61 protein-coding genes (2 of these 61 cut by a window edge) are annotated in these 55373 nt (G+C 57.0%); 32 read left to right on the forward strand and 29 right to left on the reverse strand.

The window, feature by feature from the left end; all coding sequences use genetic code 11:
* The 11 genes from AC2FH9_RS10965 to AC2FH9_RS11015 all read left to right on the forward strand — a co-directional run.
* Nucleotides 1-184, forward strand: the 3' portion of a protein-coding gene (locus tag AC2FH9_RS10965) for a universal stress protein (protein ID WP_496785943.1). 272 nt of this gene lie to the left of the window's left edge; 184 of the gene's 456 nt are visible here — the last part of the coding sequence; its start codon lies off the left edge, out of view; it ends in the stop codon at nucleotides 182-184.
* A gap of 10 nt (nucleotides 185-194) precedes the next feature.
* The gene (locus tag AC2FH9_RS10970; RefSeq protein WP_496871532.1) at nucleotides 195-788 is read left to right on the forward strand and encodes a 2-hydroxychromene-2-carboxylate isomerase; all 594 of its coding nucleotides are present in this window, start codon (nucleotides 195-197) and stop codon (nucleotides 786-788) included.
* 69 nt (nucleotides 789-857) lie between these two features.
* A complete protein-coding gene (locus AC2FH9_RS10975; RefSeq protein ID WP_271948391.1) occupies nucleotides 858-1421 on the forward strand; it encodes a NifU family protein in 564 nt (187 codons plus the stop codon).
* Nucleotides 1411-1998: a tRNA (adenosine(37)-N6)-threonylcarbamoyltransferase complex dimerization subunit type 1 TsaB gene (tsaB, locus tag AC2FH9_RS10980; protein WP_496871534.1), complete on the forward strand. Its 588-nt coding sequence runs from the start codon at nucleotides 1411-1413 to the stop codon at nucleotides 1996-1998. Before AC2FH9_RS10975 ends, tsaB begins: the two co-directional genes overlap by 11 nt.
* Entirely contained in the window at nucleotides 1995-2408 is a 414-nt protein-coding gene (locus AC2FH9_RS10985; RefSeq protein ID WP_496871536.1) for a GNAT family N-acetyltransferase, read from the forward strand. The genes tsaB and AC2FH9_RS10985 overlap by 4 nt, the downstream gene beginning before the upstream one ends.
* 159 nt (nucleotides 2409-2567) lie before the next feature.
* Nucleotides 2568-3566, forward strand: a complete 999-nt coding sequence (locus AC2FH9_RS10990) for a BMP family lipoprotein (RefSeq protein ID WP_142635539.1) — start codon at nucleotides 2568-2570, stop codon at nucleotides 3564-3566.
* Between the two features lie 92 nt (nucleotides 3567-3658).
* Nucleotides 3659-5188 carry an ABC transporter ATP-binding protein gene (locus tag AC2FH9_RS10995; protein WP_496871537.1) on the forward strand — a complete coding sequence of 510 codons (1530 nt, stop codon included), beginning with the start codon at nucleotides 3659-3661 and terminating at the stop codon, nucleotides 5186-5188.
* Nucleotide 5189: 1 nt separating this feature from the next.
* The gene (locus AC2FH9_RS11000) at nucleotides 5190-6281 is read left to right on the forward strand and encodes an ABC transporter permease (protein ID WP_142635535.1); all 1092 of its coding nucleotides are present in this window, start codon (nucleotides 5190-5192) and stop codon (nucleotides 6279-6281) included.
* Between the two features lie 3 nt (nucleotides 6282-6284).
* Complete coding sequence (locus AC2FH9_RS11005) at nucleotides 6285-7253, forward strand: ABC transporter permease (RefSeq protein ID WP_142635533.1); 969 nt, start codon at nucleotides 6285-6287, stop codon at nucleotides 7251-7253.
* A gap of 356 nt (nucleotides 7254-7609) precedes the next feature.
* Nucleotides 7610-8530, forward strand: coding sequence for a sulfite exporter TauE/SafE family protein (locus AC2FH9_RS11010; protein ID WP_142635531.1), 921 nt, complete (start codon nucleotides 7610-7612; stop codon nucleotides 8528-8530).
* A 2-nt stretch (nucleotides 8531-8532) separates the two neighbouring features.
* Nucleotides 8533-9300 (forward strand): TIGR02186 family protein, encoded by a 768-nt coding sequence (locus AC2FH9_RS11015; RefSeq protein ID WP_142635529.1) that lies wholly within the window; start codon nucleotides 8533-8535, stop codon nucleotides 9298-9300.
* A gap of 4 nt (nucleotides 9301-9304) precedes the next feature.
* Here AC2FH9_RS11015 and AC2FH9_RS11020 read toward each other — a convergent pair whose 3' ends face one another.
* The 6 genes from AC2FH9_RS11020 to AC2FH9_RS11045 form a co-directional block, all read right to left on the reverse strand.
* Nucleotides 9305-10033, reverse strand: coding sequence for an SDR family oxidoreductase (locus tag AC2FH9_RS11020; RefSeq protein ID WP_282021633.1), 729 nt, complete (start codon nucleotides 10031-10033; stop codon nucleotides 9305-9307).
* Nucleotides 10030-11562, reverse strand: coding sequence for an ATP-dependent DNA helicase (locus AC2FH9_RS11025; protein WP_142635525.1), 1533 nt, complete (start codon nucleotides 11560-11562; stop codon nucleotides 10030-10032). The genes AC2FH9_RS11020 and AC2FH9_RS11025 overlap by 4 nt, the downstream gene beginning before the upstream one ends.
* Nucleotides 11563-11623: 61 nt before the next feature.
* Nucleotides 11624-12262: an acyl-homoserine-lactone synthase gene (locus AC2FH9_RS11030; RefSeq protein ID WP_496696412.1), complete on the reverse strand. Its 639-nt coding sequence runs from the start codon at nucleotides 12260-12262 to the stop codon at nucleotides 11624-11626.
* A gap of 79 nt (nucleotides 12263-12341) precedes the next feature.
* Nucleotides 12342-13061 (reverse strand): helix-turn-helix transcriptional regulator, encoded by a 720-nt coding sequence (locus AC2FH9_RS11035; protein WP_496691781.1) that lies wholly within the window; start codon nucleotides 13059-13061, stop codon nucleotides 12342-12344.
* A gap of 364 nt (nucleotides 13062-13425) precedes the next feature.
* Nucleotides 13426-14712 (reverse strand): crotonyl-CoA carboxylase/reductase, encoded by a 1287-nt coding sequence (gene ccrA, locus AC2FH9_RS11040; RefSeq protein ID WP_142635517.1) that lies wholly within the window; start codon nucleotides 14710-14712, stop codon nucleotides 13426-13428.
* A 115-nt stretch (nucleotides 14713-14827) separates the two neighbouring features.
* Entirely contained in the window at nucleotides 14828-16213 is a 1386-nt protein-coding gene (locus AC2FH9_RS11045) for a 1-acyl-sn-glycerol-3-phosphate acyltransferase (protein WP_496696416.1), read from the reverse strand.
* 129 nt (nucleotides 16214-16342) lie between these two features.
* Here AC2FH9_RS11045 and AC2FH9_RS11050 point away from each other — a divergent pair, with 129 nt between their 5' ends.
* The 3 genes from AC2FH9_RS11050 (at nucleotide 16343) to deoD (ending at nucleotide 19496) form a co-directional block, all read left to right on the forward strand.
* Nucleotides 16343-18325 carry a protein meaA gene (locus AC2FH9_RS11050; RefSeq protein ID WP_496750128.1) on the forward strand — a complete coding sequence of 661 codons (1983 nt, stop codon included), beginning with the start codon at nucleotides 16343-16345 and terminating at the stop codon, nucleotides 18323-18325.
* 125 nt (nucleotides 18326-18450) lie between these two features.
* Complete coding sequence (locus AC2FH9_RS11055; protein ID WP_281995213.1) at nucleotides 18451-18768, forward strand: H-NS histone family protein; 318 nt, start codon at nucleotides 18451-18453, stop codon at nucleotides 18766-18768.
* Nucleotides 18769-18785: 17 nt separating this feature from the next.
* Entirely contained in the window at nucleotides 18786-19496 is a 711-nt protein-coding gene (gene deoD, locus AC2FH9_RS11060; protein WP_142635510.1) for a purine-nucleoside phosphorylase, read from the forward strand.
* 39 nt (nucleotides 19497-19535) lie between these two features.
* Here the strand turns inward: deoD and AC2FH9_RS11065 are convergent, their stop codons facing one another.
* From AC2FH9_RS11065 to AC2FH9_RS11075, 3 genes are all read right to left on the reverse strand, one after another.
* Nucleotides 19536-19733: a hypothetical protein gene (locus tag AC2FH9_RS11065; RefSeq protein ID WP_142635508.1), complete on the reverse strand. Its 198-nt coding sequence runs from the start codon at nucleotides 19731-19733 to the stop codon at nucleotides 19536-19538.
* A 50-nt stretch (nucleotides 19734-19783) separates the two neighbouring features.
* A complete protein-coding gene (locus AC2FH9_RS11070; protein ID WP_185956642.1) occupies nucleotides 19784-19924 on the reverse strand; it encodes a hypothetical protein in 141 nt (46 codons plus the stop codon).
* A 136-nt stretch (nucleotides 19925-20060) separates the two neighbouring features.
* A complete protein-coding gene (locus AC2FH9_RS11075; protein WP_142635506.1) occupies nucleotides 20061-20840 on the reverse strand; it encodes a succinate dehydrogenase iron-sulfur subunit in 780 nt (259 codons plus the stop codon).
* A 254-nt stretch (nucleotides 20841-21094) separates the two neighbouring features.
* On the opposite strand from AC2FH9_RS11075, the gene AC2FH9_RS11080 reads away from it, so the two are divergent.
* Both AC2FH9_RS11080 and AC2FH9_RS11085 read left to right on the forward strand, forming a co-directional pair.
* Nucleotides 21095-22066 (forward strand): glycosyltransferase family 4 protein, encoded by a 972-nt coding sequence (locus tag AC2FH9_RS11080; RefSeq protein ID WP_496871539.1) that lies wholly within the window; start codon nucleotides 21095-21097, stop codon nucleotides 22064-22066.
* Nucleotides 22059-22925 carry an FkbM family methyltransferase gene (locus AC2FH9_RS11085; RefSeq protein ID WP_496871541.1) on the forward strand — a complete coding sequence of 289 codons (867 nt, stop codon included), beginning with the start codon at nucleotides 22059-22061 and terminating at the stop codon, nucleotides 22923-22925. The genes AC2FH9_RS11080 and AC2FH9_RS11085 overlap by 8 nt, the downstream gene beginning before the upstream one ends.
* 78 nt (nucleotides 22926-23003) lie before the next feature.
* On the opposite strand, the gene sdhA is transcribed toward AC2FH9_RS11085, so the two are convergent.
* The 8 genes from sdhA to AC2FH9_RS11125 form a co-directional block, all read right to left on the reverse strand.
* A complete protein-coding gene (gene sdhA, locus AC2FH9_RS11090) occupies nucleotides 23004-24812 on the reverse strand; it encodes a succinate dehydrogenase flavoprotein subunit (RefSeq protein WP_496871542.1) in 1809 nt (602 codons plus the stop codon).
* Nucleotides 24813-24837: 25 nt separating this feature from the next.
* Nucleotides 24838-25209 (reverse strand): succinate dehydrogenase, hydrophobic membrane anchor protein, encoded by a 372-nt coding sequence (locus tag AC2FH9_RS11095; RefSeq protein WP_142635498.1) that lies wholly within the window; start codon nucleotides 25207-25209, stop codon nucleotides 24838-24840.
* An 11-nt stretch (nucleotides 25210-25220) separates the two neighbouring features.
* A complete protein-coding gene (gene sdhC / locus AC2FH9_RS11100; protein WP_142635496.1) occupies nucleotides 25221-25604 on the reverse strand; it encodes a succinate dehydrogenase, cytochrome b556 subunit in 384 nt (127 codons plus the stop codon).
* Between the two features lie 199 nt (nucleotides 25605-25803).
* A complete protein-coding gene (locus AC2FH9_RS11105; protein WP_142635494.1) occupies nucleotides 25804-26466 on the reverse strand; it encodes a DUF1194 domain-containing protein in 663 nt (220 codons plus the stop codon).
* 50 nt (nucleotides 26467-26516) lie between these two features.
* Entirely contained in the window at nucleotides 26517-27545 is a 1029-nt protein-coding gene (locus tag AC2FH9_RS11110) for a MaoC family dehydratase (protein WP_496750013.1), read from the reverse strand.
* Nucleotides 27545-27751 carry a DUF1737 domain-containing protein gene (locus AC2FH9_RS11115; protein ID WP_142635490.1) on the reverse strand — a complete coding sequence of 69 codons (207 nt, stop codon included), beginning with the start codon at nucleotides 27749-27751 and terminating at the stop codon, nucleotides 27545-27547. Before AC2FH9_RS11115 ends, AC2FH9_RS11110 begins: the two co-directional genes overlap by 1 nt.
* A gap of 12 nt (nucleotides 27752-27763) precedes the next feature.
* Entirely contained in the window at nucleotides 27764-28318 is a 555-nt protein-coding gene (locus AC2FH9_RS11120; RefSeq protein ID WP_496696430.1) for an NnrU family protein, read from the reverse strand.
* Between the two features lie 6 nt (nucleotides 28319-28324).
* Complete coding sequence (locus AC2FH9_RS11125) at nucleotides 28325-29182, reverse strand: HpcH/HpaI aldolase/citrate lyase family protein (RefSeq protein ID WP_496871545.1); 858 nt, start codon at nucleotides 29180-29182, stop codon at nucleotides 28325-28327.
* 171 nt (nucleotides 29183-29353) lie between these two features.
* Here AC2FH9_RS11125 and AC2FH9_RS11130 point away from each other — a divergent pair, with 171 nt between their 5' ends.
* A complete protein-coding gene (locus AC2FH9_RS11130; RefSeq protein ID WP_271948426.1) occupies nucleotides 29354-29653 on the forward strand; it encodes a hypothetical protein in 300 nt (99 codons plus the stop codon).
* Here AC2FH9_RS11130 and AC2FH9_RS11135 read toward each other — a convergent pair.
* Complete coding sequence (locus tag AC2FH9_RS11135) at nucleotides 29650-30405, reverse strand: sulfite exporter TauE/SafE family protein (RefSeq protein WP_271948427.1); 756 nt, start codon at nucleotides 30403-30405, stop codon at nucleotides 29650-29652. The two genes, AC2FH9_RS11130 and AC2FH9_RS11135, sit on opposite strands and share 4 nt — an antisense overlap.
* Before the next feature lie 161 nt (nucleotides 30406-30566).
* Here AC2FH9_RS11135 and mdh point away from each other — a divergent pair, with 161 nt between their 5' ends.
* The 13 genes from mdh to lpdA all read left to right on the forward strand — a co-directional run bounded on the left by mdh (nucleotide 30567) and on the right by lpdA (nucleotide 43948).
* A complete protein-coding gene (gene mdh, locus AC2FH9_RS11140) occupies nucleotides 30567-31529 on the forward strand; it encodes a malate dehydrogenase (protein ID WP_142635480.1) in 963 nt (320 codons plus the stop codon).
* Between the two features lie 69 nt (nucleotides 31530-31598).
* Nucleotides 31599-32447 (forward strand): putative nucleotide-diphospho-sugar transferase, encoded by an 849-nt coding sequence (locus tag AC2FH9_RS11145; RefSeq protein ID WP_496871546.1) that lies wholly within the window; start codon nucleotides 31599-31601, stop codon nucleotides 32445-32447.
* 216 nt (nucleotides 32448-32663) lie between these two features.
* On the forward strand, nucleotides 32664-33857 hold the full coding sequence (gene sucC, locus AC2FH9_RS11150) for an ADP-forming succinate--CoA ligase subunit beta (RefSeq protein ID WP_496696438.1): 1194 nt from the start codon (nucleotides 32664-32666) through the stop codon (nucleotides 33855-33857).
* Nucleotides 33858-34071: 214 nt separating this feature from the next.
* Nucleotides 34072-34320 carry a hypothetical protein gene (locus tag AC2FH9_RS11155; protein ID WP_142635474.1) on the forward strand — a complete coding sequence of 83 codons (249 nt, stop codon included), beginning with the start codon at nucleotides 34072-34074 and terminating at the stop codon, nucleotides 34318-34320.
* A 72-nt stretch (nucleotides 34321-34392) separates the two neighbouring features.
* Entirely contained in the window at nucleotides 34393-35274 is an 882-nt protein-coding gene (gene sucD, locus AC2FH9_RS11160; protein ID WP_109312903.1) for a succinate--CoA ligase subunit alpha, read from the forward strand.
* A gap of 100 nt (nucleotides 35275-35374) precedes the next feature.
* Complete coding sequence (locus tag AC2FH9_RS11165; RefSeq protein WP_496871548.1) at nucleotides 35375-35974, forward strand: DUF805 domain-containing protein; 600 nt, start codon at nucleotides 35375-35377, stop codon at nucleotides 35972-35974.
* A complete protein-coding gene (locus tag AC2FH9_RS11170) occupies nucleotides 35971-36513 on the forward strand; it encodes a DUF805 domain-containing protein (protein WP_496871550.1) in 543 nt (180 codons plus the stop codon). Before AC2FH9_RS11165 ends, AC2FH9_RS11170 begins: the two co-directional genes overlap by 4 nt.
* 57 nt (nucleotides 36514-36570) lie before the next feature.
* Nucleotides 36571-37269, forward strand: a complete 699-nt coding sequence (locus tag AC2FH9_RS11175; protein WP_282021642.1) for a sulfotransferase family 2 domain-containing protein — start codon at nucleotides 36571-36573, stop codon at nucleotides 37267-37269.
* A gap of 37 nt (nucleotides 37270-37306) precedes the next feature.
* Nucleotides 37307-40264: a 2-oxoglutarate dehydrogenase E1 component gene (locus tag AC2FH9_RS11180; protein ID WP_496871553.1), complete on the forward strand. Its 2958-nt coding sequence runs from the start codon at nucleotides 37307-37309 to the stop codon at nucleotides 40262-40264.
* 2 nt (nucleotides 40265-40266) lie between these two features.
* Nucleotides 40267-41769: a 2-oxoglutarate dehydrogenase complex dihydrolipoyllysine-residue succinyltransferase gene (gene odhB, locus AC2FH9_RS11185; protein ID WP_496871554.1), complete on the forward strand. Its 1503-nt coding sequence runs from the start codon at nucleotides 40267-40269 to the stop codon at nucleotides 41767-41769.
* 2 nt (nucleotides 41770-41771) lie between these two features.
* The gene (locus AC2FH9_RS11190) at nucleotides 41772-42041 is read left to right on the forward strand and encodes a hypothetical protein (RefSeq protein WP_496871556.1); all 270 of its coding nucleotides are present in this window, start codon (nucleotides 41772-41774) and stop codon (nucleotides 42039-42041) included.
* 97 nt (nucleotides 42042-42138) lie between these two features.
* Entirely contained in the window at nucleotides 42139-42420 is a 282-nt protein-coding gene (locus tag AC2FH9_RS11195; RefSeq protein WP_496871557.1) for a hypothetical protein, read from the forward strand.
* A gap of 139 nt (nucleotides 42421-42559) precedes the next feature.
* The gene (gene lpdA / locus AC2FH9_RS11200) at nucleotides 42560-43948 is read left to right on the forward strand and encodes a dihydrolipoyl dehydrogenase (protein ID WP_496871559.1); all 1389 of its coding nucleotides are present in this window, start codon (nucleotides 42560-42562) and stop codon (nucleotides 43946-43948) included.
* Nucleotides 43949-43965: 17 nt separating this feature from the next.
* On the opposite strand, the gene AC2FH9_RS11205 is transcribed toward lpdA, so the two are convergent.
* Nucleotides 43966-44544: a TetR/AcrR family transcriptional regulator gene (locus AC2FH9_RS11205; RefSeq protein WP_496871561.1), complete on the reverse strand. Its 579-nt coding sequence runs from the start codon at nucleotides 44542-44544 to the stop codon at nucleotides 43966-43968.
* 99 nt (nucleotides 44545-44643) lie between these two features.
* On the opposite strand from AC2FH9_RS11205, the gene AC2FH9_RS11210 reads away from it, so the two are divergent.
* Nucleotides 44644-45237: an NAD(P)H-dependent oxidoreductase gene (locus tag AC2FH9_RS11210; protein ID WP_142635456.1), complete on the forward strand. Its 594-nt coding sequence runs from the start codon at nucleotides 44644-44646 to the stop codon at nucleotides 45235-45237.
* A gap of 102 nt (nucleotides 45238-45339) precedes the next feature.
* Here the strand turns inward: AC2FH9_RS11210 and AC2FH9_RS11215 are convergent, their stop codons facing one another.
* From AC2FH9_RS11215 to AC2FH9_RS11235, 5 genes are all read right to left on the reverse strand, one after another.
* Nucleotides 45340-46392 carry a sterol desaturase family protein gene (locus AC2FH9_RS11215; protein ID WP_271948450.1) on the reverse strand — a complete coding sequence of 351 codons (1053 nt, stop codon included), beginning with the start codon at nucleotides 46390-46392 and terminating at the stop codon, nucleotides 45340-45342.
* A 91-nt stretch (nucleotides 46393-46483) separates the two neighbouring features.
* A complete protein-coding gene (locus AC2FH9_RS11220; protein ID WP_496871563.1) occupies nucleotides 46484-47089 on the reverse strand; it encodes a pyridoxamine 5'-phosphate oxidase family protein in 606 nt (201 codons plus the stop codon).
* A complete protein-coding gene (locus AC2FH9_RS11225; RefSeq protein WP_496693568.1) occupies nucleotides 47076-47816 on the reverse strand; it encodes a lysophospholipid acyltransferase family protein in 741 nt (246 codons plus the stop codon). The genes AC2FH9_RS11220 and AC2FH9_RS11225 overlap by 14 nt, the downstream gene beginning before the upstream one ends.
* On the reverse strand, nucleotides 47816-48718 hold the full coding sequence (locus AC2FH9_RS11230; RefSeq protein ID WP_496700920.1) for a cell division protein FtsX: 903 nt from the start codon (nucleotides 48716-48718) through the stop codon (nucleotides 47816-47818). Before AC2FH9_RS11230 ends, AC2FH9_RS11225 begins: the two co-directional genes overlap by 1 nt.
* On the reverse strand, nucleotides 48715-49392 hold the full coding sequence (locus AC2FH9_RS11235; protein WP_142635446.1) for a cell division ATP-binding protein FtsE: 678 nt from the start codon (nucleotides 49390-49392) through the stop codon (nucleotides 48715-48717). Before AC2FH9_RS11235 ends, AC2FH9_RS11230 begins: the two co-directional genes overlap by 4 nt.
* Nucleotides 49393-49574: 182 nt before the next feature.
* Here AC2FH9_RS11235 and AC2FH9_RS11240 point away from each other — a divergent pair, with 182 nt between their 5' ends.
* Nucleotides 49575-50309, forward strand: a complete 735-nt coding sequence (locus AC2FH9_RS11240) for a zinc-ribbon domain-containing protein (protein ID WP_496871567.1) — start codon at nucleotides 49575-49577, stop codon at nucleotides 50307-50309.
* Here the strand turns inward: AC2FH9_RS11240 and AC2FH9_RS11245 are convergent, their stop codons facing one another.
* The 5 genes from AC2FH9_RS11245 to argH all read right to left on the reverse strand — a co-directional run.
* Nucleotides 50310-52847 (reverse strand): TIGR02302 family protein, encoded by a 2538-nt coding sequence (locus AC2FH9_RS11245; protein ID WP_496871569.1) that lies wholly within the window; start codon nucleotides 52845-52847, stop codon nucleotides 50310-50312.
* A 37-nt stretch (nucleotides 52848-52884) separates the two neighbouring features.
* Complete coding sequence (gene lysA / locus AC2FH9_RS11250; protein ID WP_496871570.1) at nucleotides 52885-54150, reverse strand: diaminopimelate decarboxylase; 1266 nt, start codon at nucleotides 54148-54150, stop codon at nucleotides 52885-52887.
* Nucleotides 54151-54215: 65 nt separating this feature from the next.
* Complete coding sequence (locus tag AC2FH9_RS11255) at nucleotides 54216-54371, reverse strand: hypothetical protein (protein ID WP_185956656.1); 156 nt, start codon at nucleotides 54369-54371, stop codon at nucleotides 54216-54218.
* Between the two features lie 82 nt (nucleotides 54372-54453).
* The gene (locus tag AC2FH9_RS11260; RefSeq protein ID WP_142635440.1) at nucleotides 54454-54636 is read right to left on the reverse strand and encodes an argininosuccinate lyase; all 183 of its coding nucleotides are present in this window, start codon (nucleotides 54634-54636) and stop codon (nucleotides 54454-54456) included.
* A protein-coding gene (argH, locus tag AC2FH9_RS11265; protein ID WP_496871571.1) for an argininosuccinate lyase crosses the window boundary here: on the reverse strand, nucleotides 54636-55373 show its 3' portion. Its footprint extends 651 nt past the window's final position; the window shows 738 of its 1389 coding nt (coding positions 652-1389); its start codon lies off the right edge, out of view; its stop codon occupies nucleotides 54636-54638. Before argH ends, AC2FH9_RS11260 begins: the two co-directional genes overlap by 1 nt.

Raw genomic sequence — 55373 nt, forward strand, 5'->3', positions numbered from 1 at the left:
CCAGATCATCGAGCATGTGCAATCCGACACGGATATCGGTGTCCTGGTTCTGGGCGCGGGCACTGACAAGAAGGGGCCTGGCCCATTGGTCACGCAGTTGACCAAGAACTCAGGCAGCCTGCCAATCCCAATCACCATTGTTCCCGGTGACCTGAGCAAAGAAAAGCTCGAAGCGATCACCTGAGGCCAGAGCGATGCAGCGCAGCATTCAATTCTGGTTCGAATTCGCCTCGACCTATTCCTATCTCAGCGCGATGCGTATCGAAGAGGCTGCCACCCGCCAGGGCATCTCGGTCGAATGGCAGCCTTTTCTGCTGGGGCCAATCTTTGCCGCCCAAGGGTGGGACAATTCTCCGTTCAATCTGTACCCGGCAAAAGGCCGGTACATGTGGCGGGATATGGAACGCCTGACCGCCCAGCGCGGCTTGCCATTTGTCCGGCCCGATCCTTTTCCGCAGAACGGCTTGAAAGCGGCCAGGTTAACATTGGCGATTGAAGATCAGGGGCAAAAAGCTGCCTTTGTGCGCGCCGTCTATTCTGCCGAATTTGCCCAAGGGCAGAACATCGCGGATGAGGCTGTTTTGGCCGGATGCCTCAGCTCAGCCGGGCTTGCCGCTGATTTACTTTCCCAGACCCTGAATCCGGCGATCAAAGCAGCGCTTATCGCGCAGACAAAAACCGCTCAGGCCAAAGGGCTTTTTGGCGCGCCCAGCTTTCTGGTCGGGGACGAGCTGTTTTGGGGCGATGATCGGCTGGACGACGCGATAAGCTTAGCTGCGGAAATTTAGAATCGTTCCAATTCTTGACTTCCAGCTCGTGGACCCGCATATCAGAGACAACAGATACGGAGCCGCGCCATGTTCATCCAGACCGAATCCACACCGAACCCTGCAACCCTGAAATTCCTGCCCGGCCAGACCGTGCTGGAAGCGGGCACTGCAGATTTCCCATCGGCTGAGGCTGCGGAAAAGTCGCCGCTGGCCAACCGCATTTTCGCTGTGAGTGGCGTGACCGGGGTATTTTTCGGCAATGACTTCGTAACCGTGACCAAAGCGGACGACGTCCAGTGGGACCATATCAAACCGGCCATTCTGGGCGCGGTGATGGAGCATTACCAGTCCGGCCAGCCGATCATGGGCGCGGATGCCAATGCGGGTTCGGGCCATGCTGAACACAGCGGTGAGGACGCCGAAGTGGTCAACCAGATCAAAGACCTGCTGGACAGCCGGGTGCGCCCTGCCGTTGCACAGGACGGCGGCGACATCACGTTCCACGGCTTTGACCGCGGTGTTGTCTACCTGCATATGCAAGGCGCCTGCGCAGGCTGCCCATCCTCGACGCTGACGTTGAAGATGGGAATCGAAAACCTGCTGCGTCACTACATTCCCGAAGTGACCGAGGTTCGCCCTGTTGCCGTCTGAACCACTCATTCTGGCGTTTGACACATCGGCCGCGCATTGCGCGGCCGCTTTGTTGCGCGGTGACCGGATTGTGGCGTCTTGTGTCGAGCCCATGTCGCGGGGACAAGCCGAACGTCTGATGCCGCTGCTCGAAGAGGTGCTGTCATCAGAACAATGCTCATGGCGCGACCTGTCAGCGATCGGCGTTGGAATAGGCCCCGGTAATTTCACCGGAATACGCATCTCGGTCTCGGCCGCGCGGGGTCTGGCCTTAGGTCTGGGTATACCGGCCATCGGTGTGTCGGGCTTTGACGCGCTTGCTGTCCTGGACAGCGAGGCGTTGCCCGCAATTCGCGCGCCCAGAGATCAGGTCTATGTTTCGCAGCCTGATATGGAACCGGCACTGATCCAGCTTGATCAGGCAGAATCGCTGGGTACGCTGATGTTCAACGACAACCCAAAGGCTCAGGTCTGCGCTATTGCCCGCGTTGCAGCGCAAAGATGGCAGACCACGACCGAGGCCCCCGCCCCCCTGTACATACGCCCCGCAGACGCGGCGCCCTCCAAAGACCAACCGCCGATGTTGTTGGACGGATGACCCCCGAAGACTTGGCCGAAACCCATGCGGCGGCCTTTACGCAAGCGCGCCCCTGGACCGCCGCAGAGTTTGCAGAGCTGCTGCAGAATCGCTTTACCCATATCGTGGGTGACACCCAGTCCTTTGCCCTTTTCCAGGCAATCGCAGACGAAGCCGAACTGCTGACGATTGCCACCCATCCCACAGTTCAGCGGCAGGGACTGGCTAGGGAACGTATGGTCGAATGGCACGCGGCTGCCAAAAAACTGGGCGCTATCCGGGCGATTCTGGATGTTTCCATCGCCAACCAGCCCGCGATTACACTTTACAAGCATTGCGGGTATCGTGTGTGCGGCACGCGCAAGAATTACTATACGGTTGAAAATAATCAGAAAATTGATGCCATCGTCATGGAATGCAATTTAACCTGAGACAGGCCGCGAATTTTCTTGGACCAAATGGTCAAAAATCTGTTGACCGCGGCGGTTGCAAACGGCCTTAATTCCCGCCATCACAACGGTTATGCTCGCTAACAGTGGGTAAACGGGGCTATCTTGGCTCCGACCGAAAAAAACAAACGGGAGTAACAAATGACCCTGATGAAATCCTTGATGGGCGCCGCAGCGGCGGTTGCACTGACAGCGGGTGCCGCACTGGCCGAACCGGCACTGATCTTTGATCTGGGCGGCAAGTTCGACAAATCGTTCAACGAAGCCGCGCATAACGGCGCCTCACGCTGGGCGGAAGAAACGGGCGGCACCTACCGCGAGATCGAAATGCAGTCCGAAGCGCAACGCGAACAGGCCCTGCGCCGCTTTGCCGAAGCAGGCTCGAACCCGATCATCACCATGGGTTTCGGTATGGCTGACCCGCTCAGCGCGGTTGTTGCCGACTATCCGGACACGAAATTCGTTGTTGTCGACGTAACCTGGCTGGACGCGCCCAACCTGCGTCAGGTTGGTTTCGCTGAACACGAAGGCTCGTATCTGGTTGGTATGATGGCTGCGATGGCGTCCGAATCCGGAACCGTTGGCTTCATCGGCGGCATGGATGTTCCGCTGATCCGTCACTTTGGCTGCGGCTATGCTCAGGGTGCCAAGGCGGTGAACCCCGATATCAACGTGGTTGCCAACATGACCGGCACAACGCCTGCGGCATGGAACGACCCGGTTAAGGGCTCGGAACTGACAAAGGCACAAATCAGCCAGGGTGCCGACGTGGTCTATGCCGCAGCTGGCGGCACCGGTGTTGGTGTTCTGCAAACCGCTGCTGACGAAGGCATTCTGTCAATCGGTGTCGACAGCAACCAGAACCACCTGCACCCGGGCAAAGTTCTGACCTCGATGCTAAAGCGCGTGGACGTCGCTGTTTATGAGGCGATGAGCGCAGGCGAGAACGTTGAGACCGGCGTATATATCATGGGTCTGGCCGAAGACGGCGTTGGCTATGCGATCGACGACAACAACGCTCCGCTGGTTTCGGATGATATGAAAGCAGCAGTCGACAAAGCCCGTCAGGACATCATCGACGGCAATGTTTCAGTTGTCAGCTACTACGAGAACGACAGCTGCCCAGCACTGCAGTTCTGATATCGCGCGGGTCGGGGGTGATGCTCCCGGCCCGATTCCACTTTGCTGCACCGGGGTGACCGGGCAGTCCTTTCGGCAACTGAGGACAAGACATGACCGTCCCCGCCATTGAGCTCAAAGGGATATCCAAATCCTTTGGGCCGGTTCAGGCCAACAAAGACATTTCCATCAGCGTCGCCCCCGGTACGATCCATGGGATCATCGGAGAAAACGGTGCGGGCAAATCCACGCTGATGAGCATTCTCTACGGCTTTTACAAAGCCGACAAAGGTGAGATTTGGATCAACGGTCAAAAGACCGAAATCCCTGACAGCCAGACCGCGATCGCCTCGGGCATCGGGATGGTGTTTCAGCATTTCAAACTGGTCGAGAATTTCACCGTTCTGGAAAACATCGTGCTGGGCGCCGAGGATGGCGGGCTATTGGCCCCGTCCCTGACCAAGGCCCGCAAAGAGTTGAAAGAGCTGGAAGAAGAATACGAGCTGTTCGTGGATCCCGACAAACAGATCGACGAGATCGGTGTGGGGATGCAGCAGCGGGTCGAGATCCTCAAGGCGCTGTATCGCAAGGCCGAGATCCTGATTCTGGACGAACCGACGGGTGTTCTAACCCCCTCCGAGGCGGATCAGCTATTCCGCATCCTCGACCGGCTGCGGACCGAGGGGAAGACGATCATCGTGATCACCCACAAGCTGCGCGAGATCATGGAAAACACCGACACCGTGTCGGTTATGCGCCGCGGGCAAATGACGGCCACCGTGAAAACCGCCGAGACCAGCCCCGAAGAACTGGCCGAGCTGATGGTGGGCCGCAAGGTTCTGCTGCAGGTCGACAAGGTTCCGGCGCAGCCCGGCAAGCCCATCCTCGAGATTGAAAACCTGCGTGTTTTCGACAGCGCGGGCGTCGAGCGTGTCAAAGGCATCGACTTGAACGTGCGCGCTGGTGAGATCGTGGGCATCGCAGGCGTCGCCGGCAATGGCCAATCCGAACTGCTAGAGGTTCTGGGCGGGATGCGCCCGGGCCAGGGCCAGATCAAACTGAACGGCACGCCGCTTGCGCTCAGCGGGGTGGGGTCAGATGGCCAGGCGCGGCGCGCGCAGCACATTGCGCATGTGCCCGAAGACCGCCAGCGCGAAGGCCTGATCATGGATTTCCACGCCTGGGAGAACGTGGCCTTCGGCTATCACCGAGACCCGGCCTATAAGCGTGGCCTCTTCATGGATAACGCCGCCCTGCGCGCCGATACCGAAGCCAAGATCGAAAAATTCGATGTGCGCCCGCCGAACCCCTGGCTGTCGGCTAAAAGCTTTTCGGGCGGCAATCAGCAGAAGATCGTCGTCGCGCGTGAAATCGAACGTAACCCGGACCTGCTGTTGGTCGGTCAGCCGACCCGAGGCGTGGATATCGGGGCGATCGAATTCATTCACAAACAGATCGTCGACCTGCGCGACCAGGGCAAGGCGATCCTGCTGGTCTCGGTCGAGCTGGAAGAGATATTCTCGCTGTCGGATCGGATCGCGGTCATGTTTGACGGACATATCATGGGCGAACGCCTGCCCCATGAAACTGATGAAAAAGAACTTGGCCTGTTGATGGCCGGTGTTGCGGGAGAGGCAGCGTAACATGGAAAAAATGCCCAAATGGGCCGATGTCGTTCTGATCCCGGTGATCAGTCTGCTTCTGGCCGCAATCCTGTCGGCGCTGGTGATCCTCGCCATTGGTGAAAACCCGATCGAAGCGGTGAACCTGATGGTCACCGGCGCGCTGGGATCGACCTATGGCTGGGGCTATACGCTGTATTACGCCACGAATTTCATGTTCACCGGACTCGCTGTGGCGGTCGCCTTTCATGCACGGCTGTTCAACATCGGTGGCGAAGGTCAGGCGATGCTGGGCGGGCTTGGCGTGGCCGTGGTGTGCCTTTACATCGACTGGCCGCATTGGAGCATCGCCTTGCTGGCCGCCTGTGCCGCATCGATGGTGTTCGGGGCCGCTTGGGCGGCCATTCCGGCCTATCTGCAGGCCAAACGCGGCAGCCATATCGTGATCACCACGATCATGTTCAACTTCATCGCTGCTGCCTTGCTGAACTATATGCTGGTCAACGTCATGCGCCCGCAGGGCTCGCAAGACCCGGCAACTGCACGCTTCCCCGAGGCGGTGCATCTGCCGACGTTCCAGTCGATGTTCTCGACCGCTGAAAACGTCGTATTCCGTGGCGCACCTGCCAATATCTCATTCTTTGTTGCAGTCCTGGCCTGTGTGATCGTTTGGGCGCTGATCTGGCGCACCCGGCTGGGCTATGAGATCCGCGCCTATGGGCATTCGGAAACCGGTGCCGTCTATGCCGGTATTTCTCCGGTTCGGATCACCATCATCGCCATGCTGATCTCGGGCGCGCTGGCTGGTCTGATGGCCACGAACAACGTGATGGGTGAGGCAGAGCGGCTGGTTCTGAACTCGACCGAGGGCGCTGGCTTTATCGGTATCGCCGTGGCGCTGATGGGTCGGTCCCATCCGTTTGGGGTGTTTCTGGCGGCGCTGCTGTTTGGTTTCCTCTATCAGGGCGGGGCCGAGCTGGCGCTATGGACGTCGATCCCGCGCGAGCTGATCGTAGTCATTCAGGCCCTGGTGATCCTGTTCACCGGCGCGCTTGACAACATGGTCCGCATGCCGCTCGAGAAGCTGTTCCTGGCCATGCGGAAGGAGGGCTAAGCGATGGATACTTTCGTTACCCTCATCCAGGTCCTCGATTCGACCGTCCGCTTGGCCACGCCGCTGTTGCTGGCATGTCTGGCCGGTCTGTATTCCGAACGCGCCGGTATTTTCGACATCGGGCTTGAGGGCAAGATGCTGATCGCGGCGTTCTTTTCTGCCGCCGTCGCCGCCGTGACCGGATCGGTCTGGCTGGGATTGCTGGCCGGAATCGCGGCCTCGCTTGTTCTATCCGCATTGCATGGGGTGGCCTCGATCACCTTTCGGGGCAACCAGCTGATTTCGGGCGTCGCCATCAACTTTCTGGCCTCGGGGCTGACGGTCCTGATCGCGCAAAGCTGGTTCAAGCAGGGCGGGCGTACCCCCTCGCTGTTTGGCGGAGGGCGCTTTGAACCGATCACCTTCCCTTTTGCGGATGCCGTGAGCGATGTCCCTTTCCTTGGGCCAATCTATTCCGAGCTGCTGTCCGGCCATTCAATCCTTGTCTATGTGTCATTCCTTCTGGTCCCGACAACCTGGTGGGTTTTGTACCGCACCCGCTTTGGCCTGCGCCTGCGCGCGGTGGGTGAAAACCCAGCCGCGGTGGATACGGCCGGGGTTTCTGTCGTTGGGCTGCGTTTTGCGGCCGTCGCGATCTGTGGTGTGCTGTGCGGCATAGCCGGTGCCTATCTGGCCACGGCCTTGCAAGCTGGCTTCGTCAAGGAAATGACCGCCGGTCGCGGGTTCATCGCGCTGGCCGCCCTGATCTTTGCAAAATGGCGGCCATGGCACGCGATGTGGGCTTGCCTGCTGTTCGGACTGTTGCAAGCGGTTGCGTTGCGGTTCCAAAATATTGACCTGGGTGGCGTGGTGATTCCTGTGCAGGTCATGGATGCGCTGCCATATATCCTGACCGTCGTCATTTTGGCCGGCTTTGTCGGCAAGGCTGTTCCACCGAAGGCCGGTGGCGAACCCTATGTAAAAGAGCGGTAATAGGTCCAGTTTGAAACACACGTCAGTCCTGTTCGCTGCATGGCGGCATGTAGAGTTGATTTTACATGCCGCAACGGCTCTAAAGGGGCATGGATGTGTTTCCAGTGACAGCTGATTTGAGAGAGTTTCTCGCCGGGGTGCCGGATGCTAGGTCTTGCGCTTGGTCTAAGGGGATACTCCCTATCAAAACGCCTTCTGCGGATGCACAGATTCAGACTGGTCCAAGCCGCCAGCCCTGCTTTACCCTGCCTCGCCAAGGGCGTGATTCTGCGCGTCAGATACGAACCCTTTCACAAATTCCAGAAGTCGAATGTGTCACATTGCGCGACGCAGCTGGCCCTAATTACTAGTACCTCATGCAAATTTACCTTCCTATCGCTGAAGTTTCCGTAAACGCCTTTCTGCTGCTGGGGTTGGGCGGCATGGTCGGCATCCTATCAGGGATGTTCGGGGTCGGCGGCGGGTTTCTGATGACCCCGCTGTTGTTTTTCATTGGCATCCCACCAGCAGTTGCCGTAGCCACCGAAGCGAACCAGATTGTCGCCTCGTCCTTTTCTGGTGTTCTGGCCCATTTCCGCCGAAAGACGGTCGACCTGAAGATGGGCACGGTATTGCTGGTCGGGGGACTGATCGGTGCTGCGTTCGGGGTGGTGATCTTCAACTATCTCAAAAGCCTCGGACAAGTCGATTTGCTCGTAACCCTGTGTTACGTGGTCTTTCTGGGCGTCGTCGGCAGCTTGATGTTCATCGAAAGCCTGAACGCGCTGCGTAAATCCAAAAAGGGCACCGCCGCCCCTGTTGCACGTCGTCAGCGCGGCTGGATTCACGCGATGCCGTTCAAAATGCGGTTCCGTACATCGGGCCTCTATATCTCGGTCATCCCCCCCGTCCTGGTCGGGCTTAGCGTAGGTATCCTTTCTGCGATCATGGGCGTCGGAGGCGGCTTTATCATGGTTCCTGCCATGATTTACCTGCTGGGAATGCCCACCAAAGTCGTTGTCGGCACCTCCCTATTCCAGATTATTTTCGTAACAGCGTTCACCACGATGCTGCACGCGACAACCAACTACACAGTCGACATTGTTCTGGCTGTGTTGTTGCTGGTCGGCGGCGTGATCGGGGCGCAGATCGGAACGGTGATCGGCGCACGAATGCCTGCCGAGCAGCTGCGCGTATTGCTGGCTGCACTGGTCTTGGTGGTTTGTGGCAAGCTGGCGCTGGATCTGCTTCTGGAACCCTCCGAGCTCTACTCGCTCGGCGTTGCAGGGGGGCACTGATCATGCTGAGACGGTTGATCCTGCTACTCGCCCTTTGTGTCACCCCGGCCATCGCCGAGGAGGAACAGGTCGTGCTTGGCCTAAGTCAGGACCGGGTTGCCATCACGGCGAATTTCGATGGCTCGGAAATTCTTATTTTCGGTGCCGTGAAACGTGAAACGCCGATCCCTTCCGGCCCACCGCTTCAAGTTATCGTGGCCGTTGCAGGCCCCTCGAGCCCAGTGACGGTCCGGCGAAAAGAACGCAGGCTGGGTATCTGGGTCAACACCGACAGCGTCCTGGTCGACCTTGCGCCCAGTTTTTATGCGGTTGCCACCAGCGCTCCGCTTACAGAAATCCTGTCAGATACAGAAGACTTGCGGTACAGGATCTCGATTGAACGGGCCATTCGGTCAGTGGGTGCCGCGATGAATATCCGGGGCGCGCAGAATTTTGCCGAGGCCGTCGTTCGCATCCGTGAGGATGAGGGCTTGTATTCTATCCGCGAAAATACGGTTGCGGTGGACGAGCAGACATTGTTCCGAACCTCAATCGACATGCCAGCCGATTTGACCGAAGGCGCCTATTTCGCGCGCATATACCTGACCCGCGGCCGAGAGGTTGTTTCCCAGTTCGAGACCACAATCGACGTGCGGAAGGTCGGGCTGGAACGGTTCCTCTACAACATGTCCCGTCAGCAGCCGGTCTGGTATGGCCTGATGTCTTTGGTCATTGCCATCGCGGCGGGTTGGGGAGCGTCCACAGCCTTCCGACTATTGCGCGAGAACTAAAGCCCTATCCACGCCCGATATAGGGCATCGTAGTGGCCATGACGGTCATGAACTGGACGTTTGCCTCTGCAGGCAAAGACGCCATGTGCAGTACAGAACGTGCGGCATCGTCAACAGCCATCGTCGGGTCGGGCTGCTGCCCTCCCGCGATGGCGTTTTCAACCAGGTTTTGCACCATCTGTGTTCGCGCGTTGCCAATATCGATTTGACCACATGCGATACCAAAGGCGCGCCCGTCCAGTGATAGGCTGCGTGTCAGGCCTGTTATCGCGTGTTTCGTAGCGGTGTAATGGACCGAATTCGGACGCGGTACATGCGCGGCGATCGAACCGTTATTGATGATCCTTCCGCCTTGCGGGGCCTGATGCCGCATGATGCGAAAGGCTTCGCGCGCGCTTAGGAACATCCCGTTCAGGTTCACGCTGACGCTCTGGTACCAATCCTCCAACTGGATTTCGTCTATCGTGCCGCCGGGGGCAAAGATTCCGGCATTATTGAATAATACGTCAAGACGTCCCGCCTCATTCTGGAATGTCTCGAAAGCACCCGAAACAGCGGTGGGGTCGGTAACATCGGTCACCAAGGGGATCGCATTCTTGTGCCTTTCAGCCAATTCGTTCAGCACATCCGCGCTGCGCGCCAGCAGCCCGACCGCCCAGCCCTCGGCCAAAAACAGCTCGGCAGTTGCCCGTCCGATGCCTGAACTGGCGCCTGTGATTATGATGGATTTCATATCTCTTCGGCCTCCAGGGTCAGCGTCGCAGCCGGAGCCGCGCGCAAATCATCCACGCGCAGCGGATAAGTGGGCTTGGCCAGCCTGTTGCGCACCACCCAAATCAACCTTTCTTGCGCCCGCGTGATCGCAACATAAGCCAGACGTTTCCACAAAGGTTGCCCAGCCTCGGTTCGCCCCATCCGGGCAGCCGCATATATATCCGGCGCAAACACCTGTACCGTGTCCCATTGTGACCCCTGCGCCTTGTGAATAGTCACTGCTGCGCCATGCAAAAAGGTTGCCCCCATACGCGCAGCAAATGGAATAAACGGTTCTTCCTCATCAGGCATTTCGATTTTGACAATCGACGCTGCACTGACCTGAGGATCCTCGGCCCCCATCACATGCAGGCGCGAAAACCCCGGTTTTCGTCCTGGCCCCAGATAGATGACCTGAGCACCCTTGATTAGCCCGCGCGCCTCAAGATCCAGTCTTTTCTTGCGGTGCTTCAGCGGCAGTTCGATTCCATCGCAAATCAGCGGCTCTCCCGCCAGAAGCTCGGTGTCGGGTGCAGCGTGAACATTGCGGAAGGCCTGAATCAAGCGAATTCGGGTGGCATTTCGCCAGACCAGAACCGGGCTGCGGGCCATTAGGTCAACTTCAACACGCTGCCCCCAAACAACACGGTCATCCTGTCGGGCGGTCTGTTCGACAAGCCGTTCAAAATCCTCAAACCCCATCTGAGGGTCGGCCAGCGCATGCGCGAGGTCCAGGATCGGGTTGTCTGCCGTCTGCCTGTGGACCCTGTGCAATACCTGCTTTCGCGGCTCGGGCAGAGTCTCGAATACCATGCTGCCGGACTGATTGACCGGGGCGAGCTGCGCCGGATCGCCAAAAAGCAACAGGGTCGGAAAGATCTCTTTCAGGTCTTCGAACTGCCGGTCATCCAGCATCGAGGCCTCATCTACAAAGCCTATGTCCAGCGGCTCCTCCCGACGCTTCCAGCCGGTGATAAAGTCGGACCCACGAAGGCCCGCAGCGGCCAGCGCGCCGGGGATCGACTTGTTGTTCTGATAAAAAGCGGCCGCCCGGTCCAGGGCTTCGTCAGTCAACCCTTCAACCTCGGGGCGTTCATCGTTGCCCGCCAGCCATTCGGCAATGCGTTCATATTCCGGGTCATAAACCGGCGTATAGAGGATGCGGTGGATCGTGGTCGCAGGCACACCCCGCAGGCGCAAAACACTGGCGGCCTTGTTCGTTGGCGCAAGAATGGCCAAGCTGCGTTTCTCGCGCGCTTTGCGGCTTTCGAAATCACCGGAAACAATCTGAAGACCCGCGTCAGCCAATGCTTTGTAAAGCTCTGCCAGCAGTAGCGTTTTCCCTGAACCCGCCTTGCCGATCACGGCCATCACCCCGGATTCGCCATTGCCGGGCATTTTCAGCAGAGCATCATCATCCAGGTCCACACCGGCAGATTTCAGCATCTCGGAAATGCTGTCATAGGCGGCGGCTTGATCGTCAGAAAAGGTTACTGTGGGTATAGACATGGCGCGACCCTACAGGGCCACGCCAGCTATCGCCAGATATGGAATTGGCTTTCAGACCCCGTCAGGCGGACAGGGCAAACCGGTGTTGCCGGACAGTGCCAAACGCGGCTTTGAACCACATCCTGGACAGCTCACGTGGGATGCCCGCCCGTTCAGCCACCCGATTGCAATCCTCGGCCGAATAGGGCCAGAGCCCAACCGAAATCTGATCACGCCCTTTCCCTTGTGACCCCAGAACGACTGGAGACGAACCGATCAGACGGTAGATCCGAATCATGCGCGCATCAAAGACGCCTGCAATATGGGTCAGCCCGAACCCTTCCATGATTTCGCCGCCGCTCAGCATGATGGCACCGGCAGTATGGGCACTGGCCGTTCGTGACAGGCAGAACCGCGTCACCTCCCAGATCAGCGGGCTGTGGACAGGCTTACCTCCTGTCAGATGCCCAAACACCTCATTCACCATGACAGGTCCTGTCGTCGGCAAAACCCGCATCGACCCCCCATGACTGCCATCCTCTTCTTCCCAGATGACATAGAGCGGATTCAGGTCATCATACTGATCCCGCTCTTCTCCTTTTTCGTCCACGTGAACATCCCAGCCCAGCCGGGTTTTGAACTGATCGGCGCGATCCCGGAACATCCCCTCGGCCAGATTCGGAAATTTATGTAGTTCGTCCGCAAACAAATAGCGCAACATGACTTTTCCCCTCGTCTTGTGCAAGAACGAAGGGAGTACAAAGTCGTGGTTAATTTCCCGTTTTTAGAGCGTGCGCTTGTTAAACCACTATTAATCCACGGCTAAGAGCCGTTGCGATAGCATGGGTGGTGTTCTGCGCCCCAAGCTTGGCACGCGCACTTTCAATATAGACACGCAGCGTATGTTCCGAGATTGACAGTGAGTGCGCGACTTGTGCCCGGCTGTATCCAAGCGCCAGCAAGGTCATGGCATCCGTCTCACGAGGCGACAGGCCCCGGGTCGTATCCGGCTGCCTGTCGGTTTCGAACTCCAGAGCCTTTCGGTTAAAGTAATGCGCGATCAAAATCAGCTCGCGGCCATGGGCCTCGATGAAGGACTTCCATTTCTCATCATCACATGAGTGATTCACTGTGAATAAGGCAAACTGGCCGTTCGGCCCCCGGATGGGGATCGAATAACCCTGATTGCCAACTCCATGTTCAAGGGCATCTTGCAAAAAGGCTTTCGCCACTTTTCCAGACCAGTCCAGCAATTTCCAGTCAACCGGGTGGAACCGTTGGAAACACCCCAGGATCACCGGATCTATGCGGTGATAATTCCGCTCACGGTATCGCTCGGCCCAAGCGTCCGGGTAAGTTGTATAGCCGTATTGATCCCCGGCACCATCAACCCAATGATAGATAAGATGTTCAACCTGCAGCCGGTCGCGCAATCGAACGGCTACATCGCCCAACTCGTCAAGCGTGTTGGTGCTTTCCAAGTCCTCTAGGACCTGACTCATGTCGAGTTGTGTTCCCATTCGCGGGCGCCTGTGCCTTATCCTGCATGGACGCAATCTCGGCCGCTGCGATCAACTTGGTATCATCAAGCTGCTCGGCAAGTGCGGTCAAACCGTTTTCAACAGCGAAGGCGTTGAGGTCCGACAAAACGTCCAGTATCCACTCATTATGCGCCATCTAAAGTCTCTCCGAAACGGTTAACGAAGGGTTAACACAACCATAACATGTGAGATGCTTTTAAGCCTATTCACTGGTTTCTACTCCCCAAAACTAGCGGGTCACGATTTCGCAACCCACTGTAATTATTGCCTAATGCCTAGAAATAGATGCACCCGCGCTCGCTCGATGCGATTCGCGGGTGCTAATATTCTTTTTTTTGGGGGCTCAGCCTTTTGCGTCTAGAACCTCTTCAAGCGTGCGCAAGCCCGTCTGCGGCGCCTGAACCAGAACCGACATGTTGCCTGGTTTATGCTCATTCCGCATCATCTTCATATGCGCGTCGGGCAATTCACCCCAGGCAAACACTTCGGACATGCAGGGATCCAGACGGCGTTCGACCATCAGTTGGTTCGCGGCAGCAGCCTGCTTGAGATGCGCAAAATGCGAACCTTGCAGGCGTTTCTGATGCATCCACATATAGCGAACGTCGAAAGTCAGGTTATAGCCGGTGGTACCGGCGCAGATCACAACCATACCACCTTTTTTCACGACAAAGGTCGACACCGGAAATGTGCTTTCGCCGGGATGTTCAAACACCATGTCGACATTCTTGCCTTTCCCGGTGATTTCCCAGATCGCCTTGCCGAATTTGCGCGCCTCTTTGAACCAGTCCGCATATTCCGGTGTGTTTACTGTGGGCAACTGACCCCAGCAGTTAAAGTCTTTGCGATTCAGCACGCCCTTGGCGCCCAGCCCCATAACAAAGTCACGCTTGCTTTCGTCCGAGATCACGCCGATTGCGTTGGCGCCTGCGGTATTGATCAGCTGGATCGCATAAGAGCCCAGGCCGCCCGAGGCACCCCAGACCAGAACGTTCTGGCCCGGCTTCAGATCATGCGGCTCGTGCCCGAACAGCATCCGATACGCGGTCGCCAGCGTCAGAGTATAGCAAGCGCTTTCTTCCCAGGTCAGGTGCTTGGGGCGCGGCATCAACTGCTGGGCTTGAACATTGGTGAACTGTGCAAAAGACCCATCCGGCGTTTCATAACCCCAGATCCGCTGGCTGTCCGAATACATCGGATCGCCACCATTACAATGTTCGTCGTCGCCATCGTCCTGGTTGCAGTGAATGACAACCTCGTCGCCCACTTTCCAGCGCGTTACTTTCGAACCCACGGCCCATACGATCCCCGAAGCGTCAGAACCGGCGATATGATACGGGGCCTTGTGGCCGTCAAAGGGCGAGATCGGCTTGCCCAGGGATGCCCAGACGCCGTTATAGTTAACGCCCGCCGCCATCACCAGAACCAACACCTCGTGGCTGTCCAGCTCTGGTACGTCCACGACTTCCTGGACCATCGCAGTATCCGGTTCCCCGTGGCGTTCCTTACGGATTGCCCATGCATACATTTTCTTAGGCACAAACCCCATCGGAGGGATTTCACCCATTTCATAGAGGTCTTTTTCCGGCGCGTCGTAAGTTGCGATACCGCTGTCGGTGTCCAGAGCCATGTTGGCCTCCTTATTTCTCATTCCTGTTTGCCGCGATGCAGAAGCGCTTGCGTTGGATGATGAGATATTGGCCTGAAGGAAATAATGCAATATATTTTGCATCTTTTTTGTAATTTTATGACCCAGCGCCTGCAGAAACTTCTTTCGCTGCCGCAGCATCAGGCCAGCCGTCGCCAATCGGGGCTGAGGCTGCATAGTAGTCGAGCAGATCAACCCTTTGCCCGGATTGAGATATTTTCCCACCTTCTCGTTTCAGAATTCTGCGTTCGACCAGCTGATCCAAGGCAGCTGAAACCGCAGACTCATCCTGATCACCCAAAGTTCCGTCACGTTGCAAAAACCCGGTGATCAAGCTTTTAAGCTCGTCTTCGGGCATTTCTCCTTTGGTGCGAACCAGCCAGCACGCTGCAGGAACAGGCGCCTGCGGAATCGCTTCTTTGATCCGTTGCATGAGTTCGCGCGCGAGATCAGTCATTACATCGTCATGGGCGGTGCGAAATTCCTTCAACGAGATAGGGTGACCATATCGCACCCCAGCAAATCCAAACCGCTGGTAGCGACCGGTTAGGCGCCTACCTATTTGTTTCAATATCCACCCAGTTATGACCCCGATCCGGGCACGAAATTGCCTTTGATTGCCAAGTGCGGCCTTGGTCAGGATCGTATCTTCAAGAACCCGGTCATAGTTTAGCGCAACGGGAACAAACACCACATCCGCCCCATCCGCGCTGGCACCATCGATTATGTATTTCAAAAGCCCCAGCTTGGGGCGTGCCATAGCCCCCGTCAGGCTCAGCCCGCCTTCGGGGAACATAGCCTGTGTGACACCGGCATCGGTGGCATGCCGGACATAGCAGGCCAATACCTGACGATAGAGTTCGCTGCCGGACTTGCGGCGAATAAAATAGGCCCCCATCGCACGAATCAACCGACTGAGCGGCCAAACACGCGCCCATTCGCCAACAGCATAAGACAAAGCCGATTGCTGGGCCGCCAGATAGGTGACCAGCACATAATCCATGTTGCTGCGGTGGTTCATCACAAAAACAACTGTCGCATTTGGATCAATATCTTTCAGGGCATCTTCATCCTGATAACTAAGCCGTACATCATAAAAAGCGTTGCTCAGAATCCGCGCCAACCGGATGGCGATACTGAAATAGGCAACGGCGGAAAAAGAAGGCACGATCTCGCGCGCATACCGCTGGGCCTGTTCAAAGGCGACCGCTTCGGGGATGCCTTCTTCACGTGCGTGCTGCTGCACGGCCTGCCCTACCTGAGGATCATAGATCAGGCGTTGAATCATATCGTGGCGTCGGGCCAGCTTGAACGGCTGTATCGGGCGCTGCAGGCGCGTGTTCAGGCGTTTGACCGCGCGCTCCAACCTACGACGAAAAAACCACCGCACAGACGGAAACAGAAAATGCGAGGCCAGTGTGACCGCGGCGAATACCAGGATCAACAAAAACAGCCAAAGCGGAAGTTCCACGGTCTGTGTCATAAATGCACCCTGCCACCAATCGCTGCATCCCACAATCGGCACAACCGGAAATGCCGCGACGCAGCGAATTGACATGTCCCGAAAATTGCGCTTTAGAACCCATGAACGCAATTTTCTTGCCCACCCGCAATACGAGGCCCAGCTATGACGCAGACGCAGAAAGATCGCCCCTGGCTCATCCGAACCTATGCCGGTCATTCCACCGCCAAAGCGTCCAACGCGCTGTATCGCGGGAATCTGGCCAAGGGTCAGACGGGTCTGTCAGTGGCCTTCGATCTGCCGACGCAAACCGGCTATGACAGCGATCACACGCTGGCACGCGGCGAGGTTGGTAAAGTGGGTGTACCGATCAGCCATCTGGGCGACATGCGGGTTTTGTTCGACCAGATCCCGTTGGAACAGATGAACACGTCGATGACGATAAACGCCACGGCTCCTTGGTTGCTGGCGCTCTATATAGCGGTTGCCGAGGAACAGGGCGCCGATGTCTCGAAACTGCAGGGCACGGTTCAGAACGATCTGATCAAGGAATACCTAAGCCGCGGCACTTATGTCTGCCCGCCGAAACCGTCGCTCAAGATGATCGCGGATGTGGCCGAGTATTGCTATTCCAATGTGCCGAAATGGAACCCGATGAATGTGTGTTCCTATCACCTGCAAGAGGCTGGCGCGACGCCCGAACAGGAACTGGCCTATGCGCTGGCTACCGCCATCGCCGTTCTTGACGAGTTGCGCCCGCGCGTCCCGGCCGAGGATTTCCCAGCATTGTGCGGACGGATTTCGTTCTTTGTGAATGCCGGCATCCGCTTTGTCACCGAGATGTGCAAAATGCGCGCCTTTGTGGATCTTTGGGATGAAATCCTGCAACAACGTTATGACGTTGAAAACCCGAAATTCCGCCGCTTCCGTTATGGGGTGCAGGTGAACTCACTGGGACTGACCGAGCAGCAGCCGGAAAACAACGTCTACCGTATCCTGATCGAAATGCTGGCGGTGACCTTGTCGAAAAAGGCCCGTGCCCGCGCGGTTCAGCTGCCCGCATGGAACGAGGCCCTTGGCCTGCCCCGCCCGTGGGATCAGCAGTGGTCGATGCGGATGCAACAGATTCTTGCCTATGAAACCGACCTGCTGGAATATGGCGATCTGTTCGACGGCAACCCGGCCGTAGACGCCAAAGTCGAAGAATTGAAACAGGGCGCGCGGGCCGAACTGGCGAACCTGGATTCGATGGGGGGTGCTGTCGCTTCGATCGAATACATGAAGTCCCGTTTGGTCGATTCCAACGCAGAGCGCCTCAACCGGATCGAGCGCAACGAGACCATTGTGGTCGGCGTGAACAAATGGACCGAGGGCGAGCCCTCACCCCTGGAAACCGAAGACGGCGGCATCATGGTCGTTGATCCGGCAGTAGAGCAGGAACAGATCAACCGCCTGAACGAATGGCGCACCGAACGGGATGGCGCGGCAGTTGCAGCAGCGCTGGCCGCTTTGCGTGAGGCCGCACAATCCGGTGCGAATGTAATGGAGCCGTCAATCGTCGCCGCCAAGGCTGGCGTCACCACCGGCGAATGGGCCGAAGAGATGCGCAAGGTCTATGGCACATATCGCGGCCCGACCGGCGTTTCCGGCTCGGTCTCGAACAAAACCGAAGGGCTGGAGGAGTTGCGTGCGGCGGTCGACGCGGTCAGTGACAAGCTGGGGCGTCGCCTGAAATTCCTGGTCGGGAAACCCGGTCTGGACGGCCATTCAAATGGCGCTGAACAGATCGCCTTCCGCGCCCGCGATTGCGGTATGGACATCAGCTATGACGGCATCCGTCTGACACCCGAGGAAATTGTGGCCGCCGCAATCGAGGACAAAGCCCATGTGATCGGCCTGTCGATTCTGTCCGGCAGTCACATACCGTTGGTTCAGGACGTTCTGAACCGTCTGCGCGAGGCGGGCCTGAACGATGTTCCTGTTGTTGTCGGTGGCATTATCCCTGATGACGATGCTGAAAAACTCAAAGCGATGGGTGTGGCCAAAATCTACACGCCAAAAAACTTCGAGTTGAATGCAATCATGGGCGACATAGTTTCCTTGGTTGATCCGCAAAACCTGGCCGCTGAATAACCGCCGATTTGCCACCCATTTTCCCCGTATCTATCGCCTTCTCAAAAGGGATAGATAATGGATGCTTTTAGAACTACGGTGACTCTTCGGGGACATTGTAATTCGGTAACATCAGGGGAATGTAAATGGGAATGAATCTCGAAAAGATGACGCGCAATGAACTGTTGGAATTGCGTGCCAATGTAGATGTGGCGCTGAAAGCAGCCGAAAGACGTGATAGGAAAGAGGCTTTGAAAGCCGCTCAGAAAGCCGCGGCGGAATTTGGGTTTTCCCTTTCCGAACTTTCTGATGGGTCCTCGAAATCTCTTAAGATATCGAAAACAAAAGCAAAATACCGAAATCCATCCAACCACGATCAAACCTGGTCGGGGCGCGGTCGCAAGCCGCATTGGGTACACGAAGCTTTGAAAGCCGGAGCGGATATTTCGGATATGGAAATCTGAATGGAATTGATAACGAAATGACGATTCATATAGGCGCCGAAAAAGGCGAAATCGCTGAAACAGTTCTTTTACCCGGTGATCCTTACCGGGCAAAATGGGCGGCAGAAACTTTTCTGGATAACGCCAAACTGGTGAATGACGTGCGTGGCATGTTGGGCTTCACCGGAACCTGGAAAGGTAATCCGGTCACGATTCAAGGCAGCGGTATGGGAATGCCCTCGCTGTCAATTTACGTGAATGAATTGATCCGCGATTTTGGCGCCAGAACTTTGATCCGTATTGGGTCATGTGGCGGGATGCAGGACAGTGTGAACATTCGTGATGTCATTTTGGCGATGACTTCGACCACGCTCAGCACGCCGTCTCGGGGGATCATGAAAGAGCTCAACTTTGCACCTTGCGCGGATTGGAGCCTGTTGCAGGCCGCCTTTGAGGCTGCGGCAAACAAAGGAACACCAACTCATGTTGGCGGGATTTATTCCTCGGATGTGTTCTACGATGAACGTCCCGATCTGAACGAACAGATGGTGCGTCACGGCATTCTGGGCGTCGAAATGGAAGCCGCCGAACTTTACATCCTGGCCGCGCGCCACAGGTGCCGGGCCCTTGCCGTGCTGACCGTTTCCGACCACTTGCTGACAGGAGAAGCTCTGCCATCGTCCGAACGTGAAAGCAGCTTTGGCGACATGGTTGAGATCGCACTTCAGGCGGCGTTTCCAAAGGCTTAGAAAACGGGTTGGGGCAGGGTCGACCCTGTCCCGCATCGGCTATCCACCGGTCGATCCCTTTAAACACTGCTTGGGGCTTTCCGCCCCATCGGTCTGAGCACCGCAAAACGAACAGACCCATTGCCCTTCTTTTCGGTGCTGGCGCCAACGGCATTCACGCGTCAGTGACGAAGTACGGGCGCGCCACAGAAAATAGGCGAATACGGCGGCGGCAAGAAGCAGAAGAAAAACAGGCATTCTCCTGCTTTGCTGATCAGTCGGTTGTTTTCAAGCCCTGCAATCGCAGATCAGGCAGCATTTGCGTATTCGAACAGCTCTGGCATCCGCTCTGAAGTGGGGATTACCGTTTCTGGCGTATAATAGGCCCATGCCTGTTCCAGCAATTCCAGGGCTTCGGCGGCATCAGCGGAGTTGGTTTTGGTTCTCATCGGAGTGATCCCATTGTGACATAATCACTCCTCCCTGAGCCAAACATAGGACAGGCTGCAGGCGTTCACACCACATATTCTTGCAAATGGGAATTGCACCTGCCGCAACACAGCAGGCACATGGATCAAGCCCGCCTCACACCGTGCGTTCGACCATCATCTTTTTGATCTCGGCGATTGCCTTTGCAGGGTTCAGACCCTTCGGGCAGGTTTTGGCGCAGTTCATGATCGTGTGGCAACGATACAGCTTGAACGGATCTTCCAACTCATCCAGGCGCTCACCAGTTGCCTCATCTCGGCTGTCAATGATCCAACGATATGCATGCAGCAGAGCCGCCGGGCCAAGATAGCGATCGCCATTCCACCAATAACTTGGGCACGAGGTCGAGCAGCTGGCGCACATCACGCATTCATAAAGACCATCCAGCTTTTTGCGGTCTTCAATGGATTGCTTCCACTCTTTCGCCGGCCGGTTGGTCTTGGTTTCTAGCCAGGGCATGATGCTGGCGTGCTGGGCATAGAAATGGGTCAGGTCCGGAATCAGGTCCTTGACCACAGGCATATGGGGCAAAGGATAGATTTTCACATCGCCCTTGATCTCATCCATGCCATAGATGCAGGCCAGCGTGTTGATCCCGTCGATATTCATCGCACAGGACCCACAAATGCCCTCGCGACAAGACCGGCGGAAGGTCAAGGTTGGGTCGATCTCATTCTTGATCTTGATCAGCGCATCCAAAATCATCGGACCGCAGCTGTCCATATCGACGAAATAGGTATCCACCCGGGGATTTTGACCGTCGTCAGGATTCCAGCGATAGATCTGGAACTTGCGCACATTCGTCGCGCCCTCTGGCTTGGGCCATGTCTTTCCGGTGGTAATCCGAGAATTTTTTGGCAGGGTGAGTTGTACCATTTCCGACCTCGCTAAATTCCCGTGTATAGATACACGCTGCAAGTGCGAAAGCCAACCATTTAGCCTTGAAAACAGTCAATAAAGATGGGTGATTTCACCTTTACATTGAGCTTATGTGCATGGAGTCTGCACCCGAGAAAGCAAAAGCTGAGTGCCGTATGCAGACACGAGTATTGAATATTCCCTACGGCACCAAAAACCCCTATCAAAACATGATGTACAGCGCATGCGAGCCAGAGTTTTCTCTAGCTGCAATGAAACAGCTGAACTTTGCAGAGATTGCGAAACCAGAATTTCAGACCGAACACGGAATCCTGCATATCCAATGGGATGACAGGCTGTTTCCGATCAAGGATGGTGAAGATTCCGCGAACAACGCCCTGTTTCAAGATGCCGTGTCGGGACTTGAACTGTATAAATCAAACGGTGGTCGCGTCATCTGGACCATTCACAATCGCACCGCGCATTCAGCGCGTGAGGGCAACGATGGATTTCACGCAGCGCGACGCAAGTTGGCAGAGCTGGTCGATATGATCCATGTCCATACCCCAAATGCGCGGCAACATATGATCGCCCAATATGACGCGGAACCGAATAAGATTTGCCTGATCCCTCACCCAAGCTATCTAGGCGTTTATGAAAGCGCCGAAATCACGCTTGCACGCCTGATGCAACCACGCGATCAGACCCATTTTTTGACATTTGGCGCGATGCGCGGAAACCGCGAGTTGGACCGGCTTCATTTCGCCATCCGGAAGCTAACCAACAGGGGTTTCGACTTTCATATGTCAGTGGTCGGCCGAGTCTTTCGGCCCAGTCGGCGATTGGTACGACGGCTGGACGCCATTTCAAACGTAACCGTGATAGGCGAACGCGTAGAAGATGAGGCCATTCCGAGTGTGTTTTCCCAAGCTCACGCCTATGTTTTGCCATCTACACAAACCTTCACCTCTGGAACCGCAATGCTTGCCATGACCTTCGGCTTGCCAGTTGTCGCCCCGGACATTGAACCCCACCGGCAGACGACCCCGGAATCCTGTCATGATCTACTGTATCCCGCACAAAACCCTCGAGGACTGATCCGCATGATGATGAAGGTGATGGAAATGTCCGATTCAGAACTGGCTGAAAAACGTAGGGCGTGCTTCGAATTCGCTCAGGAACGCGCGCCAGAGCGGATCAGCCGCAAGTTGGCCCAAGCGCTTACGGTTCTAAGAAATGGATAATCTTTTCAGCGCCCGCATTTCTGCTTTGTACGATCTTCTGGATTTGACCAGTTTTGTACGCATTGCCGATATTGGCGCCAATCCAATGCGCCATGACGCCCCTTACCGTGATTTGCTAAAGAACGACCTCTGCAATGTCGTCGGTTTTGAACCTCAGGAAGACACGATGAAAGAGGTCGTACGCAATAAAGGTGCAAATGAAGAGTATTTCAACTTTGCAGTCGGAGACGGCAAACCGGCCTTGTTGAATATCTACAAGGGCTCGGGTTTGACATCCTTGCTGAAAATAAGGGAAAAAACACTTTTTTACCTGCGCGGCCTACGCAAAGCTGCAAGGCAAATTGGCAGTATGGAGATGCAAACCCAGCGGCTGGATGATATCGCAGGTTTGGGTCCAGTGGACTTTCTGAAAATTGACATTCAGGGCGCCGAACTTTCGGTGTTTACCTCGGCGGAAAACACGCTGAAAAATGTCGCCGTCATACAGACCGAAGTATCGTTTTTTCCATTGTACGAGAATCAGCCAGGTTTTGGCGAGGTTGACACATTTCTCAGAAAATTGGGGTTTTTGCCCCATAGTTTTGCGCATATCGAGAACAGGCTGGTCATATCGAAATGGTCGGGAGTTCTTTCGGACTTTGAATCGACACAAATGCTGGACGGGGACATTATCTATCTCAGGGACTTGTCTGATCCCGCAGAGCTGAACAGCCAGATGCTAAAGCGACTGGCAATTCTAACCGAAGGTGTTTTTGGGTTCACAGATGTCAGCCTGAAAATTCTCGACATATTGGCACAGCGTCAGGAAATCTCTGAAGCCGATGTGAATGAGTACATTGAAACATTCATCTCGCCATAGCCGATTGGCTAAGTACAGATATTACGTACCCATAGAATTTGAGCAGTCCGGTGGTTGGTCGCGGACTGCCCAATCACATCAGAAAGTCCGCGCCTTGGGCGCGATTTTCTTCAGACTGATCCCGCCTTCTGCTTCGGTGCTCAGCGGATCAACGATCACCGGGCGATAGCTGAGGTTCACTTTATTACCGTCCACGCGGGACACCGTGTGAACGCGCCAGTTTTTGTCGTCGCGTTCGCTGAAATCCTCATGCGCATGGGCACCACGGCTTTCCTTACGCGCTTCGGCACCAACGATGGTGGCCAGCGCGCTTGGCATCAGGTTGGTCAGTTCCAGCGTTTCCATCAGATCGCTGTTCCAGACCAGCGAGCGGTCGGTGACTTTCAGGTCGTCCATTTTGGCGGCAATCGCCGTCATCTTTTCAACGCCTTCGGCCATGGTTTTGGCGGTGCGGAATACGGCCGCGTCAGCCTGCATGGTCTTTTGCATCTCAAGCCGCAGATCGGCGGTCGGGATCGCTCCGCTGGCGTTACGGACGGTGTCAAAGCGATCAAAGGCTTTGTCGACCGACCCCTGGTTCAGAACCGGGTTGGCGCTATCGGCATCCACAACCTTGCCGGCCCGGATCGCCGCCGCGCGGCCAAAGACCACCAGATCGATCAGCGAGTTTGAACCCAAACGGTTCGCCCCATGGACCGAGGCACAACCCGCCTCACCCACAGCCATCAGGCCGGGCACGACAGCGGTTGGATCATCGGCGGTGGGGTTCAGAACTTCACCCCAATAGTTGGTCGGGATACCGCCCATATTGTAATGCACGGTGGGCAGAACCGGGATCGGTTCTTTGGTCACGTCCACACCGGCAAAGATCTTGGCGCTTTCGGAAATACCCGGCAAACGCTCGGCCAAAGCCTCGGCAGGCAAGTGGCTAAGGTTCAGGTGGATGTGATCCCCTTCGGTACCCACACCACGTCCTTCGCGGATTTCCATAGTCATTGAGCGCGAGACATAGTCGCGCGGTGCCAGGTCTTTGTACTGAGGCGCATAACGCTCCATGAACCGTTCGCCTTCGGAATTGGTCAGGTACCCGCCCTCACCCCGCGCACCTTCGGTGATCAGACAGCCCGAGCCGTAGATGCCGGTCGGGTGAAATTGAACGAACTCCATATCCTGCAGCGCCAGACCCGCGCGGACCACCATGCCGCCACCGTCACCGGTGCAGGTGTGGGCCGAGGTTGCGCTAAAATAGGCGCGGCCATAACCACCCGTGGCCAGCACGACCATCTTGGCGTTGAACACATGCATAGTGCCATCGTCCAGCTTCCAGCAGACAACGCCCTGACACTGTCCGTCGTCGGACATGATCAGATCGATGGCAAAATATTCGATGTAGAACTCAGCATTGTTTTTCAACGACTGACCATAGAGCGTGTGCAGGATTGCGTGGCCGGTCCGGTCAGCGGCGGCACAGGTCCGCTGCACGGCGGGGCCTTCGCCAAATTCGGTGGTGTGGCCACCAAAGGGACGCTGATAAATCTTGCCTTCTTCGGTCCGGCTGAAGGGCACGCCGTAATGCTCCAGCTCGTACACCGCCTTTGGCGCTTCGCGGGCCAGATACTCCATCGCGTCGGTGTCGCCCAGCCAGTCCGAGCCCTTGACCGTGTCGTACATATGCCACTGCCAGTGGTCAGGACCCATATTCGACAGCGACGCCGCGATGCCGCCCTGTGCGGCAACCGTGTGCGAGCGGGTCGGGAACACCTTGGTAACACATGCCGTGCGCAGACCCTGTTCCGCCATACCCAGCGTTGCGCGAAGACCTGCACCACCTGCGCCTACGACAACAACGTCGTATTCGTGGGTTTCATATTTATATGCTGCTGTCATTGTACTTATTCCTTACCGCGCATCATCACAGGGCGAGTTTCACCAGGGCGAACAGCCCTGCAACCATCAGCGTGTAGCCAAACGCCCACATCGCAACCAGCGTCACTTTTTCGGCGACACCATGGATATAGTCTTCGATGGCCTCCTGCGCTTCGTACATCAGCTGCAACAGGGCAACGATCAGTGTCAGCGCGCATACGATCGCCGGGAAGGGGCGACTGAAATAAGCCAGAACCTCTTCGTAGGTTCCGCCCAGACCCGCACCAAATGTGAAGATGAAGAGAGGAATCAGAACAGTCAGGATCATGGCCCGGACCATTGTGTTCCAATGTGTTTGGGTTCCGGATTTGCCCGCTCCCAGACCCTCGGCGCGTTTACGGTCAGTCAGGTATCGCATCGAACGTCTCCTTAAACCACAAGAACGGTGATGATGGTCAGGATCGTGGCACCAACGAACATGCCCCATCCCAGCTTTTCAGATAGATCGACATCCAGACAGTAGCCGAAATCCCAAAAGACATGACGCAACCGGCCCAATGTGTGGTACCACAAACCCCAGGCCGCTCCGGTCATGACAAGATCACCGAACCAGCTGCGCAGAAACCCGTCTATGCCTGCAAAGGCCGCCTCAGAGGTTGCCGCCGCCAACAGCCACCACACCACAAGTGCTGCGATTGCGAACACGGCCAATCCAGTCATCCGAACCATGATCGACGACAGAGACGTCATCTGTGGGCGGTAGATGCGGATATGCGGTGAGAGCGGGCGGTTGCCCCGATTTACATCGCTCATGGCGGCTCCTTTTCGGTTGGCTTCCGAAGGTTTTACTGGTTTTTGCGACACTGTCACGTGCTGCAGCTGCAAAAAAGCTCAGAATTCGCGCAAAATGACAGATTAAGCGATAAAGTGATCACACAAAATATTCTTGTGATCACAAATCAAATAAGACGAAACAGATGTTAGCGCCTGCAGCTCCGAATCCCTGCCACACTTATTTCAGACCGGCCGTTTGCTGGGTCACTTCCCGCAACAGTTTCTTTCGGATGCGGGCCGGATAATCCTCGAACCCGGCCGCCGAAACGACAAACGCTCCCTCACCTACAATGACGTTCTCAAAGAAATAGGCCGTCAAGTCGGGTTCGCTTTCCTCGATGGCGATGGCATTTACCGTGACACCTTTCCCACGCAACACATCGTGAATCTCGGACGGTTCAACCCCTTCGTTGGAAACCCCATCACCCGAGATATCAATCAGGTGCCGTTTGCATTCGGTTACCTCGCTGAAACTGGACATTGTGGTCTCAAGCGCCTCACCGATTGCAGTCGAAAAATTGCGCCAGACTCTAGCATCCGCAGCCACCTGTCTGGCGAAACTATCTATGGCTTCAAAGCTATCCATATGTGTCCAGGGGATCGTCACCTTCTGACGAGAGGCTCCGGTCCATTGGACCAGCATCAACCGCGCATTCCCGCGCACGAGCGCCTCGGAGACGATGGGGTCACGCAATCCAGCGGCCAGGCCGTCCATTTGTATGCGGTATTCGTTCGAATCCACCGATCCCGAGACATCAACGGCCAGAGCCAAAGCAAGATCACACGCCTCGGCGGTCGGGGCCAGAAAGAAACAGGCGACGAAAGAGCGAAGCAGAGACATGGTCGCAGCCTAGCACGAATATTGCAGGCTGCGTTCAAATGAATGTGGGGTCAGACTGGCATCAAAGCCCAGTAGTCGAGGTCCAACAGAACGTTGGGCAGATATCGGCCATCGTCATTTTTCAACTCGAATGGCTCTCCGCCCTTCGTGGCAACCAGCCGCAACCGGACCACCCCAACGCCGGGGATGCCGGTTTCGGCTTTGTCCAGCACCTCTGACCAGGCCTTAATCGTATCACCTGAGAAGCAAGGGTTGGCATGGGCGCCACCGTTCAACCCGACGATCATCTGCGCATTTGCCAATCCGTTGAACGACAGGGTCCGCGCCATCGAGATCACGTGCCCGCCATAGATCAGACGGCCTTCGGGACGGAAGGTCAGATCGAAATGAACCTTGGCAGTGTTCTGCCAAAGCCGCGTGGCCAGCATATGCTCGGCTTCTTCCACGGTGACGCCGTCCACATGATCAATCTTCTCACCAATCGCGTAATCGCCCCACCGATGCGCCTCACCGGCCTGAACAAATTCATAGGAGGAAAAGTTCAGCCCTTGTGGCACTACCAGATCCTGTGGCTCCAGCACCTGTTTCAACTCGGGCACCACCGTGTCCGGGGCGGGCGCGTCAGGGTTCGATTTGCGCACCATCACCCAGCGGACATACTCAATAACCACCTCATCGCGCTGGTTCAGGCCACGGGTTCGCACCCACACCACACCGGTTTTTCCGTTCGAGTTCTGCTTGACCCCAATCACTTCGGATTCCGACCGCAGCGTATCGCCGGGATAAACCGGCTTCAGCCAACGCCCCTCAGCATAGCCCAGATTAGCCACAGCATTCAGCGATACATCAGGGACAGTCTTGCCAAACACCACGTGAAACGCCGCCAGATCATCGATCGGGCTTTGCGGCAGGCCACAATTCCGGGCGAACTCATCCGAGGAATACAGAGCATGACGCGCCGGATAGAGCGCATGATACAACGCCCGTTCGCCATCGGTCACGGTGCGAGGCACCGCGTGGTGCAGCACTTGCCCTACAGAATAATCCTCGAAGAAACGGCCCGGATTGGTTTTTGCCATTATTGCTGTCCCAGTTTCATTTCAGGGGAATAGTCGGTCGCAACCTCTTTGGTCACGGCCTGCGCACAACGCATCACGTTGTTTGCAGTGTCAAAGGCATAGGACGGGTCACCATACAGCTCCCACCCTTTTGCCAGCGCGTCCGACACTTTGTGACAGAAGGCTGCGGTGTCTTCCTCGGTCAGCAGACGATAGAGTGTTGCCATGTTGTCAAACCTTTATGAACCAAACGGCGACGGACCAACCAGCCCGTGAATATAGCCGATAATGCCCAGCAGAACGATCGACGCGATAAAGAACATCGCATCCTTGCCGTAAGTGCCCGGCTCGCCCGGTGTCCAGTCCGGCTCGGATTTGTTGATCACGATCACTTCGACCACCGCCCAGGCCAGCAAGCCGCCGAACAAGACGATTGAGGCCAGATCACCATTGACCAGCAAATGCGCAAAGGCCCAGAGCTTCATGCCGCCCAGCATCGGGTGACGCAGCTTGTTCAGCAAACGGCCCTTTTGGCCTGCGGGGCTCATCATATAGATAGCGATCAGCACCAGCAGGTTGTTGACGTGGACCAGAAAGGTCGGCGGCGACCAGATTGGGATGAAATCGGTCATGCGATAACCGAAGATCATCAACAGGATTGACGCCAGCAGTGCCAGCGCCACCGCGCCCGCACCGCCTTTGCCCATCGCCGCGCGCTGGTCCGGCATCACGCGTTTGAACAGATGTGCGGCCCACCAGAGCGCCACACCAAGAATCAGAAGAACAAAGCCCATGCTGGCTTACCCCGCTTGCAAAGCTGAAATCGCCTCTGCTTTTGCCAGAATTTCACGGGCGGTTGCAACGTGCAGGTTTTCCACGATCTTGCCATCGACGACCGCGACGCCCTGCCCTTGTGCTTCGGTCTCTTCAAATGCGGTGATCTGGCGGCGTGCCAGATCGATTTCCTCATCCGATGGGGCGAAGGCGTCGTTGGTGACATCGACCTGTGCGGGATGGATCAGGGTCTTGCCGTCAAAGCCCATATCGCGGCTCTGCGCGCATTCGGCCGCCAGGCCTTCGCTGTCCTTGAAGGCGTTATAGACGCCATCTACGATGATCAGCCCCTCGGCCTTGGCGGCTAACAGGCACAGGCCCAGCGACGTCTGCAACGGCAGGCGGTCTTGGCGGAACCGTGTCTGCAATTCCTTGGCCAGATCGTTGGTGCCCATGACGAAGCCCGCCATCTGCGGATGCGCGGCAATTTCGGCGGCGTTCAGCATCCCGCGCGGCGTCTCCATCATGGCCCATATCGGCAGATCACCGGTTATTGCGGCCAACGCATCCACATCTGCGGCAGAATTCACTTTGGGCAGCAGAACCGCATCCACGTCCATGTCCCGCACGGCTTGGGCATCGGCCCGGCCCCATTCGGTATCTAGGCCATTGATTCGTACGATCTTGACCCGCGCCCCATAACCGCCAGCAGCCAAGGCAGCCCCGAGCGTTTCGCGCGCGTTGTTTTTTTCGTCCGCTGTGACCGCATCTTCGAGGTCAAAAATAACCGCATCAACAGGCAGGTTGCGGGCCTTGTCCAACGCCCGGTCTTTGGAACCAGGAATGTACAATACGGAACGGTAGGGTCGCTGACGGGGGTCCATTGGCTTCGGCCTCTTGAAATAATGTTGCGCAGAATGGGGCATTTTCTGTAGGAAAGTTCAAGCGCAAACTTGCCGCACCGCAGCATTAACGACGCAACGTGCGTTCCTTTAACCGTATTTCGGTCTGCACCGGTCACCGTCTTGGCAGATCGCAATCAAAAGGGTTCACCGATGAGCAAGACGCTGTTCAATATGACAATGGGGCTGGGTATCATGGTTCTGGCCGCCCAGCAGGTGCAGGCTCAAAGCTGCGCCCCCCGCGACGAGGTCATAACTCGACTGGCCGAGACTTATGGCGAAACGCGTAAGAGCATTGGCATCGCCCGACAAGGTGCGGTGATGGAAGTCTTTGCCTCTGATCAAAGCGGAAGCTGGACTATTACTGTGACATTACCGGATGGAATGACCTGCCTTGTGGCTTCGGGCCAGTCCTACGAAGATATGGCCGAAGCACTACCGCCCAATGTCTAGCTCAGGGCCTCCCAGATCAGTTTTGTTCCGGTCAGCATCAGCAAAACGTAGGCAATACCGAAGAACAGGCGTTCGGATATCATGAAATGCGCGCGCACACCCAGCCATGCACCAAGCACGGCAAATGGAGCCAGCAACAAGTCGGCCAGCGCAGTGTGCCATGTGAACAGACCCAGATAGGCATACGGAATGAATTTAGCGACATTGATGACCCAGAAGACCAGCACAGTGCTCGCCTGAAACTCGGTTTTCGACAGACGCTGCGATATCAGATAGACGGCGGCGGGCGGGCCGCCCGCATGACTGACAAAGCTGGTGAACCCGGCGACCAACCCCGCAAGAATTCCCGCAAATGGCGGCAGGCGATTGGCAAAGCCGCGGATCCAGCCCTTTCTCTGGGCCACATGCCAGATCACGAACCCCACTGAAATTCCTCCGATCAGCAGGCGCAGAAGGTCGTCATTCGTGGCGCGATACAGCCAGGCGCCCACTGCCACACCGGGCACTGCCCCCACGATCAGCAGGCGTGAATCCGGCCAGCTCCAGCGTTTCCAATAGGGGCCCAGCGTAGCGACGTCGATTACCATCAGAATTGGCAACATCAGTGCAAGCGCCTGTCCCGGTGTCAGGATCAGTGCCAGAATCGATGATGCGGCAAACGCCACCCCCGAGCCAAACCCACCCTTCGAGATGCCGGCGAAGATCACAGCAGGGATCGCCACGGCAAAAAACATCAGGTCCATCTCGAACATGCGGCGTCCCGTAAATATGCATGAGTCACAGGCGGTTTAGCGCAATCGGTAGGAGACATGCAAACGGTATGCGGTGGCATGCCGCGCCGCAGAAGGCTTGCGTAGCGCCGGTTTTAGGACTAGCAAAACCGCGATTTCAATACCGACCGGAGATTTTCCAAATGGCCAGACCCAAGATCGCGCTGATCGGCGCAGGTCAGATCGGCGGCACGCTCGCCCACCTCGCAGCAATGAAGGAACTCGGTGACGTCGTGCTGTTCGACATCGCCGAGGGCACTCCGGAAGGCAAGGCGCTGGATATCGCAGAATCCGGCCCTTCCGAAGGGTTCGACGCCAAGCTAAAAGGCACCCAGTCCTATGAGGACATCGCAGGCGCCGACGTTTGCATCGTCACCGCAGGTGTCCCACGCAAGCCAGGCATGAGCCGTGATGACCTGCTGGGCATCAACCTGAAAGTCATGAAGTCGGTCGGTGAAGGCATCGCCGCCAACGCGCCCGATGCTTTTGTCATCTGCATCACCAACCCGCTGGACGCGATGGTCTGGGCTCTGCGTGAATTCTCGGGCATGCCGCACAACAAGGTCTGCGGCATGGCCGGCGTTCTGGACTCGGGCCGTTTTGCCCACTTCCTGTCGGAAGAATTCAACGTGTCGATGCGCGACGTCACTGCCTTTGTTCTGGGTGGCCACGGCGACACCATGGTTCCTTCGGTTCGTTATTCTACCGTAGCGGGCATCCCGCTTCCCGATCTGGTCGAGATGGGCTGGACCACACAAGAGAAACTGGACGCAATCGTGCAGCGTACCCGAGACGGCGGGGCTGAAATCGTTGGCCTGTTGAAAACAGGTTCGGCTTTCTATGCGCCTGCCACATCGGCAATCGAAATGGCCGAAGCCTATCTGAAAGACCAGAAACGCGTCCTGCCCTGCGCCGCTTATTGCGACGGAGAGCTGGGTGTCGAAGGCATGTATGTCGGCGTACCCACCGTGATCGGCGCAGGCGGTATCGAGCGTATCGTCAACATCAAGCTCAACGAAGAAGAGCAGGCCGGTTTCGACAACTCGGTCAACGCCGTGAAGGGTTTGATCGAAGCATGTAAAGGCATCGACAGCTCTCTGGCCTGATCCGCCTAATACCGTTAAACAGTGCCCGGCTCACCTTTGGTGGGCCGGGTCATTTTTTGGAAGATTGCCATGTCGCCCCAGGGATTTGTGATTGCCGCAAGCGGTAAGGATTACATCGAAACAGCGGTGGCAGCGGCTCGGTCGTTAAAGGTCGCCATGCCGGATGTAGCGGTCGACCTGTTCACCGACCTCGAAAACATCCCGGGAACAGAAGTGTTTGACCAAATCCACATGCTGGACAAAAGCTGGTTCCGACCCAAGTTCGAAAGCCTTGTGCGGTCCCGGTTCGAAAAGACGGTCTATTTGGATGCCGATGTGCGCTGTCTGGCAGATATGTCGGATATCTTCACCGTCTTGGAGCAGTTTGATATCGCGATGGTCCATGACCCTTTGCGCAACTCGGCCCATGCGCAACGTGTTTGGAAAACTCCGCTGCCCAACGCATTCCCCCATCTCAATGGCGGGCTGGTTGGAATTCGCACTTCGGACGCAGTGCTGGATTTCCTGCGAGATGTGCAAGAGACTATCATCTCGGAAAACCTGACCTCAGATCAGGCGCTGATCCGCGAAAAGCTGTTTGCCAGCGCGTTGCGACTGGCAGTTCTGCCGCCCGAGTACAACTTCCTCGATTATCGTCAGGCCGAGATGTTTGGTTTTCTGCACAGCGCCCCGCGCCTGCTGCATCACTACAAATTTCACAGCCGTCATGACAAGCGGCTGGACAGCGCTAGAACTGTCGCCGGTTTGGTAGGGCCCGATCTCGAACGTCATATCAACAGCCTTATCGAAGCCGACGCACAGCTCACGCCCGGCGCGTCGAAAAAAGTCCGACCACTGGCCGACAAAGGCTTGTTGGGCAAACTGCGCAAACTGGTGATGTCTGTGAAAAAGGGTATCGTCCGCCTCAGACGCGGATAGGTTAGCGCTAGCTTGAAAACGTCATATTCTATTGGGTGAATTTCCCGACGAATCAACGCTCAATACCGACTCAAGTTTTGTGATCACACCCTGAAATGCTGTGATCACAAATAATGAAAATCTTCGTGAAAAACCTACTCAACATCAAAAAAGCCTTTAAACTTACCCCTTAGACACGCCTATATCGGTCAATCGTAGTCAGACGGGACAGTTTCGATGAACATTCACGAATATCAGGCCAAAGCGCTTCTTCGCAGCTATGGCGCCCCGGTTTCCGACGGTCGCGCGGTCCTGCGCGCCGAGGAAGCTAAAACCGCAGCCGGTGAGTTGGACGGACCTCTTTGGGTCGTCAAAGCGCAGATCCACGCGGGCGGCCGCGGCAAGGGGTCTTTCAAGGAATCCGATGCCGGGGAAAAAGGCGGCGTCCGTCTGACCAAATCGGTTGAAGAGGCCGCCGAGGAAGCCAAGAAGATGCTGGGGCGCACGTTGGTCACCCATCAAACCGGCCCCGCAGGCAAACAGGTCAACCGCATCTATATCGAAGCAGGGTCCGGCATCGAAACGGAATTGTACCTGGCCCTGTTGGTAGACCGCCAGACCAGCCGCATCTCATTCGTCTGCTCGACCGAAGGCGGCATGGATATCGAAGAGGTGGCCGCAGCCACGCCTGAGAAAATCTTGTCCTTCTCGGTTGACCCAGCCACCGGTTATCAGGCCTATCACGGCCGCCGCATCGCATTCTCACTGGGTCTGCAGGGCGCACAGGTCAAACAATGCGTCAAACTGATGAGCCAGCTCTATGCCGCCTTCGTCGAGAAGGACATGGAAATGCTGGAGATCAACCCGCTGATCGTCTCCGACAGCGGCGACCTCAAGGTGCTGGACGCCAAGGTCAGTTTTGACGGCAACGCGATGTATCGCCATCCGGATATTTCAGAACTGCGCGACACGACCGAGGAAGACCCCAAGGAACTGGAAGCCAGCAAATACGACCTGAACTACATCGCGCTGGATGGTGAGATCGGGTGCATGGTCAACGGCGCCGGTCTGGCGATGGCAACGATGGACATCATCAAGCTGTACGGGGCCGAGCCTGCCAACTTCCTCGACGTCGGCGGCGGTGCCACCAAAGAGAAAGTCACCGAGGCGTTCAAGATCATCACCTCTGACCCGCAGGTCAAAGGCATTCTGGTCAACATCTTCGGCGGCATCATGCGCTGTGACGTGATTGCTGAGGGCGTTGTGGCCGCGGTGAAAGAGGTCGGCCTGCAAGTTCCGCTGGTTGTGCGTCTGGAAGGCACCAATGTCGAGAAGGGCAAAGAGATCATCAACACCTCGGGCCTGGACGTGATCGCAGCGGACAACCTAAAAGACGGTGCCGAGAAGATCGTGAAGGCGGTTAAGGGGTAAATTCGTGGGTCTTTTCAGTAAGCCACTGTTGTTTGCAGGCGCACTGCTTAGCTTGGCCGCCTGTCAAACAACAACTGAGAGCACGTCGCCGTCGAACCCGCCAGAAATCAAGCGGTCATCAAACGCGGGTCCAGGCGCCAATCCGGTCTCGGCCGGACAAGCTACGGCGTATTTCCGCGCGCTGTGTGGTCAGGCAGAATTGGGACGCAGTGCTTTGGAAGACGCAGCGGCGGCAAATGGATTTGTCCAGAACTCGAAAACAACGACATACTTTCATCAGAAACAAGATCTTTCGGTCAAACTGACCGATACTGCCTGCTCAATTGTGTTTGTGTCCAACGAAAATCCATCAACGGTCAATGGGACTTTTAACGCTTTGCAAAGCGACTTGGGTCCGATCAGCATCCGGGACGTGGGTGTAATCGGCGGCGAACACTACTTCAGCGCACGGATCAAAGTTTGAATGGGCGTGAGCCTACAACCAATACCTTAAGGGTCACCTGACCCATCAATGGTAAAAATAGGAGAACGCCAAATGGCAGTCCTCATCGACGAAAATACCAAAGTGATCTGTCAGGGCTTTACCGGCTCGCAGGGCACATTCCACTCTGAACAGGCCATCGCCTATGGCACCAAGATGGTCGGCGGCGTGACCCCCGGCAAAGGCGGGATGACCCACCTTGACCTGCCCGTGTTCAACTCGGTCCACGAGGCCAAGCACGTGACCGAAGCCAACGCATCGGTGATCTATGTGCCGCCGCCGTTTGCGGCGGACTCGATCCTCGAAGCGATTGATGCCGAGATGGAAGTGATCGTCTGCATCACCGAAGGCATCCCGGTTCTGGACATGATGAAGGTCAAGCGCGCTCTGGAAGGCTCAAGCTCGCGCCTGATCGGTCCGAACTGCCCCGGTGTGATCACGCCTGACGCCTGCAAGATCGGCATCATGCCCGGCCACATCCACAAGCGCGGCTCGGTCGGCGTTGTGTCGCGGTCTGGCACCCTGACCTATGAGGCCGTCAAGCAGACCACTGATGTGGGTCTGGGCCAGTCCACCTGTGTGGGCATCGGCGGCGACCCGATCAAAGGCACCGAGCATATCGACGTTCTGGAATGGTTCTTGGCGGATGATGAAACCCACTCGATCATCATGATCGGTGAGATCGGTGGCTCGGCCGAAGAAGAAGCCGCGCAGTTCCTGGCGGATGAGGCCAAGAAGGGCCGCTCGAAACCCACCGCTGGTTTTATCGCGGGTCGCACGGCTCCTCCGGGCCGCCGCATGGGCCACGCAGGCGCGATCGTCGCCGGCGGCAAAGGTGGTGCCGAGGACAAGATCGAAGCCATGCGCTCAGCCGGTATCGTCGTGGCCGAAAGCCCGGCGCAGCTGGGTGAGGCTGTGCTGGAAGCGATTGGGTAAGTGACCGAGGGCCGGGCATATGCTCTGAGAGCTAAGCTCGGTAGTCAGGGTGGACGGCTGGCGTCCGCCCTGTTTGAAACAGTGATGCGCCCCGGGAAGTATGATGACGATTATTGAAGCCACACGTACATGCTTCTCAAAGTACTTTGTTTTCTCGGGAAGAGCCTCTCGGCCCGAATTCTGGAAATTTGTACTGTTCATGCTGCTTGCATCGGTCGTAGTCACAATTCTGAATTCTGTGCTTTTCGGACCAACCGTAACCCAGAGTTTTAAGGTGTCAGTCAACTCGCAAGGCGAACAGACACAAGGCTTGGTAACACATTACTCCTATGACGGCGGGTGGATGGGGCTTGCTCTACAACTCTTGACAGCAATACCTCTTCTTTCTGCGGCTTGGCGGCGAATGCACGACATTGGCCGCCCGGGTTGGCACGTACTCTTGCCGATTCCTGCGTTCGCTCTTTCGGCTTTGATTATCTTTCTAACATCGCAACCAGTCGCAATTGATCTCAGTGCAATTCCGGCAGAGTTCGACATAGCGGAAACGGTGAGGCTGCCGCAAAGCGGCGCGATGTTTATGATTGCCTGGCTCATCGCTGTTATTAGTGTGATTTGCGTGATCGTTTGGTTGGCGCGGCAATCAGAGCAAAACCGAAATCGATTTGATCCAATAGTGAACGATGGAGAGGTCGCACCATGACCTTCTCCGACGCCATCCGCACCTGTTTCTCCAAGTTCTTCACCTTCTCGGGTCGTGCCTCGCGGCCTGAATACTGGTTCTTTTTCCTGTTCATCCTGATCTGGAGCATCATCGCCGGGATCATCGACGCGCAGTTCTTCACGCAAGTCGCTGTGACTGAAACCGAGACGTCCAGATCCGTGTCCGTCACGTCTTCGCAGCCTGTGCAGGGTATTGTTGGTCTAATCGTGTTCTTCCCGCATCTGGCCGTCGCATGGCGGCGGATGCATGATACCGGGCGCAGCGGGCTGTATGCGCTGCTGCCAATCCTGCTGTTCTTTGGCGCCGGGGCCGTACTGGTCTTTGGCATCGGTCTCGCCTCGCATTTCCAGCATGGTGGCAATCTGGACATCCTGTTCACCCGCGCCACACTGCTGATCGTCGTTCCTACATTTATAGTCCTGTTTGTTTCTCCCCTTCTGGTGCTGTGGTGGCTGGCCCGACCCAGCCAGCCTGGCACCAACCAATACGGTCCCAATCCTTCAGAGGTCCCTCAATGAACCTGCTGAGCGTAAACTCTCTACAAGCGGCCCCTGTAGCCAGAGGGGCCATCTGACATGGTTTTGGTTTGCCATGAGCATAAGTTTGTCTACCTCAAGACGACAAAGACAGCGGGAACCTCTACCGAGATAGCGCTTCAGCCTTTATGCGAAGAACCCGGTCTTCCGCGGCTTGAAAATGGGCAAATCCGCGTATCGAAATACGGTATTGTCGGTGCTCGTGGGAAAACTGCAAGTTTGGTCCGGCCAAAATGGCAGTTCTGGCGCAAATACGCATGGCGCAACCATATGCCTGCGAAACAGGTTCGAGCCAATCTTGGGGCAAAGACCTTTGATTCCTATACAAAGATCGCCAACGTACGAAATCCATTCGATCGTGCTGTATCCGACTACCACTTTCGGAAACATCAGCAAGGATTGCCCTCGGAAGACCCGCAGACCGAAATTGCTCAGTTCAAAGAGTTCATCCGGTCAAAGGCCTGGGGCAATAACTGGGACATAGTCTCGATCAACAACAAGCTGATCGTGGACAAGTTCGTCCGCAAGGAAAACCTGCAGTCAGATCTGAAAGAGATTTATCGATCCTTTGGGTTGCCGGAAGACAGCTTTGAATTGCCGCACGAGAAGTCGATGGCCGAACGCCGAAAAGGCATTCCGGTGCCCGATTATTTCGACGCAGATACGATAGATATCGTTCGACGAAGAATGACCTGGATATTCGAGGCCGGAAACTACCCCGAAGATCCGCAAGACTAAACCATACCAAACCCGAAATCGCATTTGAGGTCCTACAATGACCGAACATACGCCCAACTCTGCCTTCCACGCCTCAAGCTTTATGCAGGGGCATAACGCCGAATATCTGGAGCAGCTCTACGCCCAGTATTCCAAGAACCCCGGCGCGGTGGATGCCGCCTGGGCCGAGTTCTTCAAGGCCATGGGCGACGCCTCGCCTGATGTCCAGCGCGAGGCCGAGGGGCCTTCGTGGGCGCGGTCCGACTGGCCGCCGATGCCGACGGATGATCTGACCGGTGCGTTGACTGGCGAATGGGCCGAGATCGACGCCAAGGCGGCGGGTAAGAAGATCAAGGAAAAAGCCGCCGACAAAGGCGTTGCCGTCAGCGAAGACCAGATTAAGCGCGCAGTTCTGGACAGTCTGCGGGCGCTGATGCTGATCCGGGCCTATCGTATTCGGGGTCATCTGGCCGCCGATCTGGACCCGTTGGGCATGCGGGCTGCCAGCACGCATCCGGAATTGGACCCCAAAACTTATGGGTTTACCGATGCCGATATGGATCGCCCGATCTTTATCGACAACGTGCTGGGCCTGCAGATGGCCAGCATGCGCCAGATCGTCGAGATCGTGAAACGCACCTATTGCGGCACCTTCGCGCTGCAATACATGCATATTTCGAACCCGGAAGAGGCTGCCTGGCTGAAGGAACGGATCGAAGGCTATGGCAAGGAAATCGCGTTCACCAAAGAGGGCCGCAAGGCCATCCTGAACAAGATGGTCGAGGCCGAAGGGTTCGAAAAGTTCCTGCACGTGAAATACATGGGCACCAAGCGCTTTGGTCTGGACGGCGGCGAAGCACTGATCCCCGCGATGGAACAGATCATCAAACGCGGCGGGGCCCTAGGCCTGAGCGATATTGTCATCGGCATGCCACACCGCGGACGTCTGAACATTCTAGCGAATGTAATGGCCAAGCCATACCGCGCCATCTTTAACGAATTCCAGGGGGGCAGCTTCAAGCCTGAGGACGTGGATGGCTCGGGCGATGTAAAATACCACCTGGGCGCCTCAAGCGACCGCGAATTTGACGGCAACAGCGTACACCTGTCATTGACCGCTAACCCAAGCCACCTTGAGGCGGTGAACCCTGTTGTTCTGGGCAAGGTCCGCGCCAAGCAGGATCAGTTGAACGACACCGACCGGACCAGAGTCATGGCCATTCTACTGCATGGCGATGCGGCCTTTGCCGGTCAGGGTGTCGTTGCCGAAGGATTCGGCCTGTCCGGCCTGCGCGGTCACAGGACCGGCGGCACCATGCATATCGTGGTGAACAACCAGATCGGCTTTACCACTGCACCGCATTTCTCGCGCTCCAGCCCTTATCCCACGGATATCGCACTGATGGTTGAAGCCCCGATCTTCCACGTGAATGGCGACGACCCCGAGGCGGTGGTACACGCAGCCAAGGTTGCGACCGAGTTTCGCCAGAAGTTCCACAAGGACGTGGTTCTGGATATATTCTGCTATCGCCGGTTCGGGCATAACGAGGGCGACGAGCCCATGTTCACCAACCCGATCATGTACAAGAAGATCAAGACCCATAAGACCACGCTGTCACTGTACACGGAGCGGCTGGTCAAGGACGGGTTGATCCCCGAAGGCGAGATCGAAGATATGAAAGCCGCCTTTCAGGCCCATCTGAATGATGAGTTCGAAGCCGGCAAAGACTATAAGCCCAACAAGGCCGACTGGCTGGACGGGCGTTGGGCGCATCTGGATAAGAACAAAGACGAATATGTTCGCGGCGATACTGCGATTGCACCAGAAACCCTGGCCGAGGTTGGCGCATCGCTAACCCGGGCCCCCGAGGGATTTGCACTCCATAAAACTGTCGGCCGCCTGCTGGACCACAAAAAGCAAATGTTCGAAACCGGCAAAGGCTTTGACTGGGCCACGGGTGAGGCGCTTGCCTTTGGATCATTGCTGACCGAAGGCTATCCAGTTCGCCTGTCGGGACAGGACGCGACGCGCGGTACGTTCAGCCAGCGCCATTCCGGCTTTATCAATCAGGAAACTGAAGAGCGGTACTATCCACTGAACAACATCCGGGCTGGTCAATCACAATATGAGGTGATCGACTCGATGCTGTCGGAATACGCGGTTCTGGGCTTTGAATACGGCTTTTCCCTGGCTGAACCCAACGCTCTGACCCTGTGGGAGGCGCAGTTCGGCGATTTCGCCAACGGTGCGCAGATCATGTTCGATCAGTTCATCAGCTCGGGCGAAAGCAAATGGCTGCGCATGTCCGGTCTGGTGACCCTGCTGCCGCACGGGTTCGAAGGGCAAGGGCCTGAACACTCGTCCTCGCGTCTGGAACGCTTTCTGCAGATGTGTGGTCAGGACAACTGGATCGTAGCCAACTGCACGACGCCTGCGAACTACTTCCACATCCTGCGCCGTCAGCTGCACAGAACCTTCCGCAAGCCTCTGATCCTGGTGACACCGAAATCTCTGCTGCGCCACAAGCTGGCGATCAGCACGGCCGAGGATTTCACCACCGGCTCCAGCTTCCACCGGGTGCTGTGGGACGACGCGCAAAAGGGTAACTCGGACACAACCCTGGTCAAGGATGACAAAATCAAACGGGTCGTGATGTGTTCCGGCAAGGTCTATTTCGACCTGCTGGAAGAGCGTGACGCGCGCGGCATCGACGATGTCTATCTGATGCGGATCGAACAGTACTATCCGTTCCCCGCGCATTCGCTGATCAATGAACTGGAACGGTTCAAGGGAGCCGAAATCATCTGGTGTCAGGAAGAGCCCAAGAACCAGGGTGCATGGTCTTTTATCGAACCCAATATCGAATGGGTCCTGACCCGGATCGGCGCCAAACATACCCGCCCGGTCTATGTCGGCCGCGCCACCTCGGCCTCACCTGCGACAGGTCTGGCCAGCCAACATAAAGCCCAACAAGAAGCGCTGGTGAACGAAGCGCTGAGCATTGAAGGAAAGTAATGATGTCCATTGAAGTTCGTGTTCCCACGCTGGGCGAATCCGTTACCGAAGCCACCGTTGCCACCTGGTTCAAGAAACCCGGTGATGCAGTCGCGGTCGATGAAATGCTGTGCGAGCTTGAAACCGACAAGGTCACGGTCGAGGTCCCCTCGCCCGCCGCTGGCGTGATGGGTGAGGTTGTCGCCGCCGAAGGCGAAACCGTTGGTGTTGATGCCCTGCTGGCGACAATCGTCGCCGGAGAAGGTGCCGCCCCGGCCCCAGCCGCCGCACCTGCGCCTGCCGCAGCACCGGCAGCCTCGGGCGGCAGCATTGATGTGATGGTGCCCACGCTGGGCGAATCCGTGACCGAAGCGACGGTCTCGACCTGGTTCAAACAGGTCGGCGACAGCGTCGCTCAGGACGAGATGCTGTGTGAGCTGGAGACCGACAAGGTCTCGGTTGAGGTTCCCGCCCCTGTGGCGGGTGTTCTGGCAGAAATCGTTGCCCCTGAAGGCGCAACTGTAGATGCCGCAGCCAAGCTGGCGGTGATCTCGGGTTCAGCAGCAGGGGCAGTAGCCACTCCGGCAGCGGCAGCACCTGCAGCGGGCAGCAGCGATGGTGGTGGCAAAGACATAGCCAACGCGCCTTCGGCTGAGAAAGCCATGGCCCAGGCTGGCCTGTCCGCCGATCAGGTCACGGGAACCGGACGCGACGGACGTATCATGAAGGAAGATGTGGCCAAGGCAGTCGCGGCCCCAGCGCCCGCTGTTGCGGCACCCGCACCTGCGACCCAGGCACCACGCGCACCCGTTGCCGCACAGGATGCCAGCCGCGAGGAACGTGTGCGCATGACACGCCTGCGCCAGACCATCGCCAAACGCCTGAAAGACAGCCAGAACACCGCCGCCATGCTGACCACCTATAATGAGGTGGACATGACCGAGGTGATGGCCCTGCGCAACCAGTACAAAGACCAGTTCGAGAAGAAGCACGGCGTCCGTCTGGGCTTTATGTCCTTCTTCACCAAGGCCTGCTGTCATGCACTGAAAGAAGTGCCCGAAGTGAATGCCGAGATTGATGGCACCGACATTGTCTATAAGAACTTTGTGCATATGGGTGTCGCCGCAGGCACGCCGACCGGTCTTGTTGTTCCGGTCATCCGTGATGCGGATTCGATGTCATTTGCCGCGATCGAAAAGGCCATCGCCGAAAAGGGCAGGCGCGCCCGTGACGGCAAGCTGAGCATGGAAGAGATGCAGGGCGGCACCTTCACCATTTCGAACGGCGGCGTCTATGGCTCGCTGATGTCCTCGCCGATCCTGAACCCGCCGCAGTCGGGTATTCTTGGTATGCACAAGATTCAGGACCGTCCGATGGCCATCAACGGAGAGGTCAAGATCCGCCCGATGATGTATCTGGCTCTGTCCTATGACCACCGGATCGTGGACGGCAAAGGTGCTGTGACCTTCCTAGTGCGCGTGAAAGAGGCGCTAGAAGACCCACGTCGTCTGCTGATGGATCTATAACCATGGCAACTCATGTTCTCTGGCAGGCTGACGTTGCCGATTTCGATGTCTGGTTAAAGGTGTTTCGCGAAGACAAGCCAATGCGGGAGGCCGCGGGTATCCGCGACCTCCACATCTGGAAAGACCCCGATCAGCGTGATCATGCGGTTGCGATGTTCGAAGTAAGGGATCTGACCCGGGCACGCGAGTTCTTTGACTCGGAAGAATTGGCCATGCACCACGAGCGGGGCGGTGTGGCGCATATCCAGGTTAAGGTATTGGAGCCCGTTTGAAATAGACTACGTCGCCCCTGTCCGGGCGACGTAATATGATCTTTGCCCAACTGTCATGGGCTCTTTGGTTACCGAAGCAACTGGCTAAAATTACTCTATGGAAAAACTCTCGAACCTGCTTGGAATTATAGAGAAGATCGTGATTATTCTTGTGGCGATTGCCGCATTATTCCCAATGTACCAATGGATAGCCGAAACTGACATGCGCGTACTTCAGCGCACTACTGAGGTCATAAAAGCTTTAGAGTACTGCGAAGAGTTCAGAGAGCAATCGTCCCACGGGGATATGAACCTAACTGAGATCGACTTTAGAGAAGAAGTTTGCAGCGTGATCTACACCCAGATGGAATCGTGGTACCGAGATGTTTTCGGGAGCTAACGTGTATCAATTTGCAAGACGCCGTTCCGAACGGGTAGAAAGCTTAGCGCCAAAAACAGCCTCGCCCCGCTCAAGAACTTAGGCGATAAACAAAAATACTGACTTGGGAACAGAGTCGGTTTTCGGAAGGAAAAAACCCATGTCTCAATATGACGTCATCGTAATCGGAGCAGGCCCCGGCGGCTATGTCTGCGCCATCCGCTGCGCGCAGCTGGGGTTGAAAACCGCCGTGGTCGAAGGGCGTGAGACGCTGGGCGGCACCTGCCTCAACGTGGGCTGCATTCCGTCCAAGGCGTTGCTGCATGCCAGCCATCAGCTGCACGAGGCCGAGCATAACTTTGCCAAGATGGGCCTCAAGGGCAAAAGCCCTTCGGTCGATTGGAAGCAGATGCAGGCCTATAAGGACGAAGTCATTGACGGCAACACCAAGGGCATCGAATTCCTGTTCAAGAAGAACAAGATCGACTGGCTGAAAGGCTGGGGTTCGATCCCGGCCGCTGGGCAGGTCAAGGTGGGTGACGAGGTGCATGAAGCCAAGAACATCATCATCGCGTCCGGGTCCGAGCCATCCGCACTGCCCGGTGTCGAAGTGGACGAAAAGGTTGTCGTGACCTCGACCGGTGCGTTGGCGCTGGGAAAAATCCCGAAAAAGATGGTCGTCATCGGCGCAGGTGTGATCGGGCTTGAACTGGGCTCGGTCTACAGCCGTCTGGGTTCCGAAGTCACGGTGATCGAATTCCTCAAGGAAATCACCCCGGGCATGGACCCTGAGGTTCAGAAAACCTTCCAGCGCATCCTCAAGAAACAGGGCCTGAACTTTGTCATGGGTGCTGCGGTGCAAAAGACCGAAGCCACCAAGACCAAGGCCAAGGTGACTTATAAGCTGCTGAAGGATGACAGCGAGCATGTGATTGACGCCGATACCGTCCTTGTCGCTACTGGGCGCAAACCGTTCTCGGATGGTTTGGGGCTGGACGCTTTGGGTGTTGAAATGACACCCCGCGGTCAGATCAAGGTAGGCGCCGATTGGCAGACTAACGTGCCGGGCGTCTATGCCATCGGCGACGTGACTGAAGGCCCGATGCTGGCGCATAAGGCCGAAGACGAGGGCATGGCCGCCGCCGAACAGGTTGCGGGCAAGCATGGGCATGTGAACTATGGCGTCATTCCGGGCGTGATCTACACCTGGCCCGAGGTCGCCAATGTCGGCGAGACCGAGGCGACGCTCAAAGAACAGGGCCGTGCCTATAAGGTCGGAAAGTTCATGTTCATGGGCAATGGCCGCGCCAAGGCGAACTTTGCCTCGGATGGTTTCGTCAAGATTCTGGCAGACAAGGAAACCGACCGCATTCTGGGCGCGCATATCATTGGCCCGGCTGCGGGTGATTTGATTCACGAGGTCTGCGTGGCGATGGAATTCGGCGCCTCGGCCGAAGATCTAGCGCTAACCTGTCACGCACATCCGACATATTCCGAAGCGGTGCGTGAGGCGGCCCTGGCCTGCGGTGACGGGCCAATTCACAGCTAACAAAAGGACCCAGGTGACTAGGTCGCCGGGGTCAACCATGCATCCAGATAGACCCTCAACCGGTCGGTAAAACCGGTCGAGGCGTGCAAGGCGCAGAACTTCAGGGACATGGCCTGAATGGCAAAGGCCTGAACACCTTCGGCCAACAGCTCGGTCGGAATGTCCTGTCGGACATCCGCAGCGTCAAGCCACATCATCACCACACGAAAGTAGCGCTCAAAGCAATATGCGATCGGTCCGATATCGGCGATAGCCGTCGCCCCCGAATATCTTATCAACAAGTCAAAGACATACCGTTCGGATGTCATGAAGCAGTGAACCGGCTGCAGGGCGGTCATGATATCATTCACCGATTTGGGCGCGGTCCCAGCCTCGGCCTGATCGAGGCAGGCATTCAGCCGATCTGCGATCAGAAGCTCCATCAAGGCATCCTTGTCGCGAAAATGCGCGAAGAACGTCCCTTTGGCGACGCCCGCGCTCTGGACGACCTCTTCTACCCTCAGCGCCTCGTATCCGCTGTTTTCAATGAGCGCCTCGGCAGCCGCCAAAAGCCGGGCCCGAGTTTTGAGAGTTCGTTTCTGGGGTGGTTTTTGCATATTGTTAGCTCGCATGTTTTTTGACCATGGTCAAATTTTTATTGACCGCGGTCACTTTTAGATTCTATAAGTGACCATGGTCATTTTTAGGAGAGCCCCATGCAACCGAAGAAAATACTCGTCCTCGACGGACACCCCGCCGATAGCAGCCTGTCGCGGACCTTTGCCGAAACTTATGCCGACGCCGCCCGAGGCAAGGGACATGACGTGCGTCTGGTTCATCTGAGTGAGATGCAATTCGACTTTGATTTTGGTCAGGGCAATTATCACGATTTCAAACCGCTAGAACCGGTTCTTGAGCAGGTATTGCAAGATTTCGAATGGAGCGAGCACCTGGTCTTGACCACGCCAATGTGGTGGGGCGGATTGCCCGCAAAGCTCAAAGGTCTGATCGACAGGATGTTCATCCCCGGACGCACCTTTGACACGCGAAACACCACCAAGATTGGATTGCCCGCCCCGATGCTGAGCGGACGCACCGCGCGCGTCATTCTGACATCAGATACGCCGGGTTGGTTCATGCGCCTGATCTATCGCCAGGCCCTGATCCGCCAGGTACGCGATCAGATTTTGGGATTTGTTGGCTTCAAGCCGACCCGGTTCACCTATTTTGCCGGGGCAAGTTATCCCAAACCGGGTCACGTGGACCGCTGGGTCAGCAAGATCGCCAAGATCGGAGCCGCCGCGGCTTGAGGGCGTTTGCGTCACTATGCCCAGCCGAAACCACCGCCAAGGTGTTGGCGGACACAGGCGATTAGCAGATCACGTCAGGCCGGCAACCACCGCAGATGCTCGCTATTTGACCGAATGGCGACTGGCGGCATCTGCATCGGGCGCTTGGTAAGACGATGGCCGCCGTTTCTTGTTCAGAATACGCCACGCATCTCTGAACGGCAGGAAATAGAGCTTCATGCAGGTGTCCATCTCGTGACCCTTGTCCTTCTCGGTCACGCCGAATTTCACGTCCCTGTTATCCTCGGGCATGATGTAGGTGCCGAACAACACATCCCAGAACGGAAACATGAAGGCGAAGTTTTTGTCCAGATGGTCCGGGTGGCAACTGTGATGCACGTGGTGATGCGCAGGCGAGGGAAAAACTTTCGACCACACACCCGGCCAACGCAACCAGATATGGGAATGTCGCAGATTATAGCCTCCGACATTGAACAAGAACATCAGCACCGGCACGCCCAGCAATGCCGGCATGTTCGGCTGGTACCCTAACAGTCGAAACGCAAACCCGGTTACTGCGCCGGCACCAAACCCAATCGCAACATTGTAGAGGATATTGTCTATCGGATGTTCGCGAAAATTCGACAACGGGTGCATCACCTCGGCGCTGTGATGAACTTTGTGAAATTGCCACAACAGCGGGACCTTGTGCTGCAGGTAATGGGCTGCGTAGCCGATGAAATCCATAATCAGGAATAGAATGAGCATGTAGGTGAAGGTAGCCAAAGCCCCCAACCAGCCAACCAAGGGCTCTGCCCGGGGTGAGTTATTGGGGTCAAGCCCACCGCTTGCCCATTGATAGGACAAGGCGGCTGATCCGGCCAGCAGACCCAATATCAGGAAATGCCCGATCAGTTTGTGGAAAAAGAAATAGCGGATATCGAGCCATGCCGAAGGGTGATCCCAGACCTTGCGGGGAAACAGAAACCCGAGAAAGCTACTCTCTCCGTCGACATGTGACGCGTTTCTGCGCTTCACGGCATAGATGGCGAAGGCAATCAGCAGAGAACTGCCGACATAGACATAGAAAATCCGGTTCGTGGGATCCAAAGGAGACGTAAACACATAGCGGGCGTGGTTCAGGAAAGAATCCCAAACTGAACTAAGCTGCTCCATTGACGGCTCCTGTATTCTGTATTTGCCTCACGGTTATCTACTTACTTACCCGTGTGACGATTCTTTGACCAAACCTTGATAAGTAAACAGGCTACCACATCGTTTTTGCGGCGCGTTGCCCCCAGGCCTCATCATATTGCGTGCCACCTTCCTCGCCGTCTGACGCTTCGGCCAGGATTTCACCTATTGTCGGCAATATGGCGGCTTCGTCCCCGCTGCTCCAAGTCCGCGCACGCATCAGCGCACGGGCACACTGAGTGTAGACCTCGGTAATGTCGATGACGATCACGGTGGCCGGAAGCCTGCCTTGTTTTTCGAACCGGGTTCGAAGGTCTTGGTCCGCCGTCAGTCGGGCCGACCCGTTGACGCGCACAACATTGTTCGACCCGGGGACCATGAACATCAAGGACACACGCGGATCGCGCACGATATTGCGCAAGCTGTCCAGCCGGTTGTTTCCGCGCCAGTCGGGCATCGCCAATGTCTTTGGATCCAGTTCCAGAACCACCGGACCATCATCGCCACGTGGGCTGCCATCGACCCCTTCGGGCCCAACCGTACTGAGTACGCATAGCCGCGAAGCCATGACCCATTGCCGGTACAGAGGCGTCAACTGGTGCGCTACTCTACGCAATGATGGGGCGCCCGGTGCGCCGTAATGCCCCTCAAGCGTTTCGATATCGTCAATGAACTGCATCAGGATCAAACCCCACTTCTGTCATCAAAGCGTTCGAGCGCGTCTCGATCACATCTTCCAATCGGTCCAGAAAGCGCGCACGTTCGACGCCAGGTTCTATCGGATCAAGGAAGTCGACGATCGCAAGGCCGGGTTTGCGCATCACGCCGCTGCGGGGCCAGAACACTCCGGCATTTGTTGCAACAGGTACGCAAGGGATTCCCAAGCCTTCGTACAGGACGGCAGTTCCAACCTTATACGGTTTGTGAACGCCGGGCGCGACACGGGTGCCCTGCGGATAGATCACCAACTGGCCAGGTTCTGTAAATTCCTTCGCCACATCCTGGACCATCTTGGCCACAGCGGCGCCCTTCTTGCCGCGATTGACCGGGATGCACCCTAGGCGGCTTGCGTAAAGCCCAATGACTGGCGTCCACAGCAATTCGCGCTTCATAATGAACTTGCCATGAGGAATCGCGCTAAAGATCATGATGATATCGAGGAAAGACTGGTGTTTGGCCCCGATGACCACCTCGTCCACTGGCACAGTCCCGCGAATTTCGCATCGAATACCAACCATCCAACGCGCCAGCCACATGGTTGTGCGCGCATAGGTCTTGCATGCATGCAGCGCTCCGCGCTTTGCAAACATGGCGTAAGGAGCAAACACGAGGCCAAGGACCAGCATCCACATGTAGATCACGATCATGAAGACCAGTGAGCGGATCCATTGAATTGGAGTGGCCATTACGAAAGCTCCTTCAATTTGCGGTTTGCCGCAGTCCATGTGGCTAGAAAGGCCACCGCAGCACCCAGTACCGGGATGAGGGCTGGCAACAGCCACCCTGCCCCCTGAAAGCCCAGGCCCGTCAGAAAGCCGCCCTCGTCCGACGATGCCTCGGGCAGCAACAACACACCTGTCATTCCGAACAGCACACCAACCATCGCGCCAAAAAATGCGCGGTAGGTGAAGCGGCGAACAAACGCATTGGCAATAAATCGATCCCGGGCCCCGACAAGACGCAGCACCTCGATAATCTGCGCGTTGGCTGCCAGCGACGCATTGGCCGCCAATGTGATCATGGCGGCGGTCGCTCCGCCAATCAGAAGGATTGAGACCCAGCCAAGCCTCCGGAGCGAGCGGGCCGCATCAACCAAAGGTTCGCGCCAGCGCGAGTGGTCGTCCAGAACGGCTCCGGGCACCTCGGCTCCAAGACGCAGGCGCAATCCTGCTGCATCCAGACCTGGCTCACCTTCGACAATTTCGATCAGCTGCGGCACGGGCAGCGTGTCCAGTGGCAAATCCGGGCCAAACCAGGGCGACAACAGCGCAATCTGCTCCTCGATGGTCAACGCCCGGGCAGAGGCGACACCGGGTGTTTGCGACAACACCGTCAGCGCGGTTTCAGTCTGGGCGGCCATCTGGTCGGCCGGGGCATTGATCCGCACCGTGGCAGCGCCGGCAAGTTCGCTTGCCCAGCGGTCTGCCACTCGCCCCGACGCCAATGACAGAGCCAGCGCGAACACCGCAAGAAAGCCCATCGCACCGGACACGAACAGTGTGAGATGTGCAGTATAGCCAGTGGGCGGAACAACTCGATCGGCACGACCATCACGTTTCAACAGGTTGCGGAAGGTTTCCATGTTCATAGATCCGCCCCCGCCAGTTGAATTTGGCGCTGCGAGATGCGCAAAACACGCGCCTGCACCTGGCTTTTCGCCGCACGGATCAGGCTAAGATCATGGGTCGCAATCAAGACTGTCTTGCCCATCTTGTTCAATTCGACCAGCAGGCGCAAAAGGCGCTGAGACATTTCCCAATCCACATTGCCCGTAGGCTCATCGGCCAGCACGACATCCGGCGACAGCATCACCGCACGGGCCAGCGCCGCACGCTGGCGTTCACCGCCTGACAGCTCTGGTGGCAGCGCGTCAAGACGCGCACCCAGCCCGACCCAGTTTAACAGATCTGACAGATCTGTTTGCTCGGCAATTTCCGCCTTACCGGATACCATCAACGGCAAAGCGACATTCTCGGCCAAAGTCATGTGATCCAGAAACCGGCAATCCTGATGCACCACACCTATCCGGCGGCGCATCAGGGCCATCTGATCGCGGTTAAGGCGGGCGATATCCTGATCGAACACGCTCAGCCTTCCCGATGTGGGCAGCAATGCGCCATAGCAGAGCTTTAGCAGGGTTGTTTTGCCAGCACCGGACGGCCCGGTCAGGAAATGAAACGACCCCGGTTGAAGCTTAAGCGATACGTCGCTCAGCAATTCACCTCCACCATAGGTGTAGCTGACATGGTCCAGCTCGATCACGGGGGCCCCCAATTTTTGTGCCGCTCTTCTTGCCCCAGCGCGGTTCAGGTTTCAATGCCCGTACCGGGTCCAAATGGTGACACTTGGCCCGCGAAACCGAAAACGCGCTTTGCTGTTTGGTTCTAACGGAATATCATTCTTAAAAAAACTATTATCAGGCCAACCCCCGGCCCGGAGGCAGCATGCGTCTTACTTGTCCCAACTGCAGTGCCCAATACGAGGTGCCAGACGAGGTCATTCCAGAGGAAGGCCGCGATGTTCAGTGTTCGAATTGCGAGAAAACGTGGTTCCAGGCCAAACATCCGGCGGATCCAACCGTTGAGCAACCTGCAGATGAAACGTCTGCCGAGGATAAGGCAGTTCCACCGGCGGAGTCAGAAACCGCCGACCAGACCGAGCCCGAGCCCGAAACCGCACCAAAGGATGGTGCGCCGGTCAGCAATGTGGATCCTTCGGTCGCCGATATTCTGAAGGAAGAAGCTGCACGCGAAGCCGAATTGCGGGCCCAGGAAGGTAGCAGCCTTGAAAGCCAGCCTGATCTTGCTCTTGATCCACCTTCCGAGCCGGAACCAGACCCCGAACAGGCGGTCAAGGAACTGACAGCTACAGAAACCGCTAAAGATTCCGGGCAAGGTGACGCCCTGCCCGATGTCGAGACGATCAATTCCGGATTCCGCGGCGACGCCTCTGCAGATGCGCCCGAGGTATCAGCGCCTGCGCCCCGCAAATCCGGCGGCTTTCTGCGTGGGTTCGCTCTGATCTTGATACTTGGTGTGATCCTGTTCCTGATCTACGGCAATGCTCCGCAAATCAGTGAGGCTGTTCCTCAGGCGGATGCAGTTCTCAAACCTTATGTGTCTTTGGTGGATCAAGCCCGGCTTTGGCTGGATACCCAGGCTGGCGCTTCCCAGAACTGATCAGAACCGTTCAAGCAGGCGCTTGAGATATTCCAATTCAATCTCGGGACGTTCGGATTCACCGGTCCGGCGGCGAATTTCGTCCAGCAACTCGCGCGCACGGCGATAAACGTCCTCACCCTGCAGCAGGCTCTCATCGGTTGACATCGACCCGTTTGCACCAGGGTTGCGGCCCAGCGGATCGCGGTTGTTGGCCTGCATATCACCTTCCTGACTGCCTTGACCTGGTTGATTCTGCTGGTTCTGGGCCAAGGCCTCACCTAACGAGCGCATCCCTTCCCGCAGCGCATCCATCGCTTCGGACTGGTTGTCGATAGCATCAGCCAGCTCGTCATTCCGCAGAGCCTGCTCAGCCTCATCCATGGCGCGGCCAGCGCGCCCAAGCGCATCACGGGCGGCTTCGCCTTCCGGGGTACCGGTGCCGGGCAGGTTTTGTTGCTGGCGGCCCAGCTCATCGCGCAGGGCCTGTTGACGATCGGCCAGCGAACCCTGACCCTGCTGACCTTCATCAGCCTGGTCCGAACCCTGCCCCTGTCCGCCCTGGCCTTCGTGGCTCTGACCACGGCCCTGACCGCCATTGCGGCCCTGATTGCCCTGGTTTTCACCAGTCTGCGCACCGGGATTGAACTGCTCTTGCAGATCGCGGAAAGCCTGATCGCTCAGCCCCTGTTGATCGCGCAATGTCTCTGCCAAACCCTCCATCGCCTGTTGGCCTTCGGATTGCTGACCTTGACCCTGACCTTGCGTGACGCGCATGTTCTCCATCATCTGCTGGAATTCCTCCAGCGCCTGCTGCGCCTCGGCCATACGGCCCTGCTCCATCAGATCCTGAATTCGATCCATCATCCGTTGCAGATCATCCTGCGTCATCTGCAAGGATTCTCCGTCTTGCCCCTGCTGACCTTCTTCACCGTTCTGCTCTGCCAACCGCTGTAACTGTTGCAGGTAGTCCTGGGTGGCCTCGCGCAGCTCTTGCATCAGCTCAGCGATCTCTTCGTCGCTTGCCCCGTTCTGCATCGCCTCCGTCAGGCGCTCCTGCGCCCGGCGCATCCGCTCAAGAGCGTCGGCAAGCGTACCGTCCTCGATCAATACGGCCAGCTTCCATAGTGAGGCCGCGATTTCTTCCTGCTGCGTCGGCTTCAACCCGTATTCGGTAAATGTCTCAAGCCGCCGAAGTGTCACCCGCAAGCGCAAATAGGCCGTATCCGAGCGGAACAGGTCCTCGGGCAGATACGATACCGCCCGCAGAATCTGAGATACCCGTTTCGCGTTGTCCCGTGACCACAGCAGATCGCGCCGCTGTTCAACGATCGCAGCCGCCAGCGGATCAAAGAACCGACGCGCCGGAAGTGCTGTTGTATAGGGTTCAGACTGCCCTTGCTGATCGGCAGCATCACGCGCCATCAAAGTGATCTTTACTGGCAGATGCGCCCAGGGATGTTGTGAGAAATCCTCGATCAAATTCTCCGTGAAATCGGCCCGGTCGCCTGTAATGGGCATCGGTAACTCAACCTCGATCACCTCACGCGGTTCTGGAATCGCCATCAGACCATAGCGGCGATCAATTGCATCCAGATCCAGTTCGATCAGGGCAGAGCCTGCTATCACACCGTAATCATCTTTGGCCGCAAAGGGCAGTTTCATCTGGCCGCCTGCTTCGGATTTGGCAACGTCCGACACGGTGATCTGTGGAGACGTATCTACGATCACTTCCAACGCCCAATCGCGCCCGGAAGGCCCGTCTATCGTCATTCGGCCCGAACGTTCGACGACAAATTCCTGTTCAGGGTCGGTGACCGCTTCCGTGCCCAGCGGTGTCGAGGTTTCGGTCAAGCTGTGCGCACCGACCTCGCCGTAGAATCGCAATGTGATGCGGCTGCCTTGCGGGACCGAAAGTGTCGGGTCGGATTGATCCGCCAGATAGAGCGTTGGCAAGCCGGTATAGCGTGGCGGCTCGACCCAGCCTTCCCAACTTGGTCCCTGACCGGCAACGGCTGCACCCGGTGTCATCTCTGTCACGGATCCTATGCGCCAAAATGAGCCGAAAAGCACTGCAATCACCAGCGCCAGCAAAGCTATGAACCGCAGAGCATATGGGTCGCGGTCGGCCAGTCGGAGATCGGGCTTTACCGGCGCAGCCTGTGCGGCACGTTCCGCCATACGCGCCTGATGAGCCCGCCACAGGGCCACAGAATCAGCATCCATCGCGCCGATGGCCTGTTCATCCATCAGAGCCTGGATAGGACGCCCTGGCAGGGTCTCATCCATCCGGATCAACGCTTCGTTTCGTGTTGGGATACGGAACCGCCGCACGCCGTGGATCAGTGCAACCAACAGCCCAATCAACGCCGCCGACCCCGCGGCCCAAACGGTTTCCAACCCGACATGGTCCTGTAGTCCGAGCATCAGCGCGGCCAACAGCGCCATGGAAATTGAGAAAAACGGCCAGAAAGACCGCCAAACCTGCTCGCTTAGCATCCCCACCTGCGTTAGCAGCAAAGACAATCTGGGGATCGGCAAGGTTTCTCTTGCGGTCAAGTCGGGCCTCCGTTCACTGGCCCGCGCGCCTATTGCGTCAGAGCCACTCGGGTATGGTATCGCGGTTTATGATTTCGTCAAAGCTCGGACGTTCACGAATTACGGCAAATTGATCTCCGTGCACCAGAACTTCGGGTATCAGGGGTCGCGTGTTGTATTCGCTGGACATGACCGCGCCATAGGCCCCTGCGCTGCGAAAAGCGACCAGATCACCAGCACCCAGTGGCGGCATCTGCCGTTGCTTGGCAAATGTATCGCCGCTTTCGCAAACCGGACCGACGATATCATAGGGTTGCTGTTCCGTGCCCGGCACGGGTTCGATCACCGGTACGATATCGTGATAGGCTTCGTACATGGCCGGGCGGATCAGGTCGTTCATGGCACCGTCGAGGATTAGGAAATCCCGGCCCTCGCCGGATTTCACATAGATCACTTTGCTGACCATCAAACCAGCATTACCGGCAATCAGGCGGCCCGGCTCTATTTCGATTTCGCATCCCAGATGACCCAGAGTGTCTTTGATCAGCGCACCGTATTCCAAAGGCAGCGGCGGCGCTTCGTTCGAGCGCGCATAAGGAATGCCCAACCCCCCACCCAGATCAAGGCGGCGAATATTGTGGCCCTCACTGCGCAGCGTCTCGGTCAGCTCAGCAACCTTCTGATAGGCCAATGCAAAAGGCTCCAGCTCGGTCAGTTGCGAGCCGATATGGACGTCGATGCCAATGACCTTCAGCCCGGGCAGGCTGGCAGCGTGGGCATAGACTTCTGACGCACGGGCGATCGGAATGCCGAATTTATTCTCGGATTTTCCGGTGGCTATTTTGGCGTGGGTCTTGGCGTCCACATCCGGATTTACTCTAACGGTGATCGGAGCAACGACGCCCAAATCAAGCGCAACGGCGTTGATCACCTCCATCTCGGGTTCGGATTCCACGTTGAACTGACGAATGCCACCGGTCAGAGCAGTGCGAATTTCTTCGGCTGTTTTGCCAACGCCCGAAAACACGATCTTATCGCCGGGCACTCCGGCAGCTTTGGCCCGCAGGTATTCCCCACCCGAAACAACGTCCATCCCCGCGCCTGCCTCGGCCAGCGTCTTCAGGATCGCCTGATTGCTGGCGGCCTTCATCGCATAACATACGAGGTGGTCGGTCCCGTCCAACGCCTCATCGAACAGCTGGAAATGACGCAGCAGCGTCGCCGTCGAATAGACGTAAAAGGGTGTCCCAACCGCAGCTGCGATTTCGGAGATCGGGACATCCTCGGCGTAAAGCGCGCCGTCGCGGTAAAGAAAGTGATCCATAAAGACGCGCTTAGACCAGAATGCCCCGGCGGATCAATGGATTCTACGCAAACAGGGGTGTCGCGTCATTCAATATGCGAAACGCCGACCCGCCCATAACCGGATATCGAAATTCCAGATCCGCCGGATTGGGGTTCGGGATCGGGTCGCGGTTTATAGGATGGGTCGCAAGCCGCAAGAATGGCGAGGCCAAAGAACAGGCCTAAAATCTTCATATTCATTTCTTTTTCCAAGGTTTACGGCCAAGCGCCATTGATCGGTCTGAAATGGGAACTGAGTGCTGAAACTGCAACTCGGGAAACACTACCGCCCGAGAAAAACGCTCAGGGGGCCGCGTTGCAGGCCAACGCCGCCCCCGACATAGGCGCCGCTGGTGCCGACGCCGATATTGGCGCTCATCGTTGGTTGGATCGGTTCGCCATCCGCACCGCATCCGGCCAGGGTTACCCCTGCCAGCATCAACAGAGCCGCAGTCAGAATTCGCATTACACCAACGCCTTCCATCGCTTGACCTGAGCCCGCACCTGATCCGGTGCCGTGCCGCCGTAAGACTGGCGCGAGTTTACCGAATTTTGCACCGTAAGGACAGAAAAGACGTCATCGGTGATCTCCGCATGCACTGTTTGCATATCCGCAAGCGTCAGGTCCGGCAGATCGCAGCCCTTGCTCTCGGCCATCGCAACCAGCGATCCGGTGACGTGATGGGCATCGCGGAACGGCAGGCCCAGAACGCGCACCAGCCAGTCGGCCAGATCAGTCGCGGTCGAAAAACCCGACCCTGCAGCCGCAGCCAGGCTTTCGCGGTTGGCGGTCATATCCTTGACCATGCCTTCCATCGCTGCCAGCGCCAGCATCCAGTTATCGGCAGCGTCAAAAACCTGTTCCTTGTCTTCCTGCATGTCCTTGGAATAGGCCAGCGGCAAGCCCTTCATCACCATCATCAGCGCGGTGTTGGCGCCATAAATGCGCCCGACCTTGGCACGGATCAGTTCTGCCGCATCCGGGTTCTTCTTTTGCGGCATGATAGACGAGCCAGTCGAAAAACGGTCAGACAGGGTGACAAAGCGGAACTGGGCAGAAGACCAGATCACCAGTTCTTCGGCAAAGCGCGACAGGTGCATTGCACAGATCGAAGCAGTTGACAGAAATTCCAGCGCAAAATCGCGGTCACTGACGGCGTCCAGCGAATTGGCAGCGGGACGGTCAAAGCCCAGCGCCTCGGC

It is taken from the genome of Ruegeria sp. CDSC081 (assembly GCF_059610485.1).

Bases quoted from the DNA above. Each gene is read 5' to 3' on its own strand.
- AC2FH9_RS11025 (WP_142635525.1), bottom strand. From the start codon at position 11,562: ATGTCTATACCCACAGTAACCTTTTCTGACGATCAAGCCGCCGCCTAT.
- AC2FH9_RS11085 (WP_496871541.1), top strand. From the start codon at position 22,059: ATGGATAATCTTTTCAGCGCCCGCATTTCTGCTTTGTACGATCTTCTG.
- AC2FH9_RS11255 (WP_185956656.1), bottom strand. From the start codon at position 54,371: ATGAATATGAAGATTTTAGGCCTGTTCTTTGGCCTCGCCATTCTTGCG.
- AC2FH9_RS11065 (WP_142635508.1), bottom strand. From the start codon at position 19,733: ATGCCTGTTTTTCTTCTGCTTCTTGCCGCCGCCGTATTCGCCTATTTT.
- AC2FH9_RS11215 (WP_271948450.1), bottom strand. From the start codon at position 46,392: ATGGAGCAGCTTAGTTCAGTTTGGGATTCTTTCCTGAACCACGCCCGC.
- AC2FH9_RS11175 (WP_282021642.1), top strand. From the start codon at position 36,571: ATGGTTTTGGTTTGCCATGAGCATAAGTTTGTCTACCTCAAGACGACA.
- AC2FH9_RS11115 (WP_142635490.1), bottom strand. From the start codon at position 27,751: ATGGCAACACTCTATCGTCTGCTGACCGAGGAAGACACCGCAGCCTTC.
- ccrA (WP_142635517.1), bottom strand. From the start codon at position 14,712: ATGGCTCTGGACACCGACAGCGGTATCGCAACTTACGACGCGCCGGAA.
- AC2FH9_RS11170 (WP_496871550.1), top strand. From the start codon at position 35,971: ATGACCTTCTCCGACGCCATCCGCACCTGTTTCTCCAAGTTCTTCACC.
- AC2FH9_RS11130 (WP_271948426.1), top strand. From the start codon at position 29,354: ATGAGCAAGACGCTGTTCAATATGACAATGGGGCTGGGTATCATGGTT.
- AC2FH9_RS11030 (WP_496696412.1), bottom strand. From the start codon at position 12,262: ATGTTGCGCTATTTGTTTGCGGACGAACTACATAAATTTCCGAATCTG.
- AC2FH9_RS11070 (WP_185956642.1), bottom strand. From the start codon at position 19,924: ATGAGAACCAAAACCAACTCCGCTGATGCCGCCGAAGCCCTGGAATTG.
- AC2FH9_RS11045 (WP_496696416.1), bottom strand. From the start codon at position 16,213: ATGACACAGACCGTGGAACTTCCGCTTTGGCTGTTTTTGTTGATCCTG.
- AC2FH9_RS11035 (WP_496691781.1), bottom strand. From the start codon at position 13,061: ATGGGAACACAACTCGACATGAGTCAGGTCCTAGAGGACTTGGAAAGC.
- sucC (WP_496696438.1), top strand. From the start codon at position 32,664: ATGAACATTCACGAATATCAGGCCAAAGCGCTTCTTCGCAGCTATGGC.
- AC2FH9_RS11000 (WP_142635535.1), top strand. From the start codon at position 5,190: ATGGAAAAAATGCCCAAATGGGCCGATGTCGTTCTGATCCCGGTGATC.
- AC2FH9_RS10975 (WP_271948391.1), top strand. From the start codon at position 858: ATGTTCATCCAGACCGAATCCACACCGAACCCTGCAACCCTGAAATTC.
- sdhC (WP_142635496.1), bottom strand. From the start codon at position 25,604: ATGAGCGATGTAAATCGGGGCAACCGCCCGCTCTCACCGCATATCCGC.
- AC2FH9_RS11145 (WP_496871546.1), top strand. From the start codon at position 31,599: ATGTCGCCCCAGGGATTTGTGATTGCCGCAAGCGGTAAGGATTACATC.
- AC2FH9_RS11190 (WP_496871556.1), top strand. From the start codon at position 41,772: ATGGCAACTCATGTTCTCTGGCAGGCTGACGTTGCCGATTTCGATGTC.
- mdh (WP_142635480.1), top strand. From the start codon at position 30,567: ATGGCCAGACCCAAGATCGCGCTGATCGGCGCAGGTCAGATCGGCGGC.
- AC2FH9_RS11110 (WP_496750013.1), bottom strand. From the start codon at position 27,545: ATGGCAAAAACCAATCCGGGCCGTTTCTTCGAGGATTATTCTGTAGGG.
- AC2FH9_RS11180 (WP_496871553.1), top strand. From the start codon at position 37,307: ATGACCGAACATACGCCCAACTCTGCCTTCCACGCCTCAAGCTTTATG.
- AC2FH9_RS10985 (WP_496871536.1), top strand. From the start codon at position 1,995: ATGACCCCCGAAGACTTGGCCGAAACCCATGCGGCGGCCTTTACGCAA.
- AC2FH9_RS11020 (WP_282021633.1), bottom strand. From the start codon at position 10,033: ATGAAATCCATCATAATCACAGGCGCCAGTTCAGGCATCGGACGGGCA.
- AC2FH9_RS10990 (WP_142635539.1), top strand. From the start codon at position 2,568: ATGACCCTGATGAAATCCTTGATGGGCGCCGCAGCGGCGGTTGCACTG.
- AC2FH9_RS11135 (WP_271948427.1), bottom strand. From the start codon at position 30,405: ATGTTCGAGATGGACCTGATGTTTTTTGCCGTGGCGATCCCTGCTGTG.
- lpdA (WP_496871559.1), top strand. From the start codon at position 42,560: ATGTCTCAATATGACGTCATCGTAATCGGAGCAGGCCCCGGCGGCTAT.
- AC2FH9_RS11125 (WP_496871545.1), bottom strand. From the start codon at position 29,182: ATGGACCCCCGTCAGCGACCCTACCGTTCCGTATTGTACATTCCTGGT.
- AC2FH9_RS11055 (WP_281995213.1), top strand. From the start codon at position 18,451: ATGGGAATGAATCTCGAAAAGATGACGCGCAATGAACTGTTGGAATTG.
- AC2FH9_RS11120 (WP_496696430.1), bottom strand. From the start codon at position 28,318: ATGGGCTTTGTTCTTCTGATTCTTGGTGTGGCGCTCTGGTGGGCCGCA.
- AC2FH9_RS11075 (WP_142635506.1), bottom strand. From the start codon at position 20,840: ATGGTACAACTCACCCTGCCAAAAAATTCTCGGATTACCACCGGAAAG.
- odhB (WP_496871554.1), top strand. From the start codon at position 40,267: ATGTCCATTGAAGTTCGTGTTCCCACGCTGGGCGAATCCGTTACCGAA.
- AC2FH9_RS10970 (WP_496871532.1), top strand. From the start codon at position 195: ATGCAGCGCAGCATTCAATTCTGGTTCGAATTCGCCTCGACCTATTCC.
- AC2FH9_RS11260 (WP_142635440.1), bottom strand. From the start codon at position 54,636: ATGCGAATTCTGACTGCGGCTCTGTTGATGCTGGCAGGGGTAACCCTG.
- AC2FH9_RS11005 (WP_142635533.1), top strand. From the start codon at position 6,285: ATGGATACTTTCGTTACCCTCATCCAGGTCCTCGATTCGACCGTCCGC.
- AC2FH9_RS11080 (WP_496871539.1), top strand. From the start codon at position 21,095: ATGAAACAGCTGAACTTTGCAGAGATTGCGAAACCAGAATTTCAGACC.
- AC2FH9_RS11195 (WP_496871557.1), top strand. From the start codon at position 42,139: ATGGAAAAACTCTCGAACCTGCTTGGAATTATAGAGAAGATCGTGATT.
- AC2FH9_RS11105 (WP_142635494.1), bottom strand. From the start codon at position 26,466: ATGTCTCTGCTTCGCTCTTTCGTCGCCTGTTTCTTTCTGGCCCCGACC.
- lysA (WP_496871570.1), bottom strand. From the start codon at position 54,150: ATGGATCACTTTCTTTACCGCGACGGCGCGCTTTACGCCGAGGATGTC.
- deoD (WP_142635510.1), top strand. From the start codon at position 18,786: ATGACGATTCATATAGGCGCCGAAAAAGGCGAAATCGCTGAAACAGTT.
- AC2FH9_RS11210 (WP_142635456.1), top strand. From the start codon at position 44,644: ATGCAACCGAAGAAAATACTCGTCCTCGACGGACACCCCGCCGATAGC.
- AC2FH9_RS11095 (WP_142635498.1), bottom strand. From the start codon at position 25,209: ATGCGATACCTGACTGACCGTAAACGCGCCGAGGGTCTGGGAGCGGGC.
- AC2FH9_RS11225 (WP_496693568.1), bottom strand. From the start codon at position 47,816: ATGGCCACTCCAATTCAATGGATCCGCTCACTGGTCTTCATGATCGTG.
- AC2FH9_RS11230 (WP_496700920.1), bottom strand. From the start codon at position 48,718: ATGAACATGGAAACCTTCCGCAACCTGTTGAAACGTGATGGTCGTGCC.
- sdhA (WP_496871542.1), bottom strand. From the start codon at position 24,812: ATGACAGCAGCATATAAATATGAAACCCACGAATACGACGTTGTTGTC.
- AC2FH9_RS10995 (WP_496871537.1), top strand. From the start codon at position 3,659: ATGACCGTCCCCGCCATTGAGCTCAAAGGGATATCCAAATCCTTTGGG.
- AC2FH9_RS11205 (WP_496871561.1), bottom strand. From the start codon at position 44,544: ATGCAAAAACCACCCCAGAAACGAACTCTCAAAACTCGGGCCCGGCTT.
- AC2FH9_RS11015 (WP_142635529.1), top strand. From the start codon at position 8,533: ATGCTGAGACGGTTGATCCTGCTACTCGCCCTTTGTGTCACCCCGGCC.
- sucD (WP_109312903.1), top strand. From the start codon at position 34,393: ATGGCAGTCCTCATCGACGAAAATACCAAAGTGATCTGTCAGGGCTTT.
- AC2FH9_RS11165 (WP_496871548.1), top strand. From the start codon at position 35,375: ATGATGACGATTATTGAAGCCACACGTACATGCTTCTCAAAGTACTTT.
- AC2FH9_RS11010 (WP_142635531.1), top strand. From the start codon at position 7,610: ATGCAAATTTACCTTCCTATCGCTGAAGTTTCCGTAAACGCCTTTCTG.
- AC2FH9_RS11220 (WP_496871563.1), bottom strand. From the start codon at position 47,089: ATGCAGTTCATTGACGATATCGAAACGCTTGAGGGGCATTACGGCGCA.
- AC2FH9_RS11240 (WP_496871567.1), top strand. From the start codon at position 49,575: ATGCGTCTTACTTGTCCCAACTGCAGTGCCCAATACGAGGTGCCAGAC.